The 47,025-nt window shown below is 65.2% G+C and carries 40 protein-coding genes (1 of these 40 running past the window's edge); 13 read left to right on the top strand and 27 right to left on the bottom strand.

Annotation, left to right across the window (positions count from 1 at the left end; genetic code table 11):
- Positions 1 to 277: hypothetical protein (locus tag R4P57_RS20990; RefSeq protein ID WP_317804754.1), on the top strand; the 277-nt coding region annotated here is incomplete at its 5' end.
- Positions 278 to 439: 162 nt separating this feature from the next.
- Here the strand turns inward: R4P57_RS20990 and tyrS are convergent.
- The 19 genes from tyrS to infC all read right to left on the bottom strand — a co-directional run bounded on the left by tyrS (position 440) and on the right by infC (position 21,268).
- Positions 440 to 1,714 (bottom strand): tyrosine--tRNA ligase, encoded by a 1,275-nt coding sequence (gene tyrS / locus R4P57_RS20985; RefSeq protein ID WP_317804753.1) that lies wholly within the window; start codon positions 1,712 to 1,714, stop codon positions 440 to 442.
- Positions 1,715 to 1,752: 38 nt separating this feature from the next.
- The gene (locus R4P57_RS20980) at positions 1,753 to 2,397 is read right to left on the bottom strand and encodes a DNA-3-methyladenine glycosylase (protein WP_317804752.1); all 645 of its coding nucleotides are present in this window, start codon (positions 2,395 to 2,397) and stop codon (positions 1,753 to 1,755) included.
- Positions 2,398 to 2,514: 117 nt separating this feature from the next.
- Positions 2,515 to 2,721 carry a Trm112 family protein gene (locus R4P57_RS20975; protein WP_128646570.1) on the bottom strand — a complete coding sequence of 69 codons (207 nt, stop codon included), beginning with the start codon at positions 2,719 to 2,721 and terminating at the stop codon, positions 2,515 to 2,517.
- An 86-nt stretch (positions 2,722 to 2,807) separates the two neighbouring features.
- On the bottom strand, positions 2,808 to 5,825 hold the full coding sequence (locus R4P57_RS20970) for an AMP-binding protein (protein ID WP_317804751.1): 3,018 nt from the start codon (positions 5,823 to 5,825) through the stop codon (positions 2,808 to 2,810).
- 108 nt (positions 5,826 to 5,933) lie between these two features.
- Complete coding sequence (gene argH, locus R4P57_RS20965) at positions 5,934 to 7,382, bottom strand: argininosuccinate lyase (RefSeq protein WP_317804750.1); 1,449 nt, start codon at positions 7,380 to 7,382, stop codon at positions 5,934 to 5,936.
- Positions 7,379 to 8,578: an argininosuccinate synthase gene (locus R4P57_RS20960; RefSeq protein WP_317804749.1), complete on the bottom strand. Its 1,200-nt coding sequence runs from the start codon at positions 8,576 to 8,578 to the stop codon at positions 7,379 to 7,381. Before R4P57_RS20960 ends, argH begins: the two co-directional genes overlap by 4 nt.
- A gap of 51 nt (positions 8,579 to 8,629) precedes the next feature.
- Positions 8,630 to 9,145, bottom strand: coding sequence for an arginine repressor (locus R4P57_RS20955; protein ID WP_411742404.1), 516 nt, complete (start codon positions 9,143 to 9,145; stop codon positions 8,630 to 8,632).
- Positions 9,142 to 10,077: an ornithine carbamoyltransferase gene (gene argF, locus R4P57_RS20950; protein WP_317804748.1), complete on the bottom strand. Its 936-nt coding sequence runs from the start codon at positions 10,075 to 10,077 to the stop codon at positions 9,142 to 9,144. The genes R4P57_RS20955 and argF overlap by 4 nt, the downstream gene beginning before the upstream one ends.
- Positions 10,074 to 11,279: an acetylornithine transaminase gene (locus R4P57_RS20945; protein ID WP_317804747.1), complete on the bottom strand. Its 1,206-nt coding sequence runs from the start codon at positions 11,277 to 11,279 to the stop codon at positions 10,074 to 10,076. The genes argF and R4P57_RS20945 overlap by 4 nt, the downstream gene beginning before the upstream one ends.
- A complete protein-coding gene (gene argB, locus R4P57_RS20940; protein WP_317804746.1) occupies positions 11,276 to 12,190 on the bottom strand; it encodes an acetylglutamate kinase in 915 nt (304 codons plus the stop codon). Before argB ends, R4P57_RS20945 begins: the two co-directional genes overlap by 4 nt.
- Positions 12,187 to 13,389, bottom strand: a complete 1,203-nt coding sequence (argJ, locus tag R4P57_RS20935; RefSeq protein WP_317804782.1) for a bifunctional glutamate N-acetyltransferase/amino-acid acetyltransferase ArgJ — start codon at positions 13,387 to 13,389, stop codon at positions 12,187 to 12,189. Before argJ ends, argB begins: the two co-directional genes overlap by 4 nt.
- Positions 13,390 to 13,421: 32 nt before the next feature.
- Positions 13,422 to 14,477: an N-acetyl-gamma-glutamyl-phosphate reductase gene (gene argC / locus R4P57_RS20930; RefSeq protein WP_317804744.1), complete on the bottom strand. Its 1,056-nt coding sequence runs from the start codon at positions 14,475 to 14,477 to the stop codon at positions 13,422 to 13,424.
- Between the two features lie 52 nt (positions 14,478 to 14,529).
- Entirely contained in the window at positions 14,530 to 15,087 is a 558-nt protein-coding gene (locus R4P57_RS20925; protein ID WP_317804743.1) for a hypothetical protein, read from the bottom strand.
- Positions 15,088 to 15,178: 91 nt separating this feature from the next.
- Positions 15,179 to 17,665, bottom strand: a complete 2,487-nt coding sequence (gene pheT, locus R4P57_RS20920) for a phenylalanine--tRNA ligase subunit beta (protein WP_317804742.1) — start codon at positions 17,663 to 17,665, stop codon at positions 15,179 to 15,181.
- Positions 17,666 to 17,720: 55 nt separating this feature from the next.
- A complete protein-coding gene (gene pheS / locus R4P57_RS20915) occupies positions 17,721 to 18,788 on the bottom strand; it encodes a phenylalanine--tRNA ligase subunit alpha (protein WP_317804741.1) in 1,068 nt (355 codons plus the stop codon).
- 106 nt (positions 18,789 to 18,894) lie between these two features.
- Positions 18,895 to 19,701: an RNA methyltransferase gene (locus R4P57_RS20910; protein ID WP_317804740.1), complete on the bottom strand. Its 807-nt coding sequence runs from the start codon at positions 19,699 to 19,701 to the stop codon at positions 18,895 to 18,897.
- Positions 19,702 to 19,739: 38 nt separating this feature from the next.
- A complete protein-coding gene (rplT, locus tag R4P57_RS20905; protein ID WP_032378959.1) occupies positions 19,740 to 20,129 on the bottom strand; it encodes a 50S ribosomal protein L20 in 390 nt (129 codons plus the stop codon).
- A gap of 87 nt (positions 20,130 to 20,216) precedes the next feature.
- A complete protein-coding gene (gene rpmI, locus R4P57_RS20900; RefSeq protein WP_032394297.1) occupies positions 20,217 to 20,411 on the bottom strand; it encodes a 50S ribosomal protein L35 in 195 nt (64 codons plus the stop codon).
- 116 nt (positions 20,412 to 20,527) lie between these two features.
- Complete coding sequence (gene infC / locus R4P57_RS20895; RefSeq protein ID WP_411742403.1) at positions 20,528 to 21,268, bottom strand: translation initiation factor IF-3; 741 nt, start codon at positions 21,266 to 21,268, stop codon at positions 20,528 to 20,530.
- 380 nt (positions 21,269 to 21,648) lie between these two features.
- On the opposite strand from infC, the gene R4P57_RS20890 reads away from it, so the two are divergent.
- Positions 21,649 to 22,035 (top strand): DUF1844 domain-containing protein, encoded by a 387-nt coding sequence (locus tag R4P57_RS20890; RefSeq protein ID WP_037193458.1) that lies wholly within the window; start codon positions 21,649 to 21,651, stop codon positions 22,033 to 22,035.
- 117 nt (positions 22,036 to 22,152) lie between these two features.
- Here the strand turns inward: R4P57_RS20890 and uvrA are convergent, their stop codons facing one another.
- The gene (gene uvrA, locus R4P57_RS20885; protein WP_317804739.1) at positions 22,153 to 25,083 is read right to left on the bottom strand and encodes an excinuclease ABC subunit UvrA; all 2,931 of its coding nucleotides are present in this window, start codon (positions 25,081 to 25,083) and stop codon (positions 22,153 to 22,155) included.
- A 261-nt stretch (positions 25,084 to 25,344) separates the two neighbouring features.
- Between uvrA and R4P57_RS20880 the strand changes: the two genes are divergently transcribed.
- From R4P57_RS20880 to R4P57_RS20870, 3 genes are all read left to right on the top strand, one after another.
- A complete protein-coding gene (locus R4P57_RS20880; protein ID WP_317804779.1) occupies positions 25,345 to 26,034 on the top strand; it encodes an MBL fold metallo-hydrolase in 690 nt (229 codons plus the stop codon).
- A 136-nt stretch (positions 26,035 to 26,170) separates the two neighbouring features.
- Positions 26,171 to 27,367: a DoxX family protein gene (locus R4P57_RS20875; RefSeq protein ID WP_317804738.1), complete on the top strand. Its 1,197-nt coding sequence runs from the start codon at positions 26,171 to 26,173 to the stop codon at positions 27,365 to 27,367.
- 149 nt (positions 27,368 to 27,516) lie between these two features.
- Positions 27,517 to 29,838 (top strand): HelD family protein, encoded by a 2,322-nt coding sequence (locus R4P57_RS20870; protein ID WP_317804737.1) that lies wholly within the window; start codon positions 27,517 to 27,519, stop codon positions 29,836 to 29,838.
- Between the two features lie 69 nt (positions 29,839 to 29,907).
- Here the strand turns inward: R4P57_RS20870 and R4P57_RS20865 are convergent, their stop codons facing one another.
- Entirely contained in the window at positions 29,908 to 30,360 is a 453-nt protein-coding gene (locus R4P57_RS20865) for a universal stress protein (RefSeq protein ID WP_032378962.1), read from the bottom strand.
- A gap of 182 nt (positions 30,361 to 30,542) precedes the next feature.
- Here R4P57_RS20865 and R4P57_RS20860 point away from each other — a divergent pair, with 182 nt between their 5' ends.
- A complete protein-coding gene (locus R4P57_RS20860; protein ID WP_317804736.1) occupies positions 30,543 to 33,392 on the top strand; it encodes an alpha/beta fold hydrolase in 2,850 nt (949 codons plus the stop codon).
- A complete protein-coding gene (locus tag R4P57_RS20855) occupies positions 33,389 to 34,246 on the top strand; it encodes an ABC transporter permease (RefSeq protein WP_317804734.1) in 858 nt (285 codons plus the stop codon). Before R4P57_RS20860 ends, R4P57_RS20855 begins: the two co-directional genes overlap by 4 nt.
- A gap of 6 nt (positions 34,247 to 34,252) precedes the next feature.
- On the opposite strand, the gene R4P57_RS20850 is transcribed toward R4P57_RS20855, so the two are convergent.
- Entirely contained in the window at positions 34,253 to 35,119 is an 867-nt protein-coding gene (locus tag R4P57_RS20850) for an SCO6745 family protein (protein ID WP_317804732.1), read from the bottom strand.
- A gap of 30 nt (positions 35,120 to 35,149) precedes the next feature.
- Entirely contained in the window at positions 35,150 to 37,312 is a 2,163-nt protein-coding gene (gene uvrB / locus R4P57_RS20845; RefSeq protein WP_317804731.1) for an excinuclease ABC subunit UvrB, read from the bottom strand.
- 78 nt (positions 37,313 to 37,390) lie between these two features.
- Between uvrB and R4P57_RS20840 the strand changes: the two genes are divergently transcribed.
- Positions 37,391 to 37,936 carry a DUF402 domain-containing protein gene (locus R4P57_RS20840; RefSeq protein ID WP_317804730.1) on the top strand — a complete coding sequence of 182 codons (546 nt, stop codon included), beginning with the start codon at positions 37,391 to 37,393 and terminating at the stop codon, positions 37,934 to 37,936.
- A gap of 31 nt (positions 37,937 to 37,967) precedes the next feature.
- Here R4P57_RS20840 and coaE read toward each other — a convergent pair whose 3' ends face one another.
- Positions 37,968 to 39,185 carry a dephospho-CoA kinase gene (coaE, locus tag R4P57_RS20835; protein WP_317804728.1) on the bottom strand — a complete coding sequence of 406 codons (1,218 nt, stop codon included), beginning with the start codon at positions 39,183 to 39,185 and terminating at the stop codon, positions 37,968 to 37,970.
- Between the two features lie 129 nt (positions 39,186 to 39,314).
- Between coaE and R4P57_RS20830 the strand changes: the two genes are divergently transcribed.
- On the top strand, positions 39,315 to 39,524 hold the full coding sequence (locus tag R4P57_RS20830; RefSeq protein ID WP_317804727.1) for a hypothetical protein: 210 nt from the start codon (positions 39,315 to 39,317) through the stop codon (positions 39,522 to 39,524).
- A 156-nt stretch (positions 39,525 to 39,680) separates the two neighbouring features.
- On the opposite strand, the gene rpsA is transcribed toward R4P57_RS20830, so the two are convergent.
- Complete coding sequence (rpsA, locus tag R4P57_RS20825) at positions 39,681 to 41,159, bottom strand: 30S ribosomal protein S1 (RefSeq protein ID WP_027497255.1); 1,479 nt, start codon at positions 41,157 to 41,159, stop codon at positions 39,681 to 39,683.
- Between the two features lie 215 nt (positions 41,160 to 41,374).
- Between rpsA and R4P57_RS20820 the strand changes: the two genes are divergently transcribed.
- On the top strand, positions 41,375 to 42,202 hold the full coding sequence (locus R4P57_RS20820) for a class I SAM-dependent methyltransferase (RefSeq protein WP_317804726.1): 828 nt from the start codon (positions 41,375 to 41,377) through the stop codon (positions 42,200 to 42,202).
- A gap of 15 nt (positions 42,203 to 42,217) precedes the next feature.
- Here the strand turns inward: R4P57_RS20820 and R4P57_RS20815 are convergent, their stop codons facing one another.
- Complete coding sequence (locus R4P57_RS20815; protein ID WP_317804777.1) at positions 42,218 to 43,315, bottom strand: isocitrate/isopropylmalate dehydrogenase family protein; 1,098 nt, start codon at positions 43,313 to 43,315, stop codon at positions 42,218 to 42,220.
- 10 nt (positions 43,316 to 43,325) lie between these two features.
- On the opposite strand from R4P57_RS20815, the gene R4P57_RS20810 reads away from it, so the two are divergent.
- The 3 genes from R4P57_RS20810 (at position 43,326) to trxA (ending at position 45,500) form a co-directional block, all read left to right on the top strand.
- Positions 43,326 to 43,832 carry a 2'-5' RNA ligase family protein gene (locus R4P57_RS20810; RefSeq protein WP_317804725.1) on the top strand — a complete coding sequence of 169 codons (507 nt, stop codon included), beginning with the start codon at positions 43,326 to 43,328 and terminating at the stop codon, positions 43,830 to 43,832.
- Positions 43,833 to 44,042: 210 nt separating this feature from the next.
- The gene (locus R4P57_RS20805) at positions 44,043 to 45,041 is read left to right on the top strand and encodes a GlxA family transcriptional regulator (protein WP_317804724.1); all 999 of its coding nucleotides are present in this window, start codon (positions 44,043 to 44,045) and stop codon (positions 45,039 to 45,041) included.
- 87 nt (positions 45,042 to 45,128) lie between these two features.
- Positions 45,129 to 45,500 carry a thioredoxin gene (gene trxA / locus R4P57_RS20800; protein WP_032394311.1) on the top strand — a complete coding sequence of 124 codons (372 nt, stop codon included), beginning with the start codon at positions 45,129 to 45,131 and terminating at the stop codon, positions 45,498 to 45,500.
- Positions 45,501 to 45,585: 85 nt separating this feature from the next.
- Here trxA and polA read toward each other — a convergent pair whose 3' ends face one another.
- On the bottom strand, positions 45,586 to 47,025 hold the 3' portion of the coding sequence (gene polA / locus R4P57_RS20795; RefSeq protein WP_317804723.1) for a DNA polymerase I. It continues 1,302 nt past the right edge of the window; 1,440 of the gene's 2,742 nt are visible here — the last part of the coding sequence; its start codon lies beyond the right edge, outside the window; the stop codon is at positions 45,586 to 45,588.

Raw genomic sequence — 47,025 nt, 5'->3', positions numbered from 1 at the left:
ACACATCGAATGCATTCACCAAATAAAATTCGGCACTGACATTCATCGACACACTGTTGAGTTCTCAAAGAACACGCGCACACCATTTACCTCCGAGCTGAAGCTCGTGGGTGTCCGGGGCAACCGTTCCAGCTTAGATCAGATGATCGAGCACAGTCAAACTGGCTTCTCATCAATGGAGGAGTCCAACCTTGCGGTTCAACCACCTTCATTGTGCCGGGAGCGTACTCCGCGTTGCTCAGGTTTGTGGTCTGGGCTGGCGTCCGTATCGCTCTGACCTGGACAAAGTTACGCCCCGGATAACAACGCGTCAAATCCCCAGGTCGTTCACGCATGATTCGCGTGAACACCCTGGTCGCAACCGGTCACGTACCCACCTGACGGACGTCGTAACCAAATTACATGGATGTGACTCCGACCACTGACAACGACGGAAAAGCTAACCGGCGATTCGCGCGCCAGCGAAGTTGCGCTTTCCTCGCCGGACCACCAACCACCGGCCGTGCAGGAGATCGTCCGCACCGGGCGTCCATTCTTCGTCGGAAATCTTGACGTTGTTGACCGATGCGCCGCCCTCCTTGACCGCGCGTCGGGCAGCGCCCTTGCTCTCGCTCAACCCCGTAGCGACCAGCAGATCGACGATGGTGTTCGGTGCACCTGCTTCGATGTCCGCCACGGACGCTTCCTGTAGCGCGGCGGCGAGCGTCTTTTCGTCGAGTTCCGTCAGTTCGGCCCGCCCGAAGAGCGCCTGGCTGGCGAGTTCGACCGATCGCGTCGACTCTTCACCGTGAACGAGTGTGGTCATCTCGGCGGCCAGGCGCTTCTGCGCTTCGCGCGCGTGCGGACGCTCGGTGGTCGCCAACTCGAGTTCTGCCAACTCGTCCTTCGACAGGAAGGTGAACCAGCGCAAGTACTTCACTACGTCCGCATCACCGGTATTCACGAAGTACTGGTACCAGGCGTACGGGCTCGTCATCTCCGGATCGAGCCACAGGCTGCCGCCTCCGGTGGATTTGCCGAACTTCTTGCCATCGGCGGACGTGACCAGTGGAACCGTCATGGCGTGGACCGACTCGGCGTCCTGGCGCCGGTTCAGTTCCACCCCGGCGATGATGTTCCCCCACTGATCGGAGCCACCGATCTGGAGGCTGCAGCCGTACTGGCGGCGAAGCTGCACGTAATCGTTCGCCTGCAACAGCATGTAGCTGAACTCGGTGTACGACATTCCGTCGCTTTCGAGCCTGTTCTTCACCGTCTCGCGAGCAAGCATCACGTTGATCGAGAAGTGCTTACCGATGTCGCGAAGAAAATCGATCGCGGACAACTCCCCTGTCCAGGACAGATTGTTCACCACCACTGCGCCCGTCGGACTCTCGTCCAGATCGACGAACCGCTCGAGCTGACCTCGGATACGCGACGCCCATTCGGTGACGACCTCGCGGGAATTCATGGTCCGCTCCCCCACGTCGCGAGGGTCACCGATGAGTCCTGTCGCACCGCCGGCGAGAATGATCGGGCGGTGGCCTGCCCGCTGAAAACGCTTGAGTGCCAGCAACGGCACGAGGTGCCCTGCGTGCAGCGACGGACCTGTCGGATCGAAACCGGAGTACAGCGTGATCGGACCCTCGGACGTGGCTTCCTTCAGCGCGTCCACATCGGTGGACTGCGCGATCAGTCCACGCCAGGTCATTTCGTCGATGATGTTCTCACTCACGACGTCGATCCTCCCGCATGGACGCATGCCACCGTCGGTCAGGCCTCCGAGCAACCGGGAGCGGCGGCGCGGGGACTGCGTTTGTAGCTCGACACCGCAGGCGACCCGACCACCCAGAAGCGCCACGGACGATCGGCCGCCGAACTCACCCCTACCCGCGGTCCCGACGCAATTGCCTTTGCGGGCAGCGGGCGCTCGAGAAGTTCGAGGGTGACGGCCGACGACGCGTCGAACACGTCCGTTCCGTTGTCTGCCAGCGAGACGCCGACGGCTCGACCGAGATTGCCCGGCCCGCGGGCCCAACCGGCCTCGACCCGTGCCGATCGTGGACCGCGGCCGGCGCGCCTGCTCTCGACGACGTCGTGGCCCGCCACCACTTCACCCGCTCGAAGCAACACGGCAGCGGCCGTGCCGTCCGGGCCACAACTCACGTTCACACAGAGATGCATTCCGTAGCTCACGTAGACGTAGAGACGCCCCGCAGGACCGAACATCACCTCGTTGCGGGCAGTCGGCCCCCGGAAGGAATGCGCGGCCGGATCGGGCCACGGACCATCGAGCGGACCACCGTAGGCCTCGACTTCCACGATGCGCACCGACACGTCGCCCACGGTGACGGTTCCACCGAGGATGCGTCGGGCTGCGTCGTCGGGCTCCCCGACCTCCAAGTCAGCGACATTCATCCCTCCCATGATGCTTCGCCCTTGACCACCGAGCGCCAACGGGGCTATGACTTCGACATCCGATAAGTCTGGCCGCAGCGACATTGCGTCGACGAACCCACTGACCGAACGGGAGTTCTAGGACGTGGCGCGCGCCAGGATCGACTCGTGCTCGGCGTCCTCGACATCGCGTGCGTCGTCGGCCAGCAACACCGGAATTCCGTTCTCGATGGGATATGCACGCCGCAATCGCGGGTTGTAGAGCAATTCCCCTTCGATCAACAGCAGCGGGCCCTTGTCCACCGGGCACGCGAGAATGGAAAGCAGTGTCGAATCGATTGCCACAGGTGTCCTTCGCTCTGCTCCGGTCGAACCGGAGTGGTGTACTCGCTTACGCTACCGAACCCGTTTTCTTCTGTGCATACTCGTTCCTACGACGATCTTTCGGCGGCGGTCTCGCGCCCGACGAATCGTTCGGCCACAACAGCTTTGGTCAATCGACGGTAGCTGTTCGACTCCGAGTCGTAAAACCACGACCGTGCGCTGGGCGTCGGGATGCCCGCTTGCTTCAGCGCCGTCGCGTTGGGCCGATACGCGCGTCCCACCGGAATTTCGGTCACCACGTGCACGATCGCCGGACGCTCGGCCGGAAGCAGTGCCCCAAGAGTGTCCGTCAATGCACGAGCGGTGATCACCGCCTCGGGTTGCAGCGAGATCGCGCAGACGGCCACCTCGGTGGCCGACGCCTCGACGCGCACCGATCGTGGCCGATCCGACGTCACCCGCACTCCGTAGACCACAGCCGAATCGACCTGATCCAGGTCACCTACCGCGTCGACGATCGGCTGGGTGTACACCGGACCGCACGCCGAACGCACCACGGTGTCCTTGCGGTCGACGAGCCAATAATCGCCGTCGGAATCGCGACGGAACAGGTTCTCGGTGGGGATCCAGGCGTCCGTGGGCTCGAAGACTCCGCGCATGACGTGACTGGTTGCTTCGCCGTCTCCGCTCGGTCGGCCGAGGAGTAGCCCGATCTCGTCGTCGCGGCACTGCCGGACGAAGCCGTCGTCGTCCTCTTCGAGGCGGCCGGTGATCGGGTCGTAGGCCGCCAGCGCAACCCGTGCACTGCCGGGCAACGGACGACCCTTGGAGCCGATCTTCGAGCCCGCCACGTTGGCCAGGATCACGTCGTTCTCGGTGGATGCGTAGAACTCGAGCACCCGAGCCGGGCTGAACCGCGCCAGCGTGCGACGCCACAGCCCCACAGGCATGCCGGAGCCGATGAACAGGCGCACCGGGTGACCGGAGTCGACCGGGAACCGGCCGTCGTCGAGGATCTGCCGCATCATCGTCCAGGTGTAGCTCACGACGGTGACGCCGTAGCGGTACACCTCTTCGCTGAACCGCTCGGGCTCGAGACCACGGGAGAGTGCGATGCGTGAACCGCCCGCGAGGGCGCCACCGATCGTGACGAGAATTCCGGCCGAATGATGCAGCGGAGCAAGGCAATAGACGGTATCGCCTGGTCCGAGCGCGGCCGTTGTCGCTGTACCGAATGCCGACAACGCCCAGCGATGATTGGTGATGTATCGCGGTTCGAGACCGCGATCGGTCGTCGTGAACAGGATCATCGCCAGTTCGCGGGCACGACCCGGATCCGGCTCGTACCACTGAGGCAAACGCACCGCGTCGGGATCGATGGCCTCGAGATCGACCACCTCGTAGCCGGACGGGATGTCGAGTTGCCGAGTCTCACCACCGCCGAGCACCAGGACGTTCGGTGCCACCGGGACCGCAGCCGCAGCATTCTCCGGATCGGCGATCACCGTGTCGACGTCGACGGTCCGTAGGGCTGCGGTCAGGTCGCTGCCCGGCTGCAGCAGAACAGGTACTGCCCCGATCCGCGAGAGCGCCGCCATCGCGGCCAGCGCGCTGGGACGAGTCTCCATCAACACACCGATGCGCGACGCGGGTCGCACCCCGACGCTGATCAGACCGCGCACCACATTGTCGATGCGGACGTTGACCGCGTCGTAGGTGTGCACTCGGTCGTCGAACAGGAAGCACTCGCCGTTCGGAGATTTACGTCCCTGCTCGGCGATCAAGCGGCCCAACGAGACTCGACTGTGCGGCTGCATCTGCCCGAGGCGGGCGAGCCTCGGCAACGTACGCACGGCCTCGGAAGAGATTTCGCGGGTACCCCGCACCGCGCCGGTCGCCGCCGACGCCAGCCCGCGGCCGACACCGACGCCCACCTCGGCAATGGAGGCTGCAGTGTGGATCAGTCGATTCGTGATCGACACTCCACTGTCGGAATCGCTGTGGCCCTCGCGCTCCATCACGCGAACCGCCTCTGGCTTCGGTCCGAGATCCTCGCGCCACCGAATCCAGTTTCCCGTCGTCGGCCAGGTCTGTGCACCCGCGGTACTGCCGACAACCAATCCGAAATGGCCTGCGCGCAAGGTAGTTTCGAAAACCTGCGCACGCGGGGCCGCGCGCTGAATGCCGCGCACGGCCAACGGTTGACCGATGTCGTCCACCTCGCCGACGAAGGCCAACACCGGCACCGTGAGTTCGGCCAGAGTCAACAGTCTGTCCTTGATGACGAACCCGCCGGTCATCATGCGGTTGTGCACGACGAACTGCTTCAGCAACTCCGCAACGGCAGGGCCGGACCAGGCCACCCACCCGTCCATCGCCAGAAAGCGTCGCTGCGGCTCGCGTGGCAACAGCGCCTCACGGTCGTGCAACTGCCTCAGGAAATCCAAGCGCGACCGCACGGTCTTCGCCGGATCGAGTAGCTGGAATCCCGTCCGCGCCATCCACCCCGACACAGCGAGCCGAGTGAACACGTGATCGGCGAGAAACTCCGCTCCCCTCGTGGCCACACCGGCCGGAATCCCGAGCGGCAAGCCGGCCAGAGTGTCGACCGGAGCCCCGAACGTGATGAGGCTGGCCAGATTTCGGCCACCGCGGTAGGCAGCCGCCTGGTAGCAGAACATTCCGCCCTGGGAATAGCCACCCAGGTGGACGTCGCGACCGGTGTGCTCGTGCACCTTGTCGACGACCTCGCTGATCGCCACGACGTGATCGGCCAGCGTACGGCCCCACCCACCCTCTTCGGTATCGGGCGATCCGAAATCGACAACCCACGGATCCAGACCCATGCCGTGCAGAATTCCGGCCGCGCCTTGTTCGGTGGTGACGTCGTAGACATCTGCGGAGACCATCATCGGTGGAATGAGTACCACTGGAGGACTGTCCGCAGGCACATCGTCCGGGAAGTACCGCCGAAGCCGATACATCGGCTCGCGATCCATCACCCGAAACGGCGACGGATCCACCTCGGTTTCGAGCCCACCCAGACGAATGACCTCGAGACCGTTCTGGGCCGTGGCGATGGCCCGCCGCAGTGGTCCACGTACGGCATCTGCATTCAGTCCCACAAATACACTCCTGCGTTCGGCCCCGACGGAACGACCGGCATCGGTCTTCGCGTGACGAAAGCTTCTCACATCACACTCGAGGAACCGGCATGGATATCGATTGCGCACTCAGTGCCGCAACACCGGTTCCTCGGCCCACGCACGCAGGGTCGCAGCAGTCGCCCGCACGCCCCCGAGCTGATGCGCCACCTGCACCGCAGCGGTGCCACCGCGAGCATCACGCGACGAGATCGAGCCCTCCACCGTCAGCACCTCACGAACGGCAGGCGTGAGGGACGGATCGATCGCGGCCAACTCGTCGTCGGTCAGATCCGCCAGCCCGACGCCTCGTGCCTCGGCCGCCCGGACGCAGGCACCAGCAGCCTCGTGGGCAACCCGGAACGCAATCCCCTGCCGCACCATCCACTCGGCGATATCGGTGGCAAGAGTGAACCCGGCCGGTGCCAGCTCGGCCATGCGTTCGGTGTGGAACTCCAGTGTCGCCGTCAACCCGGTGAGAGCCGGGAGCAACAACTCGAGCTGAGCCACCGAATCGAACACCGGCTCCTTGTCTTCCTGAAGATCACGGTTGTAGGCCAACGGTTGCGCCTTCAGCGTGGCCAGCAGGCCGGTCAGATTGCCGATTAATCGGCCGGTCTTTCCACGGGTCAACTCCGCGACGTCCGGGTTCTTCTTCTGCGGCATGATCGAACTGCCGGTGGACCACGCATCGGCCAGCGTCACGTAGCCGTACTCGGGAGTGCTCCACGAGATGACCTCCTCGGCGAAGCGCGACAGATCGACCGCCGTCATCGCCAATACGAAGGCAGCTTCGGCAGCGAAGTCGCGCGAGGACGTGGCGTCGATCGAGTTCTCGGCGGACGAATCGAACCCGAGCTCGGCTGCGATCTTCTCCGGACTCAGACCAAGTGACGAACCGGCGAGAGCACCGGAACCGTACGGCGACACCGCTGCTCGCGTGTCGAAATCCGCGAAGCGCTGCACATCGCGCAGCAACGGATGGGTGTGCGCGAGCAGATGATGCGCCAGCAACACCGGCTGCGCGGCCTGCGAATGCGTCTTGCCCGGCATGACGGCCGTCGAATGCGCCGCTGCCTGGGTGGCCAACGCGTCGACCACATCGAGAACGCCGACCGACACCCGGCGGACGGCGTCGCGCAGCCACATGCGGAACAGCGTGGCCACCTGGTCGTTGCGCGACCGGCCCGCACGCAGTCGGCCACCGACCTCGGGTCCGACCCGATCGATCAAACCGCGTTCGAGAGCGGCGTGCACGTCCTCGTCGGACTCGGCTGCCACGAACGCGCCCGAGGCGACATCGTCGGCGAGGCGCTGCAAACCGTCGAGCATGGTCTCGAGGTCCTGCGGGGTGAGCAGTCCGGCACCGTTCAGCACACGGGCGTGCGCCATGGATGCGCGGATGTCGTAGGGCGCGAGGACCCAGTCGAAGTGCGTCGACTTGCTCAGCGCTGCCATGGCGGCGGCCGGCCCTGACGCGAATCTGCCGCCCCAGAGCGAACCTTCGTTGGTTCCGTGCGAGGTCTCCGAATTCGTCACAGGCCCAGGTCCCGCTTCGCGGCGATCTTCGACGAGAGTCCGTGCAGCTGAACGAATCCCTTGGCGGCGGACTGGTCGAACGTGTCGCCCTCGTCGTAGGTGGCGAGATTGAAGTCGTAGAGCGACTCGCCACTGCGGCGTCCGTTGACGATGATCCCGCCCGCGTGCAGAACCAGGCGGATGTCGCCGGAGACGTGCTCCTGCGTGTGCGCCGTGAACGTGTCGAGAGCGCCCTTGAGCGGGGAGTACCACAGGCCGTCGTAGACGAGCTCGGCCCACTTCTGGTCGGTGTGGCGCTTGTAGCGACCGAGTTCGCGCTCGAGGGTCACGTGCTCGAGCTCCTCGTGGGCGCGGATGAGCACCATGGCACCGGGTGCCTCGTAGATCTCGCGGCTCTTGATGCCGACGAGCCGATCCTCGACCACGTCCAGGCGGCCGACACCCTGCGCTCCGGCACGAGTGTTGAGCTCCTGGATCGCTTCGAGTACCGAGACCGGACGGCCGTCGATCGCGACGGGACGACCCTTGTCGAACGAGACGATGAGCTCGTCCGGAGCCTGGAAGTTGACCGTCGGATCCTCGGTGTAGTCGTAGACATCCTTGGTCGGCGCGTTCCACAGGTCCTCGAGGAAACCGGTTTCCACCGCGCGCCCCCAGACGTTCTGGTCGATCGAGAACGGCGACTTGGTGGTCACGTTGATCGGGATGTCGTTCTCCTCGGCGAACTTGATCGCCTTCTCGCGCGTCCACGCGTAGTCGCGAACCGGTGCCAACACCTCGAGCTCGGGGGCGAGGGTGTTGAAGCCGACCTCGAACCGAACCTGGTCGTTGCCCTTACCCGTGCACCCATGTGCGACAACGGTTCCGCCGTGCGCCCGCGCGTTCTCGACGAGGTGCTTGACGATGAGCGGACGGCTGATGGCCGACACGAGCGGGTACCGATCCATGTACAGCGCGTTGGACTGCACCGTCGGCAAGCAGTACTCGTCGGCGAACTCGTTCCTGGCATCGACGACGACGGATTCGACTGCGCCGCAATCGAGTGCGCGCTGGCGCACGACGTCCATGTCCTCGCCGCCCTGCCCCAGATCGATGGCGACGGCAACGACCTCCTTGCCGGTCTCCCTCCCGATCCAGCTGATGGCGACGGAGGTGTCGAGTCCGCCGGAATAGGCGAGGATGACGCGTTCGGCCATGGTGTTCAAGCTCCTTCGTTGTTCTTGTTGCGCATGATGGGTAACCGGATCTCAGTTACCGCGTCGAGCAAGCTTTTCGATCTTGTCCGCGACCTCGCCACCGGTATGTGGCTCGCGGGCTATCAACAGAATCGTGTCGTCACCGGCGATGGTCCCGACGATCTCGGGCATCGCGGCTCGATCCAGAGCACTGGCCAGGTAGTGCGCCGCGCCGGGTGGAGTGCGGAGGACGGCCTGGTTCCCGCTGTGATCGGTGGACACCAACAACTCCCCCAGCAATCTCAGGAGACGGTCGGTGCCACCGGACACTCCGCGGACCGGGCTGCCGTCCTCGGGCACGACGTACACCCCCACTCCACCGTCCGGCGCGCGCAGTTTCACCGCACCCAATTCCTCGAGGTCCCGCGAGAGCGTGGCCTGAGTGGTGTCGATTCCCTCGGCTGCGAGCAACGACGCCAGCTGCGGTTGACTGCGCACCTGATGCGTGGCCAGCAACGCGATGATCCGTGCCTGCCTCCCCGCGCGGGTCGACGCGGTCAACGGCACCGCAGTGACGTCCTCGCTCATGGTCGTCGGGCCTGCTCGAGGAGCCACACCAGCAGTGCCTTCTGCGCGTGCAGGCGGTTCTCGGCCTCGTCCCAGACCACGCTCTGGGGACCGTCGAGCACCTCGTCGGTGATCTCCTCGCCGCGATGTGCGGGGAGGCAGTGCAGCACGACGGCGTCCGACTGGGCCTTGGAGAGCAGATCGGAATCGATTCGATACGGCCGGAACGGGGCGATCCGATCGAGGCCGTCGTTCTCCTGGCCCATCGACGTCCAGGTATCGGTGACGAGCGCGTCGGCACCGGTGGCGGCCTCGACCGGGTCCTCGGTGATGGTGATGGTGGCCCCCGTTTCCTCGGCGCGCGCATGCGCCGCGTCGAGAACGTAGCCGAGCGGCGCAAATTCCTTGGGCGCGGCGATCCGCACGTTCAGCCCGGCCGTCACTCCGCCGATGAGCAGCGAGTGCGCCATGTTGTTGGCACCGTCACCGAAGTAGGCCAAGGTGCGCCCCTGCAGCGTTCCCTTGTGTTCGATCAGGGTCTGCAGGTCTGCCAGAACCTGGCACGGGTGGAACTCGTTGGAGAGGGCGTTGACGATCGGAATCGTTGCGCCGGTTGCCATCTGCTCGAGCCGCTTCTGCCCGAACGTGCGCCACACGACCGCCTCGACATAGCGCGAGAGAACCCGCCCCGTGTCCTGCAGTGTCTCCTCGCGACCCAGCTGGGTGTCGCGGCCCGTCACCACCACGGCATGGCCACCCAACTGTGCGATACCCATCTCGAACGAGAAGCGGGTGCGTGTCGAGTTCTTCTCGAAGATGACACCGATCCCCTTGGGCCCCTCGAGCGGACGCTTCGAGAACGGTGCACGCTTGAGCTCTGCTGCCAGAGCGAGGATTTCGCCCTGCTGTACAGGCGTGATGTCGTCGTCCCGGAGGAAATGCTGAACGGTCATGACTGATGAGCCTCCTGTGCTGCGTCGAGAATTGCCGGTAACGCCGTCACGAACGACGCGGCTTGCTCTTCGGTGATGATCAACGGAGGCGCGAGTCGGAGCACATCGGGCTGTGCCGCGTTGAGGAGGAAGCCTGCCTCGCGCGCGGCCGCTTCGGCCGCCGGTGCGACGGCGGCGGTGAGGACAACGCCGAGAAGAAGACCCGAGCCCCGAACATGGCTCACCAGAGGGTGGTCCAGGTTCTCGATGGAGTGCGCGATGGTCTTGCCGATGCTGTCTGCGTGCGAGATCAGATCCTCGTCGGCAATGGTGCGCAGGACGGCCAGAGCCGCCGCTGCGCACACCGGATTACCGCCGAAGGTGGTGCCGTGCTTGCCCGGATGCAGCAACTCCCCCGCCGCTCCGATGCCGATGCAGGCCCCGATGGGCAGGCCACCGCCCAGACCCTTGGCGAGTGTGATGACGTCGGGCACGATGCCGACCGACTGGTGGGCGTAGAACCATCCGGTTCGGCCGATACCGGTCTGCACCTCGTCGAGGACCAACAGTGCACCGTGCTTCGCGGTGATCTCGCGCGCAGCGAGGAGATATCCCTCCGGCGGAACGACCACACCGCCTTCGCCCATGATGGGTTCGAGAAACACTGCGGCGGTGTCGGAATCGACGACGGCTTCCAGCGCGGCCACATCGCCGTACGGAACGTGGTGCACGCCTGCAGGCATCGGCTCGAACGGGGTCCGCTTGTCCTGCTGACCGGTCAGCGCGAGAGCGCCCATCGTCCGTCCGTGAAAGGACTTCTCGGCCGCCACGATGTTGGGACGGCCGGTCAGGCGAGCGATCTTGAACGCCGCCTCGTTGGCCTCGGTTCCCGAATTGCACAGGAACACCCGGCCGGTCGCCCCGGCACCGAGGTGCGCGAGCAATTGCTCGGCCAACGCGATACCGGGTTCTGTCGCATAGAGATTCGAGGTGTGCCCGAGGGTGGACAGCTGAGTGTTGACCGCCTCGATCACCGCCGGATGGGCATGTCCGAGGATGTTCACGGCGATACCCGCGAGCAGATCCAGATACTGCTTGCCGTCGGCGTCCGTCACCACCGCGCCCTCGCCGCGGACGAGCGCCACGCGCGGAACACCGTAGTTGTCCATCAGCGAATTCGACCACCGCTGTTGCAGATCGAGGGTGGACTCGGTGCCGGTCATGGCGTGACTCCTGACGTAGAAGAATGATCGGGGGTGACCATGGTGCCGATTCCCTCACCGGTGAACAGCTCCACCAGAACGGAATGCTCGACGCGACCGTCGATGACGTGCGCCGACGGAACACCCGCTCGAACCGCGCGCAGGCACGCTTCCATCTTCGGCACCATCCCGGCGTCGAGCGAGGGCAGCAACGCCTCGAGCGTGGACGCGTCGATCTCGGAGGTCAACGAGCTGCGATCGGGCCAATCCGTGTACAGGCCTTCGACATCGGTGAGCACCACCATCTTCTCGGCACCGATGGCACTGGCAAGCGCCGCTGCCGCAGTATCGGCGTTGATGTTGTGTACGACGCCGTCGCGGTCGGGAGCGATGGTGGACACCACCGGAATGCGTCCTGCTGCAATGAGATCGAAGACCGCTGCGGGGTTCACCGACGTGACGTCGCCGACGAGGCCGATGTCGGTCTCGATGCCGTCGACCAGCACGGTACGACGCGTCGCAGTGAACAGGTGCGCATCCTCGCCGGAGATTCCCACGGCGTACGGACCGTGTTCGTTGATCAGGCCGACGAGCTCGCGCCCGACCTGCCCGAACAGCACCATCCGCGCGACGTCCATGACCTCGGGGGTGGTGACGCGGAATCCGCCGCGGAATTCACCTGCCAGGCCGAGTCTGGTCAGCATGGCCGAGATCTGTGGACCGCCGCCGTGAACGACGACCGGATGGATTCCGACGGTGCGCAGGAATACCATGTCGGCCGCGAACGCCCGCTTGAGATCGTCGTCGATCATGGCGTTTCCGCCGTACTTCACGACGACGACCTTGCCCGAGAATCGCTGCAGCCAGGGCAGAGCCTCGGCAAGAGTGAAGGCCTTCTGCGCGGCCGTCAACTGCAGAGCAGCCGAGGTCATGACGAGTACGCCGAATTCTCTTCGACGTACGCGTGCGAGAGATCGGTGGTTCGAATGGTGGCCGACCCGGGTCCGAGACCGAGATCGATGGTCACCGCGATGTCGACACCGGACAGATCGACCTCCCGAGCTCCCGGCGCTCCCACGCCGTCGATACACACCGGATTGCCGTTGAAGGACACGGCAATTCGATCCGGATCCAGCTCGATCGGGGCGATGCCGATTGCCGCGAGCACCCGACCCCAGTTGGGATCCGACCCGAACAGCGCCGTCTTGGTCAGAGAGTCCCTGGCGACCGCACGCGCGCCGATCAGGGCGTCGTCCTCGTTCATCGCACCCGACACGGTGATCCGCACCCGCTTGGTGACGCCCTCGGCGTCGGCCATCATCTGGTCGGCCAGGTCGTCGCACACCGCCAGGACCGCGGCGTCGAGTTCTTCCTGCGACGGTGCCACTCCGCTGGCCCCTGAGGAGAGCAGCAGTACGGTGTCGTTCGTCGAGGACGCGCCGTCGACGTCGAGCCGGTCGTAGGACAACCGGGTCGCCGCGCGCAGCGCCTTGTCCAGCTGGTCTGCGGTGGCGACGGCATCGGTGGTGATGACGCTGAGCATCGTGGCCAACGACGGTGCCAGCATGCCTGCTCCCTTGGCCATGCCGCCGACGTTCCATTTGTCGGCGTGATGAACAGCCGCCTGCTTGGGCACGGTGTCGGTGGTCATGATCGCGTACGCCGCATCGGTACCACCCGAGATGCCGCCCGCGAGTTCGTGCACCACCTCGGTCACGCCGGGCAGCAGCTTGTCCATCGGTAGCCGGTCACCGATGAGACCCGTCGAGCACACGGCAACCTCGATCGCCCCGGTCTCGGAACCCCAATTGCTCAGTGCGGACGCCACTTCCTCGGCTGTACGGTGCGAATCCTGAAAGCCCGGCGCACCCGTGCAGGCATTGGCTCCACCGGAATTGAGAATCACCGCGCGCAGCCGTCCGGTGGAGAGCACCTGCTGCGACCACAACACCGGCGCAGCCTTGACCTTGTTGCGGGTGAACACACCCGCCGCAGCGAAATCGGGCCCCTCGTTGAACACCAAGGCCAGATCGGACTTGCCACTCGCCTTGATACCGGCCGGGATACCGGCGGCGCGGAAACCCGCGGGAGCGGTGACACCCTGCGTGCGCACGAGCTTTCCCGCAACCATGCCGACGGCCTCCGTCTCGCTCCCGACGCTGCTCATGGCGCTACTCCTACCGTAGAGAGACCCTCGGTCTCGGTGATTCCCAGTGCAAGATTCATGGATTGGACTGCGGCACCAGCCGTGCCCTTGGCCAGGTTGTCGATGGCCGCGATCACGACGAGCAAGCCGGCGTCCGCGTCGACCGACACGCTCATCTGCACGGCATTCGACCCTATGACCGAACCGGTCTGCGGAAGGCGTCCGGCCGGAAGCACGTGCACGAACGGCTCTGCCGCGTACGCCTTCTCGTAGACCTCGACGGCCTGTGCCTGCGTGGCGGTGGTGATCGCGGTGCAGGTGGCCAGGATTCCGCGAGGCATCGGCGCGAGAACCGGTGTGAAGGACACCGCAACAGCGGCACCGGCGACGGCCGAAAGGTTCTGCACGATCTCGGGAGTGTGGCGGTGCGCGCCCGCAACCGCGTACGCCCGAACCGAACCCATCACCTCCGAACCGAGAAGATCGGCCTTCGGGGCTCGGCCGGCACCCGAAGTACCGCTGACGGCAACGATATTGACGCGGGGCTCGATGATGCCTGCGGCGACGGCAGGTGCGAGCGCGAGAGAGGACACCGTCGGGTAACACCCCGGAACCGCGATACGAGTGGCACCGACCAACCGCTCACGGCAGCCCGGCAACTCCGGCAATCCGTACGGCCAACTACCCGCGTGAGGACTCTTGTAGTACTTCTCCCACGCCGCACCGTCGGTGAGGCGGAAGTCGGCGCCGCAATCGATGATCACCACGGACTCGGGCAACTGCAGCGCGAGTTCGGCGGACTTGCCGTGTGGAAGGCCGAGGAAGACTACGTCGTGCCCGGCGAGTTCGTCGACGGTGGTCGGGGCGAGAACGCGGTCAGCGAGTGGCAACAGATGTGGATGGAATTCACCCAGCGTCGCCCCGGCGTTGCCGCCCGCGGTCAGGGAGCCGATGACCAACGAACCGTCGCGCACTCCCGGGTGTCCGAGTAGCAATCGAAGAATTTCACCGCCGGCGTACCCACTTGCGCCCGCAACCGCGATACGCCTCGGAATCGCCTCCGAAATAGTCATGCGGTTTATTATGCAGCATCATGCAAGCTCATTCATTAACGGGTCCGGTGTGTCAGCGTCCACCCATGGACTTGCGGATCTCGTCGAGCTTTCTGCGGCCGGCTTCCTGCCGTTCGTTCCACTGCTCGTCGAGGTCACGGCCCGCCCTGGACTCTCGGTCCAACTCCTCCGCGCCGACGGCAGTCCCCGATCGCTGTTCCACCTTGTCGCGCACACCGTCCCACGTGGGCACCCCCGAATCGGTGAAGTCACCGATCGGTGCACTCACCGACCCGGCACCGTATCCGGTACCGACGGGCAGGTCCTCGACCAGCTCCGCATCGATGATCCCCGGCACCGTGCCGCCGAGCGGAGCCCCCGGCGGTGGATCACCGAGGGGCTGGTCGATACGCGGCTTGGTCACCTGCGGAACGTCGACATCGGGAACCGTCCCGGGTGGCGCTCCGCGATCGGGAGTGACCGGCTCCGGTTCTGCAATGCCCAGCTCGGCCGCCAGAGCCGACGCGGCAGCTGCCACCGGGGCAAGGCGCGGGCGACCCGCCACGGCGGCGAGAATCTCCTCGATCACCTGAAGATCCGTCGCCGTGCCGTCTGTCCCGAATTCACTCATGCGCTGCTCCCGTCACCCGTGGCCACTCGTGACTCCACGCTACGGACACGAGAGCCCGGGTGTGACGGATCAGCTGCGCAGCTGCGCTGATTCAACTGCGCAGCTGCGCGCCGACGGCCTTCGATGCCGCTTCGACTGCCGCATCGCGGGCAGCCGTTGCCTGATCCTCGGTCAAGGTGCCGTCGGCTCCGCGGAACCGCAGCGCGAACGCCAGCGATTTGCGACCCTCGCCCACCTGTTCACCCTCGTAGACGTCGAACAGTCGAATCGACTCGAGCAGGTCGCCACCGCCGATCGTGAGCGCGGCTTCCACCGACGCCGCGGGTACGGAGGCGTCGACCACCACGGCCACGTCCTGCAGCACCGCCGGATACGGCGACACCTCGGGGGCAGGGAGCGACTCGACGACGGGCAGAGCGCTCAGGCTCAACTCAACGGCGCACGTACGCGGCGGCAGGCCCGCCCGCTCGAGCACCGCCGGATGCAGCTCGCCCGCGTATCCGACGACCTCGCCGTCGAGCAGGACCTCCGCGCACCGACCTGGATGCCACGGAAGATGCTGAGCTGCCCGAAGATCGACGTGCACTCCGGACGCCTCGGCAACGGTACGCACCGCAGCAAACGCATCGGCGGCCTCGGCCGCGCGGCCAGGACCCCACGGACCCGACAACTCACGCTGACCGGTGAGCACCACAGCCACGTGCACCGGCTGCGCCGGCAACGAACCGCGGAGCATGGCGATCTGGTCGTCGGTGGGACGACGATCGACCGGCAACGCGTCCACAGCGGCGGTCGCGTCGTGTCGGAGCACCACCTGGGCAATACCGAACAGCGATACGTCTCGCTGACCGCGGGCGATGTTCCTGCTCAGCATCTCGAGCAAACCCGGGAGCACAGTGGTCGCGAGCTCGGGACGGTCGGCCTCGAGTGGATTGAGCACCGAGGTGGTCGCGCGCCGTGGGTCGTCCGCGTCGAGACCCCACGTGTCGAATACGCCCTTGGGCAAGAACACCGGAGGCAGCACCTCGACGTACCCGGAGAACGCGAGTGCCTTACCGACGGCGCGCCTGCGCTTCTGTTCGGCGGTGAGGCCACGACCTCCCGGGGCCGACGGCAGTACCGACGGGATCTGTTCGAGCCCTTCGAGCCGGAGCACCTCTTCCACCAGGTCGGCACGCTGCACCAGGTCCGGTCGCCAGGAGGGCGGGGTGACGATGAGCTGGCCGTGCCCGCCGTCGTCGACCGACACCTCGACTCCGCAGCCGATCTGCGTCAACCGTCGGGCAGCGGTTCCGTTGGGGTACTGCACTCCGGCAATTCGATCCGGTAGGTCGAAGTCCATCGTGACCGTGGGATATTCGGCGGCTTCGCCGATATCGGTCAACACGGGCTCGATCCGGCCGCCGGCGATCTCGACCAGCAACTGCGCTGCCCGATCGAGCGCCGCCACCGGAAGAGCCGAATCCACGGTCCGCTCGAAACGCTTGCTGGCCTCGCTGGAGAGCTTGTGGCGACGCCCGGTGCGGAACACCGCGAGCGGATCGAACGATGCCGCTTCGAGTACGACCTCGGTGGTCGAGTCGTCGACTTCGGTGGACGCGCCGCCCATGACACCGGCCAACGAGATCGCTCCTGATCCGTCGGCGATGACGACGTCCTCGGGATCGAGGGAACGCTCGACGCCGTCCAGTGTGGTCAGCTTCTCCCCCGCATTCGCGCGGCGGACGACCAGATCGCCGTCGAGCTTGGTGGCATCGAAGGCGTGCAGCGGCTGGCCGAGCTCGTGGAGCACGTAGTTGGTGACATCGACGGCCGCCGAGATCGGGCGTACGCCGGCCAGCAGCAGTCGACGCTGCATCCACCAGGGCGTCGTCGCCGTCGGATCGATACCGACGATCTTGCGCAACGCGAATCGCGATGCGCCCGAAGCCGGTTCGACGGTGACCGACCATGCATCACCGGTGACCTCGGTGGGGACCGTGCGCGCCGGATCCACGAACGGGAGGTCGAAACTACAGGCCAGTTCACGGGCGAGGCCGCGGACGGAGAATGCGTACCCGCGATCGGGGGTCACGTTCAGCTCGATGACCGAGTCCTGCAGACCGAGTACGGCTTTGGCGTCGTCTCCCGGAGTGGCCGTGCCCTCGGGCAGCACCAGAATTCCGGAGTGATCCTTACCCAACCCGAGTTCGAGCGTCGAGCAGATCATGCCGTTCGAGTTGCGGCCGTAGGTCTTGCGCGACGCGATGGCGAATCCCCCGGGCAGGACGCTGCCCGGCAGAGCGGCCACGATCAGGTCACCCTCGGCGAAGTTCCTGGCACCGCAGACGATTTCCTGCGGCTCGGCCGCTCCGACGTCCACCAGGCAGAAGCGAATCGGCTTCTTGAACTCGGTCAGCTCCTCGATCGAACTCACCCGACCCACCACCAGCGGGCCGGTCACGGTGTCCAGCGAGTCGAGTTCCTCGACCTCGAACCCGACCCGCACGAAACCGGCGTCGAGCTCCTCGGGCGACACGGCCCAGTCGGGAGTCCCCGCGTGCAGGACCTCGGTCAGCCAGGATTGTGGGACTCGCACGTGTGCTCAGCTCTTTCTTGTATCCGAGAAGAAGTGGGTCGGGTGAGAAACGCCGTCAGGCCTGAACACCGAACGGCAACGTGAACCTGATGTCGCCCTCGACGATGTCGCGCATGTCCGGGATGTCGTTGCGGAACTGCAGCGTCCGCTCGAGACCCATTCCGAACGCGAATCCGGTGTAGACCTCGGGATCGATGCCGCTGGCCTGCAACACCTTCGGGTTGACCATTCCGCAGCCACCCCACTCAACCCAACCGGCCCCGCCCTTCTTCTTCGGGAACCACACGTCGACCTCGGCCGACGGCTCGGTGAACGGGAAGTAGTTGGGCCGCATGCGAGTACGGGTGTCGTTGCCGAACAACGCCTTGGCGAACGCATCCAGTGTTCCGCGCAGGTGCGCCATGGTCAGGCCCTTGTCGATGGCAAGACCCTCGACCTGATGAAAGACCGGAGTGTGCGTCGTATCGAGTTCGTCCGTGCGAAACGTCCGTCCCGGGCATACGACGTAGATCGGAACCTCACGCGAGAGCATCGACCGGACCTGCACCGGAGAGGTATGGGTGCGCAATACCTGCCGCGAACCCTCCGGTGCGATATGGAACGTGTCCTGCATCGTGCGTGCCGGGTGGTCGGGCAGGAAGTTGAGCGCATCGAAATTGAAGTGCTCGGTCTCGACCTCAGGGCCCTCTTCGACCTCCCAGCCCATTCCGACGAACACGTCGGCAACCTGTTCGGCGATGATCGTGATGGGGTGCCGGGCACCGACGGGAGCTCGATCGGTGGGCAGTGTGACGTCGATGGTTTCTGCGACCAGGATGGCGGCGTCACGCTCGGCAGACAGCACGGCGCGTCGCTCGTCGAAGGCCTTCTGCACTCGATCTCGCGCTGCCTTGACGCGTTTGCCCGCGTCAGCTTTCTGGTCTCCCGGGATCGCACCGAGTGCGCGCTGCGCAAGCGCCAACGGAGCCTTGCCGCCCACATGATCGATCTTGACCTTGGTCAGAGCATCGAGGTCCGACGCGTCGGCGAACGCCTGCTCGGCCGAGTCCACTGCGGAGCCGAGCGCGGACTCCTCGAGAACGCTCGGATCTACCGGCTCGGGTCCGACATCTTTCTTCGCCACGACAGCTGCACTCCTCGAGTAATAGTCGGTGTCTGCCACGAAGGGTCGTTGCGCAGGCTTCACTCCTGCGCGGAGCAGACAGGTATCGATCCTAGGCGAGACGTGCTCACGGGTTTCCGGAGCGTCGCTGCGCCCTGGCACTCGCGTACAAGCAGATCGCCGCGGCGGTTGCCAGGTTGAGGCTCTCGGCGCGGCCGTGGATCGGGATTCGAATGCGGTGATCGGCGTCGCGCGTCACGGACTCGGGGAGCCCGTGTGCCTCGTTGCCGAACAACCACGCGGTCGGTTGGGTGAGCAGTTCGTCGGCGTCGTCCAAGTCGACTTCGCCGTCGGCGGCCGTGGCGACGATGGTCAGACCCGCTCTGCGCAACGCGTCGATTCCGGACTCGATCGATCGCTCCCGAGCGATGGGTAGATGGAACACGCTGCCTGCAGAGGCGCGGACGCATTTGCCGTTGTGCGGGTCCACCGAGTCGCCCAGCAGTACGACCGAATCCGCTCCGGCTGCGTCGGCGACGCGAATGACCGTCCCGGCATTGCCCGGCTCGGCCATCTCGACCGGTACGGCCACCAGCCGCGGTGTTCCGGCCAACGCACGGTCGATCGGGACGTCGACCAACTCGGTGACTGCGATCAGGCCCTGTGGAGTGACGGTGTCGGACAATGCCTTCGCAGCACGGTCGGTGATCGGATGAACTCGTGCGCCACCGGCCTCGACGGACGCGATGAGGTCATGGTGGCGCTCGAGGGCATCCGCGGTGAAGAACAGCTCACGAACCAACCGGGACTTCGCGGCCTCGGACACCGCATTGAATCCCTCGGCGAGGAACTGCCCAGTCTTCTTGCGTTCCGCGGCTCGAGCGAGCTTGACGGCCGAAACGACCCGCGGAGTTCGCTCGGTCAGCGAATCCACGGGCCGTTTCGGTGTTGAGTCGTCGTACGTCGACTCGCTCAGGCTGCTTCTCCGGCCGGAGCGTTGACATCGGCAGGCAGTGCAGCCTTGGCGATGGCGACCAGGCTTGCGAACGCCGCAGCATCCGACACAGCGAGCTCAGCGAGGATCTTGCGGTCGACCTCGACGCCCGCGGCCTTGAGGCCCTGGACGAAGCGGTTGTACGTGATGTCGTTGGCCCGAGCTGCAGCGTTGATGCGCGTGATCCACAGCTTGCGGAAGTCACCCTTGCGCGCGCGGCGGTCCCGGTAGGCGTAGGTCAGCGAGTGGAGCTGCTGCTCCTTGGCCTTGGTGTACAGACGTGAGCGCTGTCCGCGGTATCCCTTGGACGCTTCGAGAATCGAACGGCGCTTCTTCTGGGCGTTGACGGCCCTTTTTACGCGTGCCACTGGTAAATCCTGTCGATCTGGGGGCTTGTGAAACCCCGAATGGTAATGGGATGAAGCCGACCGGTACAGGTCGGCGGCCGGTCCAGATCAGATGCCGAGCAGGCGCTTGATCCGCGGTACGTCGGGCTTCTTGACGACGGCAACACCATCGAGGCGACGAGTCACCTTGGTGGGCTTGTGCTCGAGTAGGTGGCGACGGCCGGCCTTCTGGCGCAGGATCTTGCCGCTGCCGGACACCTTGAATCGCTTCTTGGCACCACTGTGGGTCTTCTGCTTGGGCATGAAATCCTCTTCTTCTGTAATAGCTCTTCGGTGTTGCATGGCACAGCCGTACATCGCTACGGAAAACCTGTGCACCGAAGCAGGTGTAGGGCTGTCTTACTGGTAGAGCGCGAGGCTCAGTTGGTCTGCGCCGGAGTAGCCGGAGCTGCTACGGCCGGTGCCTCGGCAGCCGGGGCTGCGTCGGCGGGCTGTTCCGGCGCGGGGGCCGGTGCGCGCTGCGCGGGCGGAGCCGCTGCGCTCTCCTGTGCCTTGACGCGAGTCTTGGCACCCTTGTGCGGTGCCAACACCATCGTCATGTTGCGGCCGTCCTGCTTGGCCGAGGTCTCCACGAAGCCGAGCTCCGCGACGTCCGCGCCCAGGCGCTGCAGCAGACGGAAGCCGAGTTCGGGACGCGACTGCTCGCGGCCACGGAACATGATGGTGACCTTGACCTTCGAGCCGGCTTCGAGGAAGCGAACGACGTTGCGCTTCTTGGTCTCGTAGTCGTGCGCATCGATCTTGGGACGGAGCTTCTGCTCCTTGATGACGGTGAGCGTCTGGTTCTTGCGCGATTCGCGCGCCTTCTGCGCAGCCTCGTACTTGAACTTCCCGTAGTCCATGATCTTGCAGACCGGCGGACGTGCGTCGGGAGCTACTTCTACAAGATCGAGGTCGGCTTCGAGAGCCAAGCGGAGTGCATCTTCAACACGCACGATCCCCACCTGTTCACCGCCCGGTCCGACAAGCCGGACCTCGGGAACTCGGATGCGATCGTTGATGCGGGTCTCAGTGCTGATGGGGCCTCCTAGGTAGGGCGGTGTGGTGTGTAACCCGACCGCCTGCCACTGGCACAGCCCGTCGCCGTCGATCCTCGACATCCCCCGCAGCGGTACGAACCGCTGCAACGAAAAAACCCTGCTCTCGGTGTGATCCGATAGCAGGGCCCGATGTCGACCGGTCGATCCGCACGACAACTGTCGTCGTACAGTCTCCTCACTGGGAGGAAGCACGGGGAAACCTGTGAGGATCTCCATCGTGCGACCGGACCGGAAGTAGCTTGTTGAAGGCTACGTGCCGGTGGGAGTCGGGCTCCACTTGCTGCCTCCGTGCGGTGAACTCCATCGAGGAGCGCACGCCGAAGACGGTCGTCGAGTCACACTACCAGCCGATTCGAGAAACCGACAATCGAGCCCGATCGCCCCCGATACCGTCGGCACCCGATTCTCCCGGCTGCAGGCGGCGTGGGATTCTCGTAGGCATGACCAGCTCCCCCACTCCCGCCGATGGCGATCCCGCGGGTGCCGACCCAGTCGGCACCGAGCCCGAAGTCCGTGAACTCGCCGAGGTCCCCGCGGTCGAGGTCATCAGCCGCGCTGCGGTGATGCTGATGAGTTCCGCAGCCGAGAAGTTGGGACTGTCGGAGCCGGATCCCGCGGAGAGCCCCTACCTGGACCTCGACGAGGCACGACGCGTCATCACCGCATTGGCAGGCCTGGTCACCGCGTCGGTGGAATACCTCGGCCCCCATGCCGGACCCATTCGCGACGGGCTGCAGGCGCTGCAGCGCGCATTCCGGGAAGCGTCGGCCCACCCGGACGAGCCAGGAAAGGGCCCGGGCGAGAAGTACACCGGTCCGGTGCACTGAGCAGAACACCAGCGAAGTCGATACACACGCACGAAGCCGCATCCGGTGAGCACCGGATGCGGCTTCGTCGTTCACGCGGTGTGAATCGGTCTGCTGTCCTCCATCTGACTGCTGCGCTTATCGGACGGCGGCGACCTTGCGAGGCCTGCGCTTCTTCGGAGCCGCCTTCACCGGCGGAGCGACGACCGACTCACGGGTGAGCGCCTCCTGCAGGAACTTGCCGGTGTAGCTCTCGGAAACCGCCGCCACGGCCTCCGGATCCCCTTGCGCCACAACCATTCCGCCACCGGAACCACCTTCGGGGCCCATGTCGATGACCCAGTCCGAGACCTTGATGACGTCGAGATTGTGCTCGATCACGATCACCGTGTTGCCCTTGTCCACGAGGCCGTTCACGACGCCGAGCAGCTTGCGAATGTCCTCGAAGTGCAAGCCGGTGGTCGGTTCGTCGAGAATGTATACCGTGCGGCCGGTGGACCGCTTCTGCAGTTCCGCGGCCAGTTTGACGCGTTGTGCCTCGCCGCCGGACAACGTCGTTGCCGGTTGGCCGAGGCGGACGTACCCGAGACCGACCTCGACGAGTGTCTTGAGGTAGCGGTGGATCGAGGTGATGGCCTCGAAGAAGTCGGCAGCCTCCTCGATCGGCATATCCAGGACCTCGGCGATGGTCTTGCCCTTGTAATGGACTTCGAGTGTCTCGCGGTTGTACCGCGCACCCTCACAGACCTCGCACGGAACGTAGACGTCCGGCAGGAAGTTCATCTCGATCTTGAGTGTGCCGTCTCCCGAGCAGGCCTCGCACCGGCCGCCCTTGACGTTGAACGAGAATCGACCGGGCTGATAGCCGCGCACCTTGGCCTCGGTGGTCGCCGCGAACAGCGTGCGAATCTTGTCGAACACCCCGGTGTAGGTGGCGGCGTTCGAGCGCGGCGTGCGTCCGATCGGCGATTGATCCACCCGTACGAGCTTGTCGAGCTGATCGAGTCCGTTGATGCGCGTGTGCCGACCGGGAACCTGACGGGCACCGTTTAGCTTGTTGGCCATCACCGTCGCGAGGATGTCGTTGACGAGTGTGGACTTGCCCGAACCCGACACCCCGGTGACCGAGGTCAGCACGCCGAGCGGGAAGCTGACGTCGATGTCGCGGAGATTGTGCTCGCGGGCACCGACCACAGTGACCTGACGCTTCTTGTCCACGACACGACGGGTGTCGGGCAGCGGAATCTCCATCCGCCCGGACAGGTACGCACCGGTCAGCGATTCCTCGTTGGTCAACAGGTCCTCGTACGAACCGCTGTGCACGACGCGTCCGCCGTGCTCACCCGCCAACGGACCGATGTCGACGATCCAATCCGAGGTGCGGATGGTGTCCTCGTCGTGCTCGACGACGATCAACGTGTTCCCGAGGTCGCGCAACCGCGTCAACGTGTCGATGAGCCGACGGTTGTCGCGCTGGTGCAGTCCGATCGAGGGCTCGTCGAGGACGTAGAGAACGCCGACGAGTCCCGACCCGATCTGGGTGGCGAGTCGAATGCGTTGGGCCTCGCCGCCGGACAGCGAGCCGGCGGTCCTGGCCAGTGACAGGTATTCCAGACCGACGTCCAGCAGGAAGCCGAGGCGAGCCTGCACCTCCTTGAGGACCTGACCTGCAATTGCTTCCTCACGGCGACCGAGAGTGAGGCTGTTCAGGAAATTTGCGGTGTCGGCGATCGACAACTCGCACACCTCGGCGATCGACTTCGGCCCGAAGTCGCCCGCTGCGATCGTCACCGACAGGATCTCGGGCCGCAGCCTGGCACCGTTGCAGGTGGGACACGGCACGTCGCGCATGTAGCCGTCGTAGCGTTCCTTCATCTGCTCGGACTCGGTCTGCTCCAACCGGCGGTGCAGGAACGGCATCACGCCCTCGAACTCGGCGTAGTACGACCGCGTGCGGCCGTAGCGGTTCTTGTACTTCACGTGCACCTGGTGATCGCTGCCCTCGAGGACCGCACGCTTGACCTTGGCGGGCAACTTGTTCCACGGCGCATTCAGGTCGAAACCCATGGCGTCGGCGAGCCCGGACAGCAGGCGGCCGAAGTACTCCGACGTCTGGCCCATGGACCACGGTGCGATGGCACCGTCCGCAAGGCTGAGATCGCCGTCGGGAACGACCAGCTCCGGGTCGACCTCCTTACGCACGCCGAGCCCGACGCAATCCGGGCACGCACCGTACGGCGAGTTGAAGGAGAACGACCGAGGTTCGAGATCGTCGATGGACAACGGGTGACCGTTGGGGCAGGCGAGCTTCTCGGAGAACCTGCGCTCACGGTCCGATGCATTCTCGTCACGGTCGACGAAATCGAGCACCACGATGCCGTCGGCCAACCGAAGGGCGGTTTCCACCGAGTCGGTCAGACGTTGCTTCGAACTCGACTTGACGGTCAGACGGTCGACGACGACCTCGATGTCGTGCTTCTCCTGCTTCTTGAGCACCGGCGGGCTCGTGAGCTGATGCACGACGCCGTCGACGCGAACACGCGAGTAGCCCTGGGTGTTCAGCGAGTCGAACAGGTCGACGAACTCGCCCTTGCGGGTGCGCACCACAGGGGCCAGGACCTGGAACTTCAGGCCCTCCTCCATGTCCAGCACCTGATCGACGATCTGCTGCGGAGTCTGCTTCGCAATCTGCTCGTTGCACACGGGGCAGTGGGCCGTTCCCGCACGCGCGTACAACAGACGGAGGTAGTCGTAGACCTCGGTGATGGTGCCCACCGTCGATCGCGGGTTGCGGTTGGTCGACTTCTGATCGATGGAGACCGCAGGCGAGAGGCCCTCGATGAAGTCGACGTCCGGCTTGTCCATCTGGCCGAGGAACTGCCGCGCGTATGCGGACAACGACTCCACGTAGCGGCGCTGACCTTCGGCGAAGATCGTGTCGAAGGCGAGGGACGACTTGCCCGAGCCGGACAGACCCGTGAACACGATCAGCGCATCCCGAGGCAGGTCGATGTCGACTCCCCGCAGATTGTGCTCCCGTGCTCCTCGCACTATCAGGCGATCCGCCACTGTGTTCCCTTCTTTCCTAACGAGCACGTCCAGCCGAGTTGCTGCGGGGCGCAGCACTGCACGACCTTCGAGTCGCGTGATGAGCGTGTGGTGCCGACGCACCGGTCACACGTCGTGTAACCGTGGACCCCACGTCGAAAACCTGTTGTGGTGAGGGACGAACCTCACGCAGTAGCAATGGTAGATCCAGGCACCGACACACTTTTCCACGTGCGCGACCCCGACGCCCCTCGTGCCGTCGACGACGGTAGCGTCCTCGAAATGGACGAGCACCTCATGGTCATCGATGACAACTACACCGGCGTCGTCTCTCAGAGTTCGCAGCCGCAGCGGCGAACGGTTCCCGGAGCGACGATCACGAAGATGTCGGTCGGCCCCATGGACAACAACACCTACCTTGTCGTCTGTTCCGCAACAGGTCACTCGGTGCTGATCGACGCCGCCAACGAGGCCGACCGCATCTCGTTGCTCATCGACCAGAACGCGCCGACCCTCACACTCATCGTGACGACTCACCAGCACGCCGACCATTGGCAGGCGCTGGCGGACATCGCGGGCGGTACGGACTCGCCGACCGCAGCCCACGAACTCGATGCCGGCCCGTTACCGGTGGCTCCGAACCGCCTGCTTGCCGATCGGGACACCGTGTCGGTGGGCGAGCTCACGTTCGATGTGGTGCACCTGACCGGGCACACCCCCGGCTCCATCGCACTCGCGCTGACCGATGTCGACGGCGCTCGCACCCACCTCTTCACCGGAGATTCACTCTTTCCCGGTGGCGTCGGCAAGACGGGCAGCCCCGAGGATTTCGCCCACCTGCTCGACGACGTGACGGCGAAATTGTTCGACCGCTTCGACGACGAGACCGTCGTCTACCCGGGCCACGGAAGGGACACGACGCTCGGTGCCGAGCGCCCTCACCTGGACGAATGGCGCGCACGGGGTTGGTGACGATCGGCGTGCTTGAGACCGTGAACCACGGGGTATGAATAGTGTGACAAAAGGACGCACGGCGGTAGGTTTTCGGACCGCCGTGCTGCCCTGGTTCCACCGCCGATGACACGAGAAACTACGCAGGAGGCTGTCAATGCTGGTCCGCCGTATCGCCCGTCCGCTGATGTCTACGATCTTCATCGCAGGGGGCGTCGACGCACTCCGTAATCCCACCGGCAAGGCGCAGGTCGCCACTCCGCTGATCGAACAGGGCAAGGACGTCCTCCCCAACGAGGTCACCGCGAACGTGCCGAGCGACCCGGAGACGCTGGTCCGTATCAACGGCGGAATCCAGGTCGCGGGCGGCATCCTGCTGGCCACCGGCAAGGCACCGCGCATCGCCTCGCTCGCTCTCGCCGGAAGTCTCGTACCGACGACGCTCGCCGGGCACGCCTTCTGGAACGAGACCGACCCGGAGGCCAAGGCCGCGCAGCGTATCCACTTCTTCAAGAACCTGAGCCTGCTCGGCGGACTGCTCATCGCAGCCGTCGACACCGAGGGCAAGCCGTCCGTCGCATGGCGTAGCAAGCGGGCAGCACGCCGCGCGCAGGAGACCGTCGTCTCGGCACTGCCGGGGCACTCCACCCACGAGACCGGTGAGCGTGTCAAGGAAATCGCGTCCATCGCCGCAAGCCGCAGCGCCGATCTCGCCGAGGCTGCACAGCCGAAGCTGGCCAAGTTCGCCGACGTCGCCCAGCCCAAGTTGGCCAAGCTCGCCGACATCGCTACCGACAAGGGCTCGGAGCTGGCCGAGGTCGCTCAGCCGGCATTGAACCGCTGGGCTCACCTGGCCGCCGACAAGGGTTCCGTGCTCGCCGAGGAAGCACAGAAGCGTGGATCCAAGCTGGCCGAACTCGCCGCCGACCGCGGTAGCGACTTGGCCGACGAGGCACAGAAGCGCGGCTCCAAGCTCGCCGACAAGGCCGCGCACCGCGGAACCGACCTGGCAGAGCTCGCGCAGAAGCGCGGGTCCAAGCTCGTCGACGTCGACGTTGCCGCTGATCGCCGCAGCGAATTGGCCGACGTCGCGCAGAAGCGCGCGTCCAAGCTCGCCGATCTGGCTGCCGAGAAGGGGTCCGTCCTCGCCGACGAAGCGCAGAAGCGCGGAGCCACGTGGGCCGATCTGGCGTCCGATCGCGTCGAGACGCTGAGCAAGCGCGCCCGCAAGCGTGCCGAGAAGCAGAGCAAGGAACTCGAGAAGGTGACCGAGCAGGCTCGCGCCAAGCTCGAGAAGCGAGTTGCCAAGGCTCAGAAGAACTTGGACAAGAAGCTGCAGCAGTACGCGAAGTAATTTCTCGCCGACAGCCGCACAGCGACGTTCGCGTAGACGGCCCTGCCCCGGAACCAGCGGTTCTGCGGCAGGGCCGTTGTGCGGCGTAGACTGCTCTGGCTGATTTCGAGGCGATATCTTCGCCTCGGCCGAACTCCCGAGGAGACCCTTTGCCGGACGACGGCCACACATCGAGCGACTCCGTCGTGCCGCTCGAAGAAGACTTCGAGCAGGCGCATCTGACGCGGCTGTACACGCAGCTCGACGCGTTACGCGAGTACGCCGCGAACCGATTGCGCGCAGTTCTGTTGGAGACCGGCGGCACCCCGCAGGCCCGTAGCGAACGCGAATCGTTCAACCAGATGTACACCGAGGACATCGCCAAGTACGACGCTGCCGAGAACGGACTGTGCTTCGGACGCATCGACCTCGATCCCGATTCTCTCGACCCCAAGGTCGACGACCGGCCCGAGCGCTACATCGGCCGCGTGGGAATTCTCGACGACAAGAACGACTACGAGACGCTGCTGTTGGACTGGCGAGCACCGATGGCCCGGCCGTTCTACCTGGCGACACCCGCCGCACCCGAAAACGTGTTGCGGCGCAGACATATTCGCACCCGTGGTCGTCGAGTGACGTCGATCGCCGACGAATTCCTCGACCTGAACTCCGCCCGATCTTCGAGCGATGCCGCCGTGGCAGGCGGCGTCGCAAGCGAAGGCGCGCTGCTCTCGGCACTCGATGCCGCACGTACCGGTCAGATGAACGACATAGTCGAGACGATCCAGAGCGAGCAGGACGCGATCATCCGATCGCAGCATCGCAGTGTGTTGGTGGTTCAGGGCGGACCGGGCACCGGCAAGACAGCCGTCGCGCTGCACCGCGCCGCCTACCTGCTCTACACCTACCGCCAGCAGCTCGGTAAGAGCGGCGTGCTGATCATCGGACCCAACGCCACGTTCCTCGATTACATCGGGCAGGTGCTGCCGTCACTCGGCGAGACGGGAGTGCTGCTGTCCACGATCGGCGATCTCTACCCGGGAGTCCGTGCACAACGTGAGGACTCGGCCGTGGCGACCGAGGTCAAGGGCAGGCTGTCGATGGTCGAGGTGCTGACCCAAGCGGTACGCGACCGTCAGGAAGTCCCCGCGCAGCCCCGTCGACTGAAGTTCGACACCTACGACATCACGCTCGATCGCAAGATCGTCACCAGGGCTCGCGGTCGCGCCCGCTCGTCCCGGCGACCGCACAACCTGGCTCGGCCGCTGTTCGTGTCCTCGGTCATCGACCAGTTGGCCAACCAGTTGGCAGCGAAACTCGGGCAGAACCTCGTCGACGGGTCCAGCCTGCTCAGCGCCGACGACATCGCGGATATGCGCGACGAGATGCGCGAGGACCAGGACGTCATGGCCGCCGTGGACGAACTGTGGCCGGATCTGTCTCCCCAGCAGGTTCTCCGTGACCTTTTCGCATCTCCCGAGAAGATCGCCTCGGCGGCACCGGCACTGGATGAGGTAGAGCGTGAGGCCCTCGTTCGTCGGGGCCACGGTTTCTCGTCGGCCGACGCTCCCCTGCTCGACGAACTCGCCGAACTGCTCGGCGTCGACGACGCAGCCGAACGTGAACAGGCACAACGTCAATGGCGCGGTCAGATCGCCGATGCCCAGGGCGCCCTGGACATCCTGACCGGTTCGGCACCTCAGGACCTCGAGGACGAACTCGATCCGGAGATCCTGATGGCCTACGACCTCATCGATGCCGATCAGCTTGCGCGACGGCAGAATTCGGGTCAACGACTGACAACCGCCGAACGGGCCGCCGGTGACCGAACGTGGACCTACGGTCACGTGATCGTCGACGAGGCGCAGGAACTCTCTGCGATGGCGTGGCGAATGGTGATGCGGCGCATACCGAATCGGTGGATGACCCTGGTGGGCGATACGGCGCAGACCGGTGATCCCGCTGGGACCTCGTCATGGGGTTCGGTTCTCGAACCGTATGTGGCCAAACGCTGGAAGCGAACCGAACTGACGGTGAACTACCGAACCCCGTCCGAGATCATGGCCGTGGCACACGATGTGTTGGCTGCCATCGATCCCGAGCAATCCGAGCCGCGGTCCATTCGCAGCACCGGAGCGCGACCGTGGGCCCAACGAGTGGCAGCGGAAGATCTGGTCACCGCGGTGGAGAAGCGAGTGGCTGATCACCCGCGCCCAGGCCTGAGCGCCGTGCTGGTTCCCGCAGGCCACGTCGACCGATTCCGCCATCTCGCATCGGAACTCGTCACCGTGTCGACGGTCAAGGATGCCAAGGGACTCGAGTTCGACTCGGTGCTGATCGTCGAACCCGGTGCCATCGTGGCCGCCTCGGTCAAAGGTATGAACGATCTGTATGTGGCGCTCACACGAGCCACGCAGCGACTCGGCGTAGTGCACGTGAACGCACTACCGGGTGAACTCTCGGCGCTGCTGCCGTTCGAGCCGGAAGCCTAGAGAACCGCACACACCAACGGCCCGCTCCGTCGATTCGACGGAGCGGGCCGTTGGTCGAGCGGGGTGAAATCAGCGGACGGTATGCACGATCAGAACATCGCAGGTGGACTTGCGAGCGGCGTCCGACGGAACCGATCCCAACAGGCGGCCCGTCAACGAGTTCAGACCGCGGTTGCCGACGACGAGAAGGTCACCCTTCACCTCGTCCACGAGTGCCAGCAACGACTCGACGGGAGCGCCGACGATCGCCTTCTCCTCGATGTTCTTCGCACCGGCCTTGGTGGCGTGCTCGCGCGCCGTGCGCAGAATCTCACGCGTCGGTGCCGATCCGGTGATCTGGTAGGCGTCCTCGCGCAATGCGTCGGCGGCAGCGGACGTGTCCTTCGGATCGGCCGGGTAGTACGCGCAGGCGATCACCAGAGTGGCATCGGCGTCTCCCGCCAGAGCCGCGGCCTTCTCCACTGCCCGCAATGACGATTCGGAGCCATCGGTCCCGACGACGACGGTGCGGTAGGCGCTCATTCATTCCTCCATTTGTCGGTCACACACAGGTGTGACACTTCTGGTCGAACTCGATTGGTGCAAGTCACAGGACCGAAAGACGTGGTCCGGGGACTGATTCGCTGACATTAGCCGGAACCGGCCGATCGGCACGTGAACTTGGGGAACAACACGATCCGCGCCACTCACATACATTGGTTTCCATGCCGATTCCCCGCCCGCCACTGTCGAGACGGGCCATGACTGTCGGTGCCGCCGTGATTGCGGTTCTGGCGGTAGCCGCCCTCGCATTCGTGTTCCTCCCCCAGGATTCGAGCGCCGACACATCCACGCGTGATGCGCGCATCACGCTACCGGACGGCCCCGGGTCGACGGGCACCGTCGACATCGACGCCCGTCTCTACGTCCCCGCCGTCACCCCCGCGCCGACGGTACTGCTCGCCCACGGCTTCGGCGGCAGCAAGGACTCGGTCGATGGTGAGGCACGTGACCTCGCGGCGCGCGGGTACACCGTCCTCGCCTACAGCGCACGTGGGTTCGGCGACAGCACGGGTTCGATCTCGATCAACGACCCCGATCGCGAAGTCGCCGACGCTCGCGGACTCATCAACTGGCTCGCCGAACAACCGGAGGTGGAACTCGACGCTCCCGGCGACCCGCACGTCGGTGTCGCCGGCGGATCGTACGGCGGCGCACTGGCACTGAGTGCAGGCGGCACCGACCCCCGGATCGATTCGATAGCCGCAGCGATCACCTGGAACGACCTGGGTCAGGCTCTGTTCCCCAATTACGGCGTCACCTCCGCCGAGGGCCGAGAAGCCCTCGGCGACACCGTCACTCCCGCAGCTGCCGAATACGGCGGACCCGGCGTGCTCAAGCGCGGCTGGGCCGGGGTGTTCTTCGGAGTGGGCGCAGCGAGTCCAGCGCCCGGCGGCAGCGGCGACGATGGCACCGATTCCGGCACCGCACAGGGCACCTCGGCCTGCGGACGGTTCGCACCCGAGTTCTGCGACGCCTACACCCAATCCGCAGTGACCGGAATCCCCAGCCAACAACTCCTCGATCTGCTGACCGCCCACTCGCCGGTCGCGGTGGCGTCGAACATCATCGCACCGACCCTGTTGGTTCAGGGCACCCAGGACACGCTGTTCGGTCTGGATCAGGCCGACGCGACAGCCCGTCAGATCGCCGCTGCAGGTGGGAACGTCACCGTGCGATGGTTCGACGGCGGCCACGACGCCGGCGGAACGGACGGCACGAGCGACCGGGCCATCGCCGACTTCTTCGACCAGACGCTGAAAGGCACCTCCACTCCGACCGGAAGCACACCGTTCGTCTACTCGACTCAGCGTGCAGCCGACGAACGCGGCGGCGACCGTGACCGCCGATTGACGGCTCCTGCCTACCCGGGACTGACCTCCGCATCCGATCCCACGGAGACCGAATCGGTGACATTCGCTCCCACTGCGGAGAACCAGTCGATCATTCGCCCACCCGGAGCGTCGCCGTCGGCGATCTCGTCGATCCCCGGTTTGGGCTCGGTGCTTTCGACTCTCGGATCGACCGGGGCCGGAGCAGCCCTGACCGCGGACCTGCCGGGCCAGTCGGCAACGTTCACCAGCGATCCCGTCGATTCGTCCGTGACGATCACCGGCGCCCCGCGGGTGAACCTGCGCGTGGCGTCGCTGGCCTCACCCGGTCAAGCGGTCCTGTTCGCGAAGCTGTACGACGTCGCACCGAACGGCACGAGAACGCTTCCGGGCGGGGCGGTCTCGGCGATCCGCCTGCCCGATACCGAGGGCATCGATCCCGTCGACGTCACCGTTGCGCTGCCTGGCATCAGCTACACCGTGCAGCAGGGTCATCGCCTCGAACTGAGCATCTCCACCACCGATCAGGCCTACGCCGTTCCGCTCGAACCCGCGCAGTTCAGCGTGGCCATGACCGACAACACCATTGCGTTGCCCACGGTCCCCGCAGAGGCGAGCGCCAACAGCACCGTTCCGGTGGCACCGCTGATCGGCATCGGGATCGTCCTGCTCGCGGTCGCTGGTGCGATCGTGGCCGGAGTCGTGCGGACCAGACGCCGCGCGGTCGCCGAAGTGGATGACAGTCTGATCGACACTCCACTGGTGATCACCGATCTGGCCAAGACGTACTCCAACGGCTTCCGCGCAGTCGACGGCGTCAGTTTCGAGGTGAAGCAGGGCCAGGTTCTGGGTCTCCTCGGGCCCAACGGTGCAGGTAAGACCACGACCCTGCGCATGTTGATGGGCCTGATCACTCCCACCGGTGGCGACATTCGGGTCTTCGGCCACAAGGTGACGCCCGGAGCGCCGGTGCTGTCGAGGTTGGGCTCGTTCGTCGAGGGATCCGGCTTCTTGCCGCACCTGACCGGAACGCAGAATCTGCGGCTGTACTGGGAAGCGACCGGCCGCCCGATCGAGGACGCTCATCTCGAGGAAGCCCTCGAGATCGCAGACCTCGGCACCGCGATCGAACGCAAGGTCAAGTCGTACAGCCAAGGCATGCGGCAGCGGCTCGCGATCGCCCAGGCCATGCTGGGGCTGCCGGATCTGATGGTCCTCGACGAACCGACCAACGGACTCGACCCACCGCAGATCAGGACGATGCGGGATGTGCTGATCAACTACGCGAAGACCGGTCGAACCGTGTTGGTGTCGAGCCATCTGCTCGCCGAAGTGGAGCAGACCTGTACCCACGTGGTCGTCATGAATCGCGGATCGGTGATCAGTTCCGGCACTGTCCGCGAACTGACCGCGGCCGGCGGACAAACGGAGATCAGGGTCGACGACGCCACCCGCGCGCAGTCGGTGCTCGACGCCTCCGGCCACGACGGTGCAGTGATCGTCGACGACGGCACGGTGACCGTCGACCTGACCGACGCGGATTCCGCCGTCGTGATCAGGGAGCTCGTCACCGCAGGGGTCTCGGTGCGCGGATTCTCGCAATCGACGCGCCTCGAAGATGTGTTCCTCGACCTCGTCCACAAAGACACCCCACGGTCCGACACCAGCAAGGATCGCTCATGAGCACCACCCACGCAGACGGGCGCGCTGCCGGATACACCGGCGGCAGCACCTTGCCGTTCCGTACCGAGTTGCGCAGGCAACTCGGACGTCGCCGCACTCAGCTGGCCATCGGCTTCCTGGCCCTGCTTCCGGTGATCCTGGCCATCGCCTTCACCGTCGGCAGCTCGAGTGCGGACTCCGATGCCGACGGGCTCATCGAGCTCGGCACTCGCGGAGGCATGAACTTCACCGTCTTCGCTCTGTTCATGTCCGTGGGATTTCTGCTGATCGTGGTGGTGGCCCTGTTCTTCGGCGACTCGGTTGCCAGCGAAGCCTCGTGGTCCAGCCTGCGATACCTGCTGGCCATTCCCGTGCCCCGGAGTCGACTGCTGACGCAGAAGGCATTGGTGTCGGCCACGCTGTCCAGTGCTGCGATCCTGGTGCTCGTCGGGGTGTCCCTGTTGATCGGCACCGTGATGTACGGGGCGGAGTCGCTCATCACGCCGCTGGGTGAGGGACTGCCCTACGGCACCTCGCTGGTGCGGCTACTGATCGCGGTCGCGTACATCAGCATCAACCTGCTGTGGGTCGCCGGCCTGGCGATGCTGCTGTCGGTGCTCACCGACGCCCCTCTCGGGGCCGTCGGCGGCGCAGTGATGACGTCGATTCTGATGCAGATTCTCGATCAGATCACGGCACTGGGATCACTTCGCAACTACCTGCCCGGGCACTACGCCAATTCCTGGATCGACGCATTCGGCACGAGCATCGGCTGGAACGACATGGTGGTCGGCTCGTTCTCGGCCATCACGTACGCGGCGCTGTTCGGGTTGATCGCGTGGCGACGTTTCGGCACCAAGGACATCACCAGCTGAGGTGGCCTACTTCCTCTTGATCGCGGGCCCGAAGACGCCTTCGGGAATGACGCCCGCACCGACGATCGTCTCGCGCCACGGCGTCGCGAGCGAGACCAGCCGAGCGGCACCGTCCTCGCCGAGGGCGGCCCACGGCGCAACGGCGAGGTCGTTGGTGATGTCCTCGACCAACGTGCGGAGATCCTTCCCGTCCTGAGTCAGCGCACCGTCGGACGAGAGCAGCTCTCGGTCGGCCAGAGACGCGATCGCCCCGTCCCACTGCTCGGTCGACCATCCGCGACGCTTGCGCGCGAACTCCTTCTCGAAGCCGTATCCGGTGGCGGTATGGGTGATCAGCGCGTCGAGACCGCTCAGGCCCGCCGTCTGCAGCGCCGCGATGTGACCGTCACCGCGGTATTCGCGGATCAGAGTCAGGGCGTGCCACAGCACCAGATGCGGCGCAGTAGGCCAGTCGAGCTCGGCATACGCGGCGTACAGGGGTCGACCGTCGTCACCGGGAATTCCACGGGCCGCGATCGATGCCAGTTCTGCGGCCTCGGCCATGTCCGCGGACGTCAGAACGTCGGGGCCGAGCAGTCGACCGAAGGCGGCATCGAGAGTGGCGTACCGGATGGCCATGATCTCGTCGGGGGACGCGATGTCCCAGGCAGCCGGGATGAGCGGTGCCACCAGCTCTCGGTTGAAGTTGTAGAACGTGGCGGTGACGACACCTGCGCCGACCCGCCCCAGAGGCGCTGCCCGGCCCGCGAAATAGCAGGCCCGCGGCGGCAACCCGGCGGCGACGAGCGCGTCCTGCGTCTCCGGAAGGAAATAGGTCATCGAGTGAATCAGTTCGAGCGCGCGAGAGCTGCGGCCGGCGGTGGTTGCGTCCATCGCTGAACCGTATCGCGTCTCCAGCCCGTCCTATTTGAGCCCGGCCGCATCCATCCCGCGCAGTTCCTTCTTCAGATCCTGGATCTCGTCGCGCAGTCGGCCGGCGAGCTCGAACTTGAGCTCGCGTGCCGCGTTCATCATCTGATCGGTCATGTTCTTGATCAGATCGGCCAGCTCGGCGCGCGGCATCGACGACACGTCCTGACCCTCGTACACACCGGAGCTGACCGACCTGCCCGCTTCGCCCTGCGCTCGGCGACCCCGGCTGGCGTTGCGACCGGATCCACCGACTTCGACGACGGAATCGGTGTCCTCGGCTTCCTGATACACCTGGTCGAGAATGTCGGCGATCTTCTTGCGCAGCGGCTGCGGATCGACGCCTCGCTCCTTGTTGTACGCGATCTGCTTCTCACGCCGACGCTCGGTTTCCTCGATCGCGTAGGTCATCGAATCGGTCATCTTGTCGGCGTACATGTGGACCTCACCGGAGACGTTTCGCGCGGCACGGCCGATGGTCTGGATGAGGCTGGTACCGCTGCGAAGGAAGCCTTCCTTGTCGGCGTCGAGAATCGCCACCAAGGAGACTTCGGGCAGGTCGAGACCCTCACGAAGCAGGTTGATGCCCACCAGCACGTCGTACTCGCCCAGCCGGAGTTGCCGGAGCAGTTCGACGCGGCGCAGCGTGTCGATGTCGGAGTGCAGGTATCGGACGCGAATACCCAGTTCGAGCAGGTAGTCGGTCAGATCCTCCGACATCTTCTTGGTCAGCGTGGTCACCAGAACACGCTCGTCCTTCTCGGCGCGTTCTCGGATCTGATGGACCAGGTCGTCGATCTGTCCCTTGGTCGGCTTGATGACGACCTGAGGATCGACGAGTCCGGTGGGGCGGATCACCTGCTCGACGAACTCTCCCCCGGTCTGCCCCAACTCGTACTTTCCCGGCGTTGCCGAGAGATACACCGTCTGGCCGATCCGCTGCGTGAACTCCTCCCACGTCAACGGTCGGTTGTCGGTCGCGGACGGCAAGCGGAAGCCGAAGTCGACGAGGTTGCGCTTGCGCGACATGTCGCCCTCGTACATGGCCCCGATCTGCGGCACGGTCACGTGCGACTCGTCGATGACCATCAGAAAGTCCTCGGGAAAGTAATCGATCAGCGTGGCGGGCGCGGTGCCCGCGCCGCGACCGTCGATGTGCCGCGAGTAGTTCTCGATACCTGAGCAGAACCCGACCTGCTTGATCATCTCCAGGTCGTATTGGGTCCGCATCCGCAGCCGCTGCGCCTCGAGCAGCTTCCCTTTGCCCTCCAGCTCGGCCAGACGTGCTTCGAGTTCGGCTTCGATGTCCTTGACGGCTCGTTCCATCCGCTCCGGACCGGCAACGTAGTGCGTGGCCGGGAAGATGCGCACCGAATCGACCTTCCGAACGATGTCGCCGGTGAGCGGATGGAGGTAGTACAGAGCTTCGATCTCGTCGCCGAAGAACTCGATGCGAATCGCCAGTTCCTCGTAGGACGGAATGATCTCGACGGTGTCACCGCGAACCCGGAACGATCCGCGGGTGAAGGCCATGTCGTTGCGGGTGTACTGGACGTCCACCAGCAGGCGGAGCAGCGCGTCACGCTGCACTTCGACGTTGACCTCCAGCTCGATCGACCGATCGACGTACGACTGCGGGGTACCGAGACCGTAGATGCACGACACCGACGCCACCACGACCACGTCGCGGCGCGAGAGCAGGGATGCCGTCGCCGAGTGCCGCAGGCGCTCGACATCGTCGTTGACGGACGAGTCCTTCTCGATGTAGGTGTCGGTCTGCGCGATGTACGCCTCGGGCTGGTAGTAATCGTAGTACGAGACGAAGTACTCGACTGCGTTGTTGGGCAACATGTCTCGCAGCTCGTTCGCCAACTGCGCCGCCAACGTCTTGTTCGGTGCCATCACCAGGGTTGGGCGCTGCAGCTTCTCGATGAGCCAGGCAGTGGTGGCCGATTTGCCGGTACCGGTGGCACCGAGCAACACGATGTCCTTCTCGTCCGCCCTGATCCGACGTTCGAGCTCGGCGATGGCGGTCGGCTGATCGCCTGCCGGTATGTGTTCGCTGACGACCTCGAACGCAGGTCCGGTGCGCTCGATTGCGCCCACCGGACGGTGTTCGGAGTGCGCGACAACGGGATGTTCGGATGCAAACGCCATTTCACAAGCGTAGACGCGACCACCGACATGTTCCGTCGGACAGACCAGGGACGCCGGTTCCCGGTAGCTTCTACAGGCATGGTCGCTCACACGTCAGCCGGTGCGCACACCGTCGTTCATGCCCCCAAGCACGAGACGTTCGACCTCGTCGCCAAGACGAACGTGGATCCCAAGGGGTTCGTCCGTGTCGTCGACGAATACCGCGTCGAGCCGTGGGGGCTGTACATGGCCCGCCCGTCGGATCACGCCCATTTCGACTACCTGGAGTCCTGGTTGCTGCCCGCTCTCGGGCTCCGGGCCTCGGTGTTCCACTACCTGCCTGCGCACGCCCGCGATCAGGACTACTACGTCGATATCGGCGAGTACACCGCCGGAACCACCCGATGGACATCCGTCGACCACTATCTCGACCTCAGTGTCCGTACCGGCCGCGATTACGATCTGCTGGACGTCGACGAGTTGTTCGACGCTCGGGTGGCGCAACACCTCGACACCCCCACGGCCGAGCTCGCGCTCGCCAGATCGATCACGGCCATCGAAGGACTGACGCGGCACGACTACGACCTGAACGCGTGGCTCGCGTCCGTCGGAATGCCGACCGAATGGAACGGCAAACCGCCCTGATTCACTACGCCCTGATTCACCCCGGCAAGGTTCACGGGGTCCAGTTCGTCTCCTCCGCCCACTGCCACGCCCGACGGTATGCCACATCGAACCAGGGGGCCTTCGCGTTCTCGTAGGCCTCGATCGCAGATCGGAAGTCGGCGATTCCGGCAGCGGCCTCGGAGGCGCGTCGCTTGATTCCGGAATATTCGGTGGTGATGCTGTCGTCCGCCCGCAGCCAGTCACGAAACAGCAGAGCGAAGGTCTGATTCGGCCAGCCGTCCACCCGAATGTGTACGTTCGCCGGCCGGCCGGGGTCCGCGCTGCCGTGAAAACGCTTGGACCACACGGCCGGATCGGCTTCACCACCGATTCCGTATGCAGGCTTCGGATGGTCGAAGTTGCCGGCCTCTCGCCTAGGGAACCCTGCCACACGCAGCTGCTCGGCGACGGAATCAGCGTCGTCGAGCCCTCGCACGGTGATCTGGATGTCGATGACGTCCTTGGCGTCGAGGCCGGGCACTGCGGTGGAGCCGATGTGGTCGATTCGGACTGCTTTGTCGGCGCAGGCAAGGGCCAGGCGCGAGATGATGCGTCGGGCCTGCGATTCCCACGTGGGGTCGGCCGTCACCTGTTCCGGATGAACACGCGCGATGACCCCATCCCTGATGTTGCGCTCGAAGGGAATCAGACGGTCGTTCCACAGGGCTCGGACCTCGTCGTCGACACTGCCCGGCGCACCGGTGTTGTCGATCCACACGTCTGCCGCGGCTCGGCGCGCATCATCGGTTGCCTGCGCTGCGATCCGCGCGCGAGCGTCGACCTCGGGCATGCCTCGCTGTCCCGTGAGACGACGCACCCGTTCCTCGGCGTCGACCCAGACGATGACCACGAGGTGAAAGAACGGGCCCATCGATCCCTCGACGAGGAGCGGAATGTCCTGCACCACTACTGCATCCGTCGCTGCTCCGTCGATGATCTCGGCGGTGCGCGCACCGACCAACGGATGAACGATGGCGTTGAGCTTCTTGCGGGATTCATCGTCTCCGAATGCCTTGGCCGCCAATGCCGGACGGTCGAGCGAGCCATCGGGTGCGAGAATGTCGGCTCCGAAGGTATCCGTCAGTCGTTGCAGCCCAGGCGTTCCCGGCTCCACGACTTCACGGGCAAGTACATCGGAGTCGACGAGCACTCCCCCGAGTTCGGTCAGCACCTTGGCAACGGTCGATTTTCCGGCACCTATTCCACCGGTCAGTCCCAGTCTCAGCATGCACCCAGTCTGACACTCGAACACGCCGAAGCACACCAGCCTCAAATGCACCGGTTTGGGAGGTCGGTCGGTTATCTTCGACGAGCGCAACCTCGATGTGCCGACCCACAGCTATTGAAAAGGACACCCATGCGAAGCAATCAGATCCAACCGGGTCGGCACCGCCTTGGCATGGATGCAGGCGTCCATTGCATTCTCATCCCGGAAGTAGCCTCGGCGTTGGCCGACCATCGGCGTAACTGGTTCACCAACCTCCTGACCCCCGCCCGCCACAGCTTCGCCACCATGCGCAAGCGGACGACGAGCGTCGGCCAGTGGAGTCCAGCCACCGCCGCGTAGTTCGCACTCCCCCTCCACCATGGACCCGGTTCATCCGAACCGGGTCCATTGTCGTGTCCGCAGAGTCTCTGCTCACCTGATTCGAACGAGAAAGCCCCGGTTCTCACGTGGAGAACCGGGGCTCGGTGTCACACCCTCACGGGCGGACCACTTCTATCAGGCGTTGCCCGACAGCTTCTCGCGAAGTGCAGCGAGCTGCGCATCGCTGGCCAGCGATCCACCGGTCGAGGCCGGAGCCGACGCTGCGGGAGCGTCGCCTTCTGCATCGGCGGGGGCCTGACCCGACTCGGAGGAGTAGTTGGTGTTGGCGGCTTCGGCAGCTTCGTCCTTGGCCGTCTTCTCCATCTGAGCGGTGTGCATCTTGTGGCGACGCTCTGCCTCGGCGTAGCGACCTTCCCACTCTTCACGCTGCTTCTCGTAACCTTCGAGCCATTCGTTGGTCTCGGAGTCGAAGCCCTCGGGGAAGATGTAGTTGCCACCCTCGTCGTACGAGTCGGCCATGCCGTACTTGGACGGATCGAACTCTTCTGCGTAGTCCTCGTTGGCCTGCTTGAGGCTCAACGAAATCCGGCGACGCTCGAGATCGATGTCGATGACCTTGACGAGTGCGTCGTCGCCGACACCCACGACCTGGTCCGGAACCTCCACGTGGCGCTCGGCCAACTCGGAGATGTGCACGAGGCCCTCGATGCCCTCTTCGACGCGCACGAATGCACCGAAGGGAACCAGCTTGGTGACCTTGCCGGGCACGATCTGGCCGATCGCGTGGGTGCGAGCGAACTGGCGCCACGGATCTTCCTGAGTTGCCTTGAGCGACAGGGAAACACGCTCGCGGTCCAAGTCGACGTCGAGAACCTCGACGGTGACCTCGGTGCCGACCTCGACAACCTCGGACGGGTGATCGATGTGCTTCCAGGACAGCTCGGAGACGTGCACGAGTCCGTCGACGCCACCCAGGTCCACGAAGGCACCGAAGTTGACGATGGAGGACACGACGCCCTTGCGGACCTGGCCCTTCTGGAGCTGGTGCAGGAATTCGCTGCGGACCTCGGACTGGGTCTGCTCGAGCCATGCACGGCGCGACAGGACCACGTTGTTGCGGTTCTTGTCGAGCTCGATGATCTTGGCCTCGATCTCCTTGCCGACGTACGGCTGGAGATCGCGGACGCGACGCATCTCGACGAGCGAGGCGGGGAGGAAGCCACGAAGACCGATGTCGAGGATGAGTCCACCCTTGACGACCTCGATGACGGTGCCCTTGACGGCCTCGTCCTTCTCCTTGAGCTCCTCGATCGTGCCCCAAGCGCGCTCGTACTGAGCTCGCTTCTTGGACAGGATCAGACGGCCTTCCTTGTCCTCCTTGGTGAGGACGAGTGCTTCGATCTCATCTCCCACGGAGACGACCTCGTTGGGGTCGACGTCGTGCTTGATGGAGAGCTCGCGGGAAGGAATGACGCCTTCGGTCTTGTAACCGATGTCGAGTAGAACCTCGTCACGATCGACCTTGACGATGGTGCCCTCGACGATGTCACCATCGTTGAAGTACTTGATCGTGGCGTCGATGGCGGCGAGAAAATCCTCTGCGGAGCCGATATCGTTGACGGCTACCTGCGGTGAGGTTGTGGTTGAGGGCATGTGTTGAGTTGCTCCGGACGGGTTGGGTATCGGTTGATGGATGTTCGGTCGGACTTGGTGAAACGTGTGCAGCACGAGCATCTTCGGCGAAACCGTTGCCGGATCCGTATGCGCCGACGTCGAGCGAACCCGACCTGGGCGCAGCATGAACACACTCGCGTTGAACAGGGTACGCGATGCCGCAGTACCAGCACAAACCCGGTTAGAGTCGGCGTGTGACCGATCTTTCCACACCGTCGTCCACTCCCGGCCGCGACCGAATCGATTCGGTCGCGAGCGACCGCGCGAGTCGTATCTGGTGGGATTCCGACGCCGAGAGCTACCACCGTACGCACGGCGCGTTTCTGGGAGTGTCGACCGAATCCGGGGAGTTCGTCTGGTGCCCGGAGGGGCTGCACGAGGGCGACGTGCATCTGCTGGGTGATGTCGCGGGCAAGGACGTCCTCGAGGTGGGCTGCGGCAGCGCACCGTGCGCCCGCTGGCTCGGGACCCAGGGTGCGCACGCGATCGGTCTCGACATCTCGATGGGCATGTTGCAGCGCGGCGTCGATGCCATGGCCGCGGGCGGGTCGACGGTTCCCCTGGTACAGGCCAGTGCCGAGTCCTTGCCGTTCGCCGACGAGCGATTCGACATCGTCTGCTCGGCCTTCGGCGCGGTGCCGTTCGTCGCGGACTCCGCCAATGTGATGAAGGAAGTTGCCCGGGTACTGCGGCCGGGCGGGATCTGGGTGTTCGCGGTCAATCATCCGATGCGCTGGGTGTTCCCCGACGATCCCGGGGTGGGCGGTCTGACCGCGACGATTCCGTACTTCGATCGAACCCCGTACGTCGAGTACGACGCCGACGGGACCCCCAATTACGTGGAGCATCACCGCACGATCGGTGATCGCGTGCGCGAGCTGGTCGCCGCAGGTCTCGAGGTACGCGACATCGTCGAGCCGGACTGGCCGGAGTGGCTCGACCGCGAGTGGGGTCAGTGGAGCCCACTGCGCGGCCAGCTCTTTCCCGGCACCGCAATCTTCAGCAGCCGCAAACCGCTCTGACCGAGAGCGCCGCGATCAACGCCGGTGCACCCGGGCTTCGACGGCCTCGGTGAATGAGCTGGTCGACGCCTGCCCGCCGAGGTCGGCTGTCGCGACCCCGGATTCGACCGTGGCGTCGACGGCGTGTCGGATCCTGCCTGCGGCCGCGGCCAACCGCTCGTCCCGATGCCGCGGGGCGAGCCACTCGAGCAGCATCGCAGCCGACAGGAAGAGCGCCGTCGGATTGGCACGGTTCTTGCCTGCGATGTCCGGGGCCGATCCGTGCGAGGCCTGCGCCATCGCCTGGGTTTCCGAGGAATTGATCGACGGCGCGGTGCCCAGCGACCCGGACAGCTCACCCGTCAGATCCGACAGAATGTCGCCGAACATGTTCTCGGCCACGATGACGTCGTAATCCTCGCCCCGTCGAACCAGGTGCGCCGCGAGCGCGTCGACGTGTTCCTCGGTGACCTCGACGTGCGGAAACTGCTCGCTCACCGCGCGGCACGCATCGCGGAACAATCCCGTCGTCATCGACAGCACGTTGGTCTTGTGCACGATCGTCAGCTTTCTGCTGCGTCGCTCGGCCAACGAGAACGCTTCGCGTGCAATGCGTTCGCAGGCGGCGCGGGTGAACACTCCGACTGCCAGTGCCACATCGGGAGTAGGCATGAACTCCCCGCTACCGACGAACATGTTGCGATCGGCGTAGAAACCCTCGGTGTTCTCCCGCACGACCACCAGATCCATCTGCGGCGACATCGCCCGAACGCCGGGCAGCGCCTTCGCCGGCCGGATGTTGGCGAACAGGTCGAAGTTCTTGCGAATCCGTCCACCCGGGGTCAACTGCGATCGGAACGGCTCCGGATACGACGCGCTGTCGTGCGGTCCGAGAATCCAGCATTCGAGCTCACCCAACCTCGCGAGTGTGGGATTGGGCATCGGCGTTCCGTGCTCGTCGATGGCACCGAGCCCCAGCGGCAGGCGCACCCAGTCGACAGCCGGTCCACCGGCGGCCGCGAGGGCCGCGTCGACCACCCGAATCGTGGCGGGAACGATCTCGTGGCCGATGCCGTCGCCGGTCATGGCCCCGATCCGTAGCGCCGTTGCATTGTGGCCGTCCGTCTGCGACATCATGGCCTCCATGGTGCAGTCCGCAGAACTACTACTCGACTCCGGCCTCGACGCAGCGGTACGCCGCGAGTGGGCGGCGCTGTCCGAAGCCGGACTCCCGAGCCAGAACCGCCACCGCGGTGAGTCGAACCGCCCGCACGTCACCGTCGCGGTGGCGTCGTCGATGCCGGCCGCGGTGGACGACGGCGATGCGGTCCGATTCGATCCGTTCGATGTGCGTCTCGGTGGGCTCGTCGTGTTCGGTGGTCGAACGATCACGCTGGCGCGACTGGTCGTTCCGTCGAGCGAGTTGCTCGATTTGCACGCCCGGCTGCACGAGGTCGTGGGCGAACGTTCGCTCGACCACCTCGAACCCGGCCGATGGACACCGCACGTGACGGTGGCCCGACGGTTGACGGCCGAGGAGGCAGGAGCGGCGGTGCGCCTGCTCTCGGCCGACGTCGACGATCTGGTCGGAACTGCGGTTGCGCTGCGCCGATGGGACGGCGAGGCCAAGCGCGAGTGGCGGATCGGCTGACGCCGGGCATCTCAGAACCGGAAATCGCCGAACTGTGTCACCTCCGCGTGGGTATCGGGAGCGAATCCTGCGACCACGAGGGTGTCGAGGGCCAGGGACAACAACACAACTACCAATACAATTGTCATGCCGCTAGCTTCCAACCTGCGGAGAGTCCGCACGAGTGGCAGTAACGCCACATATCGACGACTTTCTGCCATACTTCTTTTCATGCTGAAACGAGTGGTTGTCGCGCTGATGCCGTTGACCGAACAGTTCGAGCTGGGCGTCGCCTGCGAGGTGTTCGGATTCGACCGCTCGGACGAGGGCCTACCCACCTACGACTTCTCCCTGATCGCAGGTGTCCCCCAACCGATCCGCACCCGCGTCGGTTACACCATCGACGTGCCACACGATCTCGACCGTCTCGACAGCGCCGATCTGATCATCATTCCGGCCGGTGGCACCGAAGCCGCCGAAGACGGTACCTATGTCTGCGGAGTCGGATACAACTCGTCCATCGAGCCGTTACTGGCCAAACTTCGCGCGGCCGTCGACAGGGGTGCCATGGTCGCCAGCCTGTGCAACGGCGCCTTCGTACTCGGCAGAGCCGGGCTGCTCGACGGCAGGCCATGCACGACGCATTGGCGGCACTCCGCCTTGCTGGCCGCGGAATACCCTCTCGCGCAGGTCGATCCGAACGTTCTCTACGTCGACGACGGCAACGTACTCACCAGTGCGGGAACCGCAGCCGGCATCGACCTGTGCCTGCACATCGTGCGCAAATACCAGGGCAGCGTCGTGGCCAACGGGATCGCCCGCCGGATGGTCGTTCCGCCTCATCGTGACGGCGGCCAGGCTCAATTCGTCACCAGTCCCCTGCCCGCCACTCGCACCGAGACTCTGGCTCCGCTGCTGGACTGGATGACCGAGAATCTCGACTCCGAGCTCACCATCGGTCGATTGGCGGCACGGGTGAACATGTCTGCGCGAACCTTCGCCCGCAAGTTCGCGGCCGAAACCGGAACCACACCCGCGCGTTGGCTCAACGACCAACGGGTACTGGCAGCGCAGCAGCTGTTGGAGAACTCCGATCTCCCGATGGATTCGATTGCCGAGGTGGTCGGCTTCGGAAATGCCGCCGCGCTGCGGCAGCACTTCATGCGGTTGCGATGCACCACACCGAACTCCTACCGCCGCACGTTCCGCGCCGCACCCCAGCCCGCCTGACACGCCGCGCTCCGACCCAGCCGGGATGATTCCGGCGAGTAGCTGCGTTGAGACACATCAGAAGCGCAATCAACCGAAAGGGACCGCGTGGCCACTCAGACTTTGACCCAGCAGAATTTCGACGAGATCGTGACGAGCAACGACGTGGTGTTGGTCGATTTCTGGGCGTCCTGGTGCGGACCGTGCCGCCAGTTCGCGCCCACCTTCGAAAAGTCGTCCGACGCGCACCCCGACGTCGTGCACGCCAAGGTCGACACCGAGGCCGAGCAGGGCCTTGCTGCGGCCGCGCAGATCCAGTCGATCCCGACGATCATGGCGTTCCGCGAAGGAATTCTCGTCTACGCACAGCCCGGTGCATTGCCTGCACCGGCGCTCGAGGACCTCGTCGGTCAGATCAAGGCACTCGATATGGACGTCGTGCGCCAGCAGATCGCCGAGCAGGCTCCCGCGGCGGAATAGTTTCTCGTCGCTGTACACGAAGCGAAGGGCCGCTCACCGAATTCGGTGAGCGGCCCTTCGTCGCTACTTCCTGCGCGGCCTCGAATCAGTGCGCGGCGGCGTCCCAGCTGCGGCCGGTGCCGACCGAGACTTCCAAAGGCACCGACAGTTCGATGGCCGAGGACATCTTGTCGCGCACCAGTGCCTCGACTTCCTCACGCTCGGATTCGACGACCTCGAGCACCAATTCGTCGTGCACCTGCAACAGCATTCGTGATTTCAGCGTCGACTCCGCCAGCGATCGGTGCACGTCGATCATCGCGACTTTGATGATGTCTGCGGCGGTGCCCTGGATCGGGGCGTTGAGTGCGGCCCGCTCGGCGACCTCGCGGCGCTGACGATTGTCGCTGTTGAGATCGGGCAAGTAGCGGCGCCTGCCGTACAGCGTGGAGGTGTACCCCACCTTGCGCGCTTCCTCGACGGCGTTGCGCAGGTAGTCGCGGACGCCACCGAACCGCGCGAAGTACGCCTCCATCTGCTGCTTCGCCTCGTCGGTGGAGATCTTGAGCTGCGCGGCGAGACCGAACGCGCTGAGACCGTAGGCCAATCCGTACGACATCGCCTTGACCCGGCGACGCAGTTCGGGGGTGACCTCCTCGATCGGCACGCCGAACGCCCGGGCACCGACGAAACTGTGCAGATCCTCGCCGGTGTTGAACGCCTCGATCAGCCCCTCGTCGCCGGAGACGTGCGCCATGATGCGCATCTCGATCTGGCTGTAGTCGGCGGTGAGCAGGGTGTCGTACCCGGCCCCGACGACGAAGCCGTCACGGATGTGGCGTCCCGCCTCGTTGCGCACCGGAATGTTCTGCAGGTTCGGCTCGGTGGACGACAGTCGTCCGGTGGCCGCGACCGTCTGATTGAACGTGGTGTGAATGCGTCCGTCGTCGGCAACGGATTTCAGCAGGCCGTCGACCGTCACCTTCATCCGCGTCGCGTCCCGGTGATCGAGCAGGAATTTCAGGAACGGATGCTCGGTCTTCTCGAACAACCCTTGCAGCGCATCGGCATCGGTGGTGTACCCGGTTTTGGTCTTCTTCGTCTTGGGCATGTCGAGTTCCTCGAACAGCACCACCTGCAACTGCTTGGGTGACCCGAGGTTGATCTGCTTGTCGATCACGCCGTAGGCGGAGTTCGCGGCCTCGTCCACCTGCGCCGCGAATCCGGACTGCAGTGCGCGGAGGTGATCACCGTTCACGGCGATACCCGTTGCCTCGACATCGGCCAACACCGTCAGCAGCGGCAGCTCCATCTCGGAGAGCAGGGTGGTCGACTCGATGGCGGCGAGCTCGGCGTCCAGCGCATCGGCCAGGTCGATGACGGCCCGCGCCTTGAGAATCTCGCCCTCTGCGAACGCCGCATCGGCGGTGTCCTCGGCATCGAGCAACGACATCTGACCTTCACCCGCATCCTCCACCCGGAGTTCGCGTTTGAGGTAGCGCAACGACAGGTCGTCGAGGTTGAACGATCGCTGACCGGGCCGAAC

This window comes from Rhodococcus sp. IEGM 1330 (assembly GCF_033142445.1).
In the GTDB taxonomy this organism is placed as follows: Bacteria; Actinomycetota; Actinomycetes; order Mycobacteriales; family Mycobacteriaceae; genus Rhodococcoides.
Note: the sequence above shows the minus strand (reverse complement) of the source record. Positions and strands in the feature narration are given on the sequence as shown.

What these genes read in the sequence shown, in the direction of transcription:
- R4P57_RS20805 (WP_317804724.1), top strand. Translation starts at nt 44,043, where the DNA reads ATGCTGAAACGAGTGGTTGTCGCGCTGATGCCGTTGACCGAACAGTTC.
- R4P57_RS20925 (WP_317804743.1), bottom strand. Translation starts at nt 15,087, where the DNA reads ATGAGTGAATTCGGGACAGACGGCACGGCGACGGATCTTCAGGTGATC.
- R4P57_RS20880 (WP_317804779.1), top strand. Translation starts at nt 25,345, where the DNA reads ATGGACGAGCACCTCATGGTCATCGATGACAACTACACCGGCGTCGTC.
- coaE (WP_317804728.1), bottom strand. Translation starts at nt 39,185, where the DNA reads ATGCTGAGACTGGGACTGACCGGTGGAATAGGTGCCGGAAAATCGACC.
- R4P57_RS20945 (WP_317804747.1), bottom strand. Translation starts at nt 11,279, where the DNA reads ATGACCGGCACCGAGTCCACCCTCGATCTGCAACAGCGGTGGTCGAAT.
- R4P57_RS20810 (WP_317804725.1), top strand. Translation starts at nt 43,326, where the DNA reads ATGGTGCAGTCCGCAGAACTACTACTCGACTCCGGCCTCGACGCAGCG.
- rpsA (WP_027497255.1), bottom strand. Translation starts at nt 41,159, where the DNA reads ATGCCCTCAACCACAACCTCACCGCAGGTAGCCGTCAACGATATCGGC.
- R4P57_RS20840 (WP_317804730.1), top strand. Translation starts at nt 37,391, where the DNA reads ATGGTCGCTCACACGTCAGCCGGTGCGCACACCGTCGTTCATGCCCCC.
- R4P57_RS20980 (WP_317804752.1), bottom strand. Translation starts at nt 2,397, where the DNA reads ATGAATGTCGCTGACTTGGAGGTCGGGGAGCCCGACGACGCAGCCCGA.
- argJ (WP_317804782.1), bottom strand. Translation starts at nt 13,389, where the DNA reads ATGGTTGCGGGAAAGCTCGTGCGCACGCAGGGTGTCACCGCTCCCGCG.
- R4P57_RS20955 (WP_411742404.1), bottom strand. Translation starts at nt 9,145, where the DNA reads ATGAGCGAGGACGTCACTGCGGTGCCGTTGACCGCGTCGACCCGCGCG.
- R4P57_RS20830 (WP_317804727.1), top strand. Translation starts at nt 39,315, where the DNA reads ATGCGAAGCAATCAGATCCAACCGGGTCGGCACCGCCTTGGCATGGAT.
- R4P57_RS20960 (WP_317804749.1), bottom strand. Translation starts at nt 8,578, where the DNA reads ATGGCCGAACGCGTCATCCTCGCCTATTCCGGCGGACTCGACACCTCC.
- R4P57_RS20865 (WP_032378962.1), bottom strand. Translation starts at nt 30,360, where the DNA reads ATGAGCGCCTACCGCACCGTCGTCGTCGGGACCGATGGCTCCGAATCG.
- argF (WP_317804748.1), bottom strand. Translation starts at nt 10,077, where the DNA reads ATGACCGTTCAGCATTTCCTCCGGGACGACGACATCACGCCTGTACAG.
- R4P57_RS20855 (WP_317804734.1), top strand. Translation starts at nt 33,389, where the DNA reads ATGAGCACCACCCACGCAGACGGGCGCGCTGCCGGATACACCGGCGGC.
- uvrB (WP_317804731.1), bottom strand. Translation starts at nt 37,312, where the DNA reads ATGGCGTTTGCATCCGAACATCCCGTTGTCGCGCACTCCGAACACCGT.
- argC (WP_317804744.1), bottom strand. Translation starts at nt 14,477, where the DNA reads ATGACTATTTCGGAGGCGATTCCGAGGCGTATCGCGGTTGCGGGCGCA.
- R4P57_RS20815 (WP_317804777.1), bottom strand. Translation starts at nt 43,315, where the DNA reads ATGTCGCAGACGGACGGCCACAATGCAACGGCGCTACGGATCGGGGCC.
- R4P57_RS20860 (WP_317804736.1), top strand. Translation starts at nt 30,543, where the DNA reads ATGCCGATTCCCCGCCCGCCACTGTCGAGACGGGCCATGACTGTCGGT.
- argB (WP_317804746.1), bottom strand. Translation starts at nt 12,190, where the DNA reads ATGACCTCGGCTGCTCTGCAGTTGACGGCCGCGCAGAAGGCCTTCACT.
- infC (WP_411742403.1), bottom strand. Translation starts at nt 21,268, where the DNA reads ATGTCGAGGATCGACGGCGACGGGCTGTGCCAGTGGCAGGCGGTCGGG.
- rpmI (WP_032394297.1), bottom strand. Translation starts at nt 20,411, where the DNA reads ATGCCCAAGCAGAAGACCCACAGTGGTGCCAAGAAGCGATTCAAGGTG.
- R4P57_RS20850 (WP_317804732.1), bottom strand. Translation starts at nt 35,119, where the DNA reads ATGGACGCAACCACCGCCGGCCGCAGCTCTCGCGCGCTCGAACTGATT.
- R4P57_RS20875 (WP_317804738.1), top strand. Translation starts at nt 26,171, where the DNA reads ATGCTGGTCCGCCGTATCGCCCGTCCGCTGATGTCTACGATCTTCATC.
- R4P57_RS20890 (WP_037193458.1), top strand. Translation starts at nt 21,649, where the DNA reads ATGACCAGCTCCCCCACTCCCGCCGATGGCGATCCCGCGGGTGCCGAC.